Below are 41,083 nucleotides of genomic sequence, written 5' to 3' on the forward strand. Positions count from 1 at the left end.
TTCGCTCACGGGCACTATCAACCTCAGAATCAGCCTCATTTGTAAACTATAAAATCACCTAACCAAAAAGGAACCCGCAATTTTGTACGGGCTCCTCTAGTTAATACACATTAATCAATTTACTTAATCCGAAAGCTTTCATCCATCGATCTTTGCATGAAAACAGCAAACTGCTCTCTTGTAACGGTTTGGTCTGGGCCATACTCATCTAGTGTGACACCGCCTGTGATTCCGGCAGAGTATAATCTAGCGACCGCATCTGCATACCAATCGGCCTTTATATCCTTAAATGGATGCTGACCGGAAGCTTCCGGAAATTCATATAATCGCTGAAGAACAACGGCCATTTGCGCTCTGGTTAGTGTCCCTTCAGGATCGAATTGGGTTTGGGAAACCCCTCCAAATAATCCTTCATCGACTGCAGCGGCAATTTCCTTATAATATGGATAATCCGTCGGAACATCCGTGAAGTTTGGATTCTCCCGACTATCTAGTGAAACATTGTTTGCACGGGTTAGTAATAGAACGGCCTGCCAGCGTTTTAATGGCTGTCCCATACCAAAGTTGTCATTACCAACGCCATACAAAATTCCTCTATCTACTAAATAATCAATCGCCTCTTCAGCATAATGACCAGCAGGAACATCATGAAACTTCAAGCGCAAATAGCTTGACGCGACATATCCTGTTGAACCGTCACTTCGCTTTACCGGATACCAAACAAAATGATTCTTTCTCGTAGTTACTTCATCGTATACAAACGGACCAGTAACCATTAAAGCTTCTCCCTCTTTTAACGTAACATAGTCACCATCAGTTGTTGCCCTTGATCTTAATTTCACATTTGAAGTAATTATCTCAACCTTTTGACCCGCATTAAAGGAATGCTTGGATTTTGTAAAAGGTAGATTAAACGAATAGTTCTTTGTTACAAATTCGATATTTTTAGTGCTTTGTGAATCATATTGGAAATCACTAGATTTAAAAGGTAATTGAGTTGTATTAACTAGCCCATACTTTTCAATCACTTTATAAATTTTTTCCTGATAGGCATTTGGATTTGGCAGACCAGTCTCTTGAACGATTGGACTGTTCACTGGTTTTATCCCGTTATAGGCCATAATCGCAAAATACCAATGCTCCAAAACATCCCGCTCTTTTCGATTAATTGCAGGAAGGTCCGTTCGATCAAACATCTTATTCAGTATTTGCACACCAGCTTCAATATTATATTGAATATCATTTTTTAACCTTTCCTCATCATACCCTGCCTGATTCGTGATCTGCATAATTCCTATTCCATTATCAGACGTTACAATCGCTTCTCCATTTTCATCAAATTGCTTCCAATCTCCGCTTTCATTTTCGGCAATCGCCTTTACAATTTCCGGTGGAACCTGATATTTTAGAGCCGCTTCCGTTAATAAGCGATTCATTGTTTGAAAGTCTGGGTTCACTCTTTGTTCTGCATTACTCTGGTAGCCTGTATCCGTATTGCCCGCAGCTTGGACATTCCCAGTAACCGCTGCTGCACTTAGCGATAATGAACCAACGGCTACTAAACTAGCAAAAACTTTATAATATCTATTCACTTACTATCAGCACTCCTTTATTTTACTAGAAAGAATAGTATATATAATAGTAGAATCTTATTAAAGGATAACATAGAATTGGATAAAATAATGGATAATACACCTCAAAAACTACACTATCTATTTTTAATCTTGTAGATCCTTCACTATATAAATTTTTATATCAAAAAGGATAATCCATATTTAAGCAGAATTATATGTCTGTAGTTTAAATGTTTAGGGGGAAATTGGATGAAGAGGAAGATGACCAAATTGGCCATTACTTTAGTCATGGCCATTTCGTTGCTGCTGTCGCCTGCCATGGCTTTAGCGGAAAATACAGATAGTCAAAAATTAGACTACCTGGCATTAGGAGATTCACTTGCTGCAGGACGGACACCGTTCGGACAGCATGATAAGGGGTATACGGATTTTATTGCAGGCCAATTAAATAAAATGAATAAGCTGGCAAGCTTTGAAAAACGTTTTGCTGTTTCAGGATATACAACTTCAGATATTCTACATGATATTCAGACAAATGTTGAAAAAGAAGACAGTGCCGGACAAACATTGGCAATCAAAGATGCCATTCAGAATGCTGAGATGATTACGCTTGATGCTGGTGCAAATGATGTACTGCAGCAAATTCAATTTAATGAAACAACCGGGGAAGCAGTTTTTGATCAACAGGCATTAGTTGCTGCATTAAACGGAGTAAAGGAAAACCTTGTAACCATTCTTACTGAAATCAAGTCCCTTAATCCTAGCGCTGATATTTACATTATGGGCTACTATAACCCACTCCCGTATTTACCTCAGCAAACGCAAAGCCAGCTTTTACCTTTATTAACGATCTTGAATTCAACTATCTCAGGAGCAGGCCAGGCTTTCTCTGTCAAATTTGTACCTACTGCAGATGCAATGGCAAGTGCAGTGGCACAGAACCCAGGTGATTATTTACCGAATCCGAAAGATATCCATCCAAGTGAGGCAGGTTATCTTGTATTGGCAAATGAATTTTGGAAAACAATTAATGTCAAAAACAAGATTCAATTTACAGATGAAATTCAGGATTGGGCTAAGGACGAAGTTAATTTTCTAGTGGAAAAAGGGATTATTAACGGATTTGAAAACGGCAAGTTCGGTGCTGACGAGCCTATCAAACGATTGCATAGCGCTATTATGCTAGACCGAGCTATTGTCTATAACGAGCAGCCGGCAGCTAATCCAGGTTATATAGATGTAATAGATACTTCTGACGGCTATAGCATTGTTGCAAAATTGACTGAGCAAGGAATATTTGCCGGTGACAATCAATATTTTTATCCGAATCAATCGCTTACAAGAGCACAAATGGCAAAAATCCTTGTTACCGCTTTTCACCTGCAAGGTTCAGCAGCACATAGCTTTACTGATGTAAATACTACTCATTGGGCTTCAGACTATATCAGCATTCTGTCTGATAAAAAAATAATAAATGGATATGCTGATGGAAGCTTCAAACCAGATCAGTCTATTACCCGTGCTGAATTCTCTGTTATGCTTTCACGCGTAATCAATAAGAGTTTCATTGAGTAGATAAAAATTAAAGGAGTCAAGCACTGCTAAATAAAAATAGCCAACCATTTCTAAAAATGATTGGCTATTTTTATACATAATTACGATTCTCCTAATTTCCTTTATGGCTTAAGGATTGCTTGGCTTATTAATTAAAGCAAGTAAATTATGTCTTAATCGGTTAATAACAATCGCTGCTTCTTCCCGCGTTAATGGTGCCCCTGGTCTTGTTCCATCAAAATAACCGTTTGCTACAGCCTCATCCCAATCCTGCTTTGCCCAATCACTTACAACATGAATATCACGTTCAGCCACTTGTCTTTCCTCCTGTACTGGTTTTTTCGTTAAATTAAATGCCTTTGCTAAACCAACCACATGAGCCCTGGCAACATTTTGAATCCAATTTAAATCCTTCATTTTTGCTGCATCAGAGGGGTTGTCGATAAAGCCGTTTTCTGTGAGCAGCGCAGGCATTGACGATGCATGTATGACATGAAAACGCGCTTGCTTTTTCCCTCTATCCCTTATTCCAATTACCTTTGCAATCTCTGAATGGATACTATTCTGAAAGGAAACGGTTTGCGAATCAACGCCCGCATCGACATAGCTTTCAAATCCGGTTCCTCCTCCGGAATTAATGTGAATCGAGAGATAATAATCTGCTCTCCATCGATTTGCAGCGTTTGTTCGTTCCTGTAGAGTTGGAAATGTATCACCTGTTCGACTCATCATCACAACAACATCACGATACTCTTTCTCCAAAATGTCTCTAATGTTTAAAGAGATGGCTAACGTAACATCCTTTTCCTCTAATCCATTTCCAACAGCTCCAGGATCCGATCCTCCATGTCCAGGGTCTAGGAATAATTTGAACATTACTATCAACTCCTTACTATTTTATATACAAAAATCATGGTTTTTGTGTGGACGATTTACTATTATTAATAAAAAAAAGAGCTTGCATATAAAGGAATGCTAGCTCTACTTTTTGATATTTGAATATACTACTATTAATAGATTCTATTATTCTTTTAGGCTGTGTTAAACATAGTTATTGAATTCCGTTCCAGGCACTACGCTTTCCGCGGGCGACCGCCGAGCCTCCTCGACACTTCGTGTCTCCGGGGTCTCGACTGTCTCGCTTCTCCCGCAGGAGTCTCCGTGCCTTCCACTGCAATCAACCTGCCAACAAATATCAAAACTGTTCTTTAACATAGCCTTCTTTAAAATAGATCTGTCCATATGCCGCTGATTTTACTTGTGCTTCTTCACGGATTCCCTCATAAAGTACATTTCCTTCTTCATCCTTAACTATTATGGTATGGATATTAGCTGCTGGCATGTCAGTTGTCACTGAAAAATACCCGTTCACTACTTCCGCCTCTATGCTAATCTCACTTTCATTAGTTGGTATGACTACTATTATTTTTTCAATCTCAGAAGCTTGCCCCGTAATAGTCACCGATTGGTCCTCATTAATCGTACCTGATAAATCAGATACTAGTACATCCGGTACATTTCGTTCATATTGATTTGCCTTAGATAAAAAGATGGCAAATTGACCGCGTGTCGTTAAGTCATTCGCCCCATATGTCGTTTCACCTGTACCGTTTGTAATCCCGGCATTATATAATGCTTGTACATAATCTGTATAAATTGGATTTACATCTTGAAACGGATGCGCTTCCCCTGCAACTGGAATATCAAAGGTTAAAGCAATCATCTTTGCCATTTCAGAGCGAGTTAACGGGTCATGCGCTCCAAATGACGTTGCGCTCTTACCAGAGACGATTCCCAAATCCTTTAATACATTTACTGCGTTTTGAGCATATTCCGGAACATCCTCAAAGCCTGAGTCTGGCGCTCTATAATTCTCATATCCTAATGCTCTTGTCAGCATGAGAGCTGCGTCTGCGCGTTTGATGTGATAGTCATTTCCAAACTTACCATCACCGATACCATTTACAATCTCATTTGACACTAGATAATCCACTGCATCCTGATAAAACTCAGGTACATCCGAAAATTTATTCGATGATGCTGAAGCTGCAGGTACGATTGATGAAGCGATTATCGCCGCAGTCGCAGCAGATGCAATAAATTTACGTACAGACTTTTGAAAAACCAATTTTCCTTCCCCCTTGAATATGTATGTATTAACCTATCCTCCCTAATACTAGCAAATCATCAGGCCAATTTTCCTATATTCAAATAACCTTAATAATAACTTTACGTTATTTACATTGGGACCGCGAGTTCGGTTCAGACCGCGGGGACGGGTCTCTCGGCTCGATTCAATAAGAAAAGCCCTATAGAGATTCTTCTCTACAGAGCGTTCTTAGTAACCCGTTATCCTTTTTCTGCTATTACTCGATAAAGCATTGTCGCAAACTCAGCACGGGTTATGTTGTTTGTTGGTTTGAACAGGGTTCCATTCTCATAACCATTTGTGACGTTATTGGCCACAAGCGTTTCAATGTAAGAGTATGACCATTGATCCTTATTAACATCTGTAAAAGTGATTTGCCCGCTGCCTTTTAATTCATGTGCACGTACAAGAATAGCTGCCATTTGTTCTCTAGTTAAATTTCCATCTGGATTAAAGCTATTGGCAGTCATTCCATTAATAATCTGCGCATTTGCTGCAGCACCGATATAGTTAGACGCCCAGTGATTTTCGGGGACATCTGTAAACGAGCTTGTCATAAGGGGTAAATCAAGTTGTCTAGCAATAATTGCTGCTGCCTCTGAACGACGGATTGAACCATTCGGGCCGAATGTTCCATCAGGATATCCGCCGATTAGGTTTTCATCGTAAAGATAATTGATTTCCTTTTCTGCCCAATGACCTTGGATATCAGGAAATGCAGCCGTTGAACCTTCGATATAATCAAGACTGAACAGATAAGGGTTATAATTATCAGAATAGTCCTTTAGGTTCGTTAGGACAACATAATATGTTCCCGGTGCGATATTTTCATAAATAAACGATAAAAACTTTAAGTCTTCCATTTCATCTGCATATAAATCCGAATTATCCAGGACTCTTCCCTGTGAATTCACTAACATAGCTGCTGGATCATTGTAATAAGCGGAGTTACTAGTAGTGGTTGTGATAATCAAATCTCCACTTTTAGGTAGATTTACCTCATAAAAGTCTAGATCATCATAGGTTTGGAAATACCCTCCACCTGTGGCACCAAATGGGAGCCAATTCGCTGAGTACATAGAGTCATTCGGTTCCACTTCAGCCACGAGTGAGTTATCATTAACCTCTCCTCCCGTTTCCATTTGGATGGATACATTATAGGGTTGTTCCGACCAGCGTCCATAATAGTCAAATACATCGAGATAATAAGTCCCAGGTTCTACGTTAACTGTTAAGCTATCGGTTCCTCCCATTAGATCACTATCTACTACACCGGCTTCAGTCAATCCATTCCCTTCTAATTTATATAAATTACCAATAAGGTCGATATGTCCCGCAAGATTTGATAGTTCAACTGTTAGACTTGAGTTCTCCTTCACATCAAAAGTAAACCAGTCCGAGTCAAAAGGTAAATCCATATTTTGATTTACAGAAGTGTTGATTTGAATTGTTTGAGCACCGTTTCTACTATCTGAAGCATCCCCTTGTAATGACGGCAGTGCTGACTGTAGAGCCAGCGTGGCATTCGCGATTCCATAGCCGTTGTATTGACTCCAAGCTTTGCCGGTCTTAACCTGTGCCCCATGTTCTAATGCCCACTCAATTTCAGTAGGTCCCCATTCAGGGTGCTGTGCTTTTAGCAGTCCAGCAATTGCACTAATCATAGGAGCTGAGAATGAAGTTCCACTTTTATATGTGTAACCGCTAGAAATGGCAGTGCTGTATATATCTTCTCCTGGAGCTGTTATATCGACGGTGTCACCATAATTGGAAAAATACGCATTTTGATCGTATTCATTCGTTGCAGCAGCACTGATTACAGGTGCATATGAGGCAGGGTAGATCCATTCACTGGAGCTGTCATTACCAGCAGATGCAACCAGTACGATTCCTGCATCATAGGCAGCCCAAATAGCATCCTCCTCAATTGAACTTGAAGAATATCCTCCATAGCTCATATTAATAACATCAGCGTTTTGTTCAATTGCATAATAGATTCCATTTACAATATCAAAAGTTGAAGAACTTCCGGCCGAATCTGTTACTTTCACTGGTAAAATTTTTGCCTGTTGATCAATTCCCGCAATTCCTACTTGATCTGAATTAGCAGCAATAATACCGGCAATAAAAGTCCCGTGACCATTATCATCCGTGCTGTTTTCAGTATTATTCACAAAATTATATCCAGGCAGCACTCTTCCCGCTAAATCAGGATGGCTGGCGTTTACACCTGAATCTAGGATAGCAATGGTTACATCTGAAGAACCTTTCTGAATGTCCCACGCTTCTTCCATTCCGATTTTACTTAAATAGTATTGCTGGGAGTAATCCGGATCTTGAGGGATATACGATGTTTGTTGAATATAATCTGGGTCAGCTGAGATAAAATTGCTATTCTTTTGGAGTTCCAGTAGTTTAGTATCATAATCTACTGAATCTGGAACTCTTACAAGTATTAGCTTCTGCCCATTTGGAAGTTTAGTAGAATTACTAATCTGTACGCCAAGCTCAGCAGCATCAAAGGATGATGTTTCTTTTATTTTTAAAATAATACCGCGATCATTTACAGTCGTTAAGTCTATTCTCTCGACACTTTGGAGTTTCACTTTCATGTCTTTTTTATAGCTTCTTCTTGATTTCTCCAGGTCCTTATCTGTTATAGCAGGTTTCTTTTGTAAAGAAGTGCGGTTGTTTTTATTTTCTGCTTGAAGCTTAGAAAAGTTTGTGAATAATTCTTTTTTAACAGCATTATCCACTATAGAAGGACCGTTCTCTTTTTTACTTACTTGTTTTAGTTCACTCTTTATTTTATCCTTATCTATTACAATATTAAGTTCACTAGCTGCAATGGATTGAGGCAGTATGAACGTAGTACTGATTAAACCGATAAAGAAAAACTTTAACTTTCTCTTAAACATGGAATTGACCACCCCTTTATTACTATTATAATAGACCTAAAAATAATTTTGGGTGGTCAATTAATGGAAACTTTCCCATAAACTCTTTGTTTAAGTTAACTGCCTCATGTCATCACATTTCATAACCTTCATCCTAGAGTTTTCTCTCATGAGAAGAGTAAAAAACACTGCAGATTGCTCTGCAGTGTTTTATCATTATTAGCGCTTGTTTACAACATATTCGTCAGCGTCTTTCTCTCCGTCACCATCAACATCAAAATATTTCACAACAAACGCATTTACACGGTTACCAAATTCATCAGTGATTGCTTTTGAACCGCTGAAGCTTGGATCGTAGTGAAGTGTTGTTGGAACATATCCTTGAAGATCAATATATTCAGAAATTGCTTCAGAACCGATTTCAACTAGTTCAGCATGAGTTAGATTATCAACTAATAATTGTGCAAGCTCTGCTTCAGAGCAGTACACTAATGCTCCAGCTAATGCTTCTGCAGTTAAGTGTTCAACTAACCATGCAGTTAGTTCGTCTTCATTTAATTCTGCAAGTTCATCAATTTCAGTTACAAATGCTGTTGCAATCTCTTCTTTAGTTAAATACTTTGCAATAATAGCAGCCTGTTCTTCTTTGCTTAAGTTAGCAATTAATTCATTCGCAATTTCTTGGGCAGATGCACCATCTTCAAGAATTAAAGATGCAATAACTGCTTCTGTTAAGTTTTCAATTAATCCAGAATCTAAGCCTAAGCCGTCAAATTCTTCAACTGAAAGAACAAGCTTTTTCTTGTCATCTTCATTAATATTAGAAGCTTTCTTGCCGTAAGCTACACTGTTTACCTCTTGATCTAATCTAGTAGTACCAGTGAATAGACGGAAGTCTGGTGCTTCAAAATCTTGAACTTCTTCATCAAATGTAAGTTCAATTGTATCAATGCTTCCATCATTGTCTAAGTCTTTCTCTAATACTTTAATTACTCTTGGAGCGTTAACACTGTTTCTGAATGTAGTAGAAGTTGAAACTGGTCCAACAGCTACAGAATCGCTTTCTTCATAACGATCATCATCTTCATGTGCTTCGTAATCCACTACACCTGTAGCTGTTACATCAGCTGAAGAAGCACCATTTAGAGAATACGCTACAACTGCTACATCAGCATCGATGGCTGGGTTGCTCCAAGAATCATCCTCAATATCACCAGAGATGGTTACTGTACCACCTGGGTAAATATCAACAAAGTTGCTGCCCGCTAAGTCTGATCCCCACTGAGTATCATCTGCACCAACTGCATTCTCCAATTCGGAATCAACTAACCATGGAGCAGGATGTACACGGATTGTATTAGCACCTGTATTTGTAATTGTATAATTCACACGCGCAGTTAAATCATCATCTCTACCATCTGCAGTTGTTGGAGGTAGGAATGGCTTACCACTTTGGTTAAGGAATGTTAATTGGAATCCTTTTACATCCTCAACATTCCAAGATGCATCACCAAAGATTGCTTTTCTAGCAGTATCAGTTAAATCAATCACACCAAGTTTTGCACCTAGTTGACCATTATCTACACGTGATGGCTGGAAGTTTGTAAAATCATCACTAGATGATACCGGCTCTCCAGCTTCAAGTTGTCCGCTTTGTGCATTATTAGCAGAGTTCTGATCAATCCAAGCGATTGGAGTAGCATTATCGTTTACTGCAGTACTAGCTAAAGTAACTTTAGCTTCACCTTTTGAATCTAGTTTAACAACACCTTGTTTTGCTCCAAATTGTACAAAATATGCAGCTTTCGGATTGTTATTTAATACATCATCAACATTTTCTTCAATTGCTACGTTTACATATCCGCCCGCAAATGGTGTTCCATCTGGTTTATTTACTTTAATTACATACTCACGGCCGTTATGCTCGTCACCTGTAATGCTCTCATCGTTATTATTGTCAATAGCGATTGATGCATATTTAGTTCTTTTACCTTCGATTTCAATCTTATATTTTGTTAAACCGAATGTAAGTGCTGGTGCTTTAACATACAATTCAGTATTTTTCTCAAAACGATCATTTTGAGTATTTGGAACCTGTGGTTCTCCACCATCTGTATCATCTTCTTGGTAGCTTCCATCTAGGAATACAATAGGAGTAACCGTATCATTTGTACCAGTTACAGTAAATGTCGCTTTACCATCTTTATCTGTTCTGATTTCAGCAGCTGCTTCTTCACCATCAGTAGATTGGTAAGGAATTACTGATTTATTATCACTGTTTGTAACAGTAACGTTTCTTTGTTTATCTTTAGTTGTTTCTAAGTTTTCTTCAAAAGTAACATTTAGAACAACGCCTTGAAGTGGTAAACCATCAGAGCTTTTATATGTTACAGTGTAAGTTTTTGCTTTACCATTCGCAAGTTCATTACCTTGGCTATCGCCTTCAATAGTAAGAGTTGGTTTAGCAACAGGAGCTGGCTTACCTACCTTAATACGAACTCCTGGTACTTCCGCACGGTGAACAAATACTGGGAATTGACCACGTGTTACATTAGCACCTGGATCAAATTCTCCTTGTGATACACCTGCTACAATTCCAAGGCTAGCAAGAACGTTAACATACTCTTTTCCCCAGCCAGTATTGTCTCTGAAATCTATTTCAACTTCTTTATCTAGTTCTAAACCGTATGCTTCAACTGTCATTTTTGCTAATTCTTCACGAGTAATCGTGTTTTCTGGCTTAAATGATCCATCACCATAACCGTTGATAACACCTGGCTTTTGCGCTTGAAGTGCTGCAACATATTTTGAAGCCCAGTGATCTTTAGTATCTCCAAAGCTAGCTTTTGCATTGTCATCAATATCAAGACCTAGTGCTACTGCAAGCATTTTTGCAGCTTCACCACGTTTAATTTCTGCATAAGGCTGATATGATCCATCAGGATATCCGCCAATTGCACCTTTGCCTACTAAATAATCTACTGCCTCTTTTGCCCAAGTAGGAATTTGATCATTGAAACCTGCTGCTCCTACAGTTAGTCCAGGAGCTGCGGAAGCAACAACTGCAGCTGCTGCAGTTCCAGCGATAAATTTACGGTAAGATTTTGCCATTGAGATATTTCCTCCCCTTTTGTATAAAAGAAATAATTTCTTATATTATCAAAGCTATTCCAAGAATCTATTAATTTGGTAATTATGTAACTCTTAAAATAGCCCCTCAAACGAGTTTTAGTATAGATTGTAATCAGAATATTGTCAATCTTCAAATAAGTGAAAATTACATCTATACGAAATTTTACAAATCCTTTACATGTGTTTATTCATATAAAATAGTATGAATAAATATTTCTAATCACTAACTCTCTGGATCTCCAGAATAATCATTAAGTGTATTCTCATTAATAAAACTAGAATTTATGTATATAAAAAACTAGCATTCTATATAGAGAACGTACTCTTTTAAGAACACCTTAGATACAAGTGTCCCTGTAACTCTGTACTCATTATAAGTTAGAATATTTGATATTTCAACGGTTAATTATCGACAAAGGTTAGTATTTAGTCCCATAGCAATCGATGAATAATTGTTTTTTTTGTCGAACAGCGTATGTTTTTTTCTCGACTGAGTTTTTTAAAACGAACTAATGTCCTGCATTCTTAACTATTAAATAAGGACTCTAGTATGAAAAATATCTTGTAAAAATAAAAAAAGAGACCAAATATAGCAGCGTCCATCTAGAATGCAATTCTTTGTTAAACAGCTACTAAGAATTTTTTCGACACGATTTCTATGATATGTTTTAATTTTTTCAAATATACATAATAATTAAATATTTTTTATAAAGAATATTGTGTTCTTTATTTTGAACTGTTATAATTCAAACAGGCCAACATTGTTCCATGTATTTATTACGTGAGGCTATTTAGGCTTACAATAAAAGGGGAAGATCAATAATGGAAACTGTGGTTGGTAAGCCATTGAGATATTCCTCCCCTTTTATTACTTAACAAGTTAAATTAGATAATAACTTCTAAATAAAAAAGGAGCCCCGTAGATTTTATCTACGGGGCTCCTTTTTTGTCCTATGACAAATATTATTGAATATTAGTTAATTGAATCACTGGTACTGTAACATCTTTACCTTCTACAGTTACTTCACGTTCTGCAACTGTGTAGCCATCTCTAATGACGGCTAAAGTGTATGTTCCATCCATTAATGCTAATTCTGCTGTTCCAGCTTCAGTTGTTGTTAACACTGTTTCAATTGAGCCATCTTCATTGAAGACAACTACATATGCATCTTCTTCGTTCGTATTTGTTTCGTCAACTACACGGAAATTAACCTTGTGTGTATCTGCTACTTCGTTTACTTCAATCTTAAGCTCTTTCTCTTCACCTGATCCAAGAGTTGCAGTTGTATCAATATCAACAAATTCCTCTGGTAAATCAATTTCTAAATCATATGAACCCGCAGAAAGATCTTCGAATGTAATAGATGAACCATTTTCAGCAACCTCACCAGTCAGTTTTCCTGGTACCGCTCCATCAGCAAGGTCTACTGCATCGATAGAATCGTCAAGAAGTTCAGCTAAAATAGTATCTGTAATTTCTACAGCATTTCCTTCATTATCAACAAAGTTTACTGTTAGTGATGCATCCCCACCAACAGCTGGAGAATAATTGACAGCTGACAGATCATCACCTGCGTTCACTACTTGATTAGTCGTGAATGTATCCATGCCAGGACCACGTACGACTACTTTATAAGATCCAGCTTCTACAGATGTTAATTCATATGAACCGTTTGAACCTGTAGTATCACTATATTTTTGATCGCCATCCGCATCATAATAGGTAACTGTTGCATTTGCTATAGGTGATAGAGAGCCGTTTAGGCGGACAAATCCAGCCACATCCCCTGTTATAGCAACAGCATCTAAAGTGATAGGAGCTATTGTTTTTACAGTATTCTTCGTTACTGTTTGTGGTGCAGTTATTTCAGTATCATACCCACTCATAGATACTTCTACTTTATAATCGCCTGCTTCAACACCTGTAAACTCATACTCTCCTGAAGCATTTGACTTCGTTGTAGCTTTAATAGAACCATCTGCATTAAGAAGATTAACCGCTGCTCCTTCTAATCCAGTCACAGTACCTGTTACAACACCTGCTGGTACAACTCTCTTCTCGATGTCCTCGTCACCATCAACTGTCACGTCATAGTTTGCTGTAACGACATGGTCTCCAGACAATCGTAAAGTGTAATTTCCAGGGGCAACACGTGAGAATGTAAATGTTAACGTTTCAATAGTTGTAGCTGCACTATCAGCTGGCAACACAACCGTATCAACAACTGTGTTTCCATTTAAAAGTTCTAAAGTATAAGTTGAATCCTCTATATTAAATACATCATTTAACGCTTCTGCACCAAAGGCAGCATTAATTGTGTGACCTTCTTCAAGCTGAACATCATGAGTTAGATCCGTTCCTTCAGCAACTTCAATCGTAGTATTATAAATGGCAGAAGTTTCAGTGTTGTCATCTACAACAATTGTATACGTTCCACCTAGTAATTTAAGGTTATCAAACTTGTATGCTCCATCTTTAATTTCTGCCGGCTCAGCTGCTAGCTCTCCATCAGCATTTTTAAGCAGAACTGTACCTGTAGTTACTTTTGTATTGTCTGCATTAAGAACGGCTCCTGTTAGATCCATTGCAGCAATCGCATCTAGTTGGATACCATTAAGATTGTTCACAACTTCTTCTTTATCTAACGTAATGGTTTGAACAAACTCTTTATAGTCATCAAGTGTAACCGTTTGGCGATATTCAGCACCTAATTCAAGTGCATTCTTTGCATCAGTTTGATTGATTTCATAAGCTCCATCTTCTGCAGTAACATCTGCAACAGTTACCCAAGCATCTGATTCTTCATCATACGATTCAAGCTTAACTTTTGCATCAAGTGGCGCTCCTGTTGCATGATCAACAATTACACCAGAAACCTTAATTGCTGAAGTATTAATTTTTGCTCCAATATCTTTTGTAAATGAAGTTACTTTATCTGCTGATACGTTAACTTTCTCAACAACTGTTTCAAAGCCATTAGCTGTGATTGTTGCATCATACGTCCCAGGAGCAATATTTGTTATAGTAAAATAGCCTGCTTCATTTGTTGTTGTCGTTTTCCCATCAATTGTTACCGTTGCACCTTCAATACGAGTATCATTTGTAACAATAAATCCGGCAACACCAGAAGCTAATGCTTCAGGAATTTTCACATCGATACGAACATCTTCCTTTTCTGTACGGTGTACAAATGTAGCTGCTTCTGCACGTGTTACCGTATCAGTTGGAAGGAACATTCCGTTTTCCCCGCCGACAATACCTAAACTTGCAAGAATATCGATTGCTGCTTGAGCCTCTGCATAGTTTGCTTTATCCGGGAACTCAACCTTTGTAGCTTCGTTAAGCTTTAATTGTGGATATGCTTTAACAATCATTTTTGCAAAGTCTTGACGAGAAATCTTTTGGTCAGGCTTGAAAGTTCCATCACCGAATCCACCGATGACACCTTCAGTATTATTTACAATCGCAGCAACATAGCTTGATGCCCAGTGTGATTGAGGAATATCATCAAAATTAGCTTTTTTACTTTCATCAATTTCAAGACCTAATGTTAGAGCAAGGATTTTAGCTGCTTCTGCACGAGTAATATCATTGTTTGGCAAGAATGTTCCATTCTCATAACCATCAAGAACATTTTTTCCTACTAAATATTCAATTGCATTTTTCGCCCAATGTCCTTGAACATCCGTAAATTCAGCTGCAAAACTTGCTGTAGGTACTACTGAAACTACTACTGCAGCAGCTGCTGCACCTGCTAAAAATTTACGGATGTTGTTTTTTGTTGATTTTGTCATTGATGAAATTCCCCCATTAATTGTTTATTTTTTAAATTAACTATTCTTATAAAAATACTGTGATTAAGATATTAAAAAAAATGTTTTAACTAAGTTCTTAATTTAGTGGGCTGCTTAACAACCTCACCTCTGAAGTATATCAAAAATATACTAGGAAAAAAGACCTTATGACTAATTACATATAACTACCAGGATATACAGCTTTTTCTTCTATAGTGATAAATCTTTATATATCACGTAATTCCCCAGTATTAAAAATAAAATCCACTTCAAATCATGTGTAATAAATATCATATTCCGAATGGTTACTTACCATTATAATTAGTGGATTAATGACAAATTTTAGCACGAGATACTATAGTAGGAATATAAAAATCAGACTAAAATCAATTAATCCAGTAAATGATTAGAGTGAAAATAAGTATTTTATACTATCAATCCATAGTGTTATTTGGTAAAATTATACTATATAGGTGTTTTGATGCTGCGAAAGGGGAACACATATATGTCTATCAAAAAGGGGATTAAGCTCAAATTTGCCATTAGTCTGTTGGCGGTGTTTATCGTTTGCAGCACAACCATTGTGAACTGGTATTTATCCGTTCAAGCATTAAAAGACACCTTAACAGAAAATTATCTCGAAAATAACTATCGTTATGCAAAAAAAGTATCATTAAGTACGAGTGACTTATTTTTTAATATGCAGCAAAATCTGGGAACCTTAGCCAAAATCCTTGGTAGGAAGGAAATGAGTCAGGAGGATTTGGATAGTTGGAAGGAAGCTAGTGCCGGGTATTTTAACTCTATTTTTACCACAGATGAGACCGGAGTTGTTCAATTAATGACGCCGCCGGCCGTACCGAATAATAAAGGCGGCGTCAAGCCTGGAGTCCAAATTACATCAGATCTGATGAAACAGGCGTTAAAGGATCAGAAGCCCTTTGTGTCAGATCCCTATTTGGCGCAGACCGGTAACTTAGTTGTCCTTATCTCCTATCCTATTTTCGACACGTCCGGTACATATAAAGGTGTCGTTGACGGAACCATTTATTTGGAAAGTGACAGCTCGTTAAAGCGTATCTTGAATCAACATGTGTTCCATGATGAATCATCTGTTTTTGTTGTTGACCGATCAGGGAAGATTATTTATCACCCTGATTCCAGCCGCATTAATGAATCAGTGGCAGACCATCCACTTGTAAAAAAGGTCATCGAGGGTAAAAGCGGCTCCGGCGAAATTATTAATAGCAGAGGCCATGAATATTTTTCCGGATATGCCTATGTAGATCAGACAGGTTGGGGAATCATTGCACAAACACCTACATCTGTTATTGAAAAACCACTTCAAGACTTAACGGAACAGATCATTATTCGTTCTCTTCCTCTTCTATTGTTAATCTATTTGCTTGCTTGGTTATTTACGAATCACCTCTCGAAACCGATAAACCGATTAGCGAGATATTCCGAGGAAGCCACCCAAACGAATAAAACTGGTGAAATTCAGCATTTGGAGATCAAGTCACAAATATACGAAGTAAAGCAGCTTTACAAGCATATTCAAAAGCATTTTCAGCTTTTAAATACACAAATCCAACAGGACGGCCTTACAGGCTTAGCCAACCGCAGATCCTTTGATTTAGAAATAAATGATTTAATTTTAAGGAAAACACCTTTTTCAATGATTATGATTGACATTGATAATTTTAAAAAGGTTAATGACAAGCATGGTCATTTAGTAGGTGATGATGTCTTACGATTTATCGCCTCCATCATGGATGACGTCTCTAGAAAAGAAGACCTATGCTATCGATACGGCGGGGAGGAATTTGCGATTCTTTTGAGGAATAAAGAAGTGGAGGATGCCTATGCACTGGCAGAGCGCCTGCGTCTCAAGCTGTCCTACACACCAAGCCCTGCCGGTTATCCAATCACGATCTCTCTTGGAATTTCCACCAGCCAAAAGGATGACAAATTCCCAGAGGACATTATCAAAAGAGCAGACAGCGCACTCTACCAATCCAAACGAGCTGGCAAAAATAAAACAACCATTTATGAATTTAGTTAGGAAGCAAGGGGACGGTTCTTTTGCTTCCTTTTTTTTGTGGATTATATTTGATGAAGCTTTACTGAAAACATAGAAAGAACTCTGCAGATTTTATCCGCAGAGTTCCTTTTGTTATACAGAGATATAATCTCACTATAGTTTTGAAAGTCTCATTTGACTATGCAGCTTTTCTTCCAGCTCTAGTCTGTTTCTTAAAAATACCAAATGGTTTTCCAACAGGTAAAACAACTTGGCCAAAGTGAGTATTCAAAACAGCTGCTGCCGAGCCGTAGAATGACAACAGCGCAATAAGCAATTCAGAAAAAGCGGCGAACATATGAGAAAATTCGTAGGCTATCTGGAATGAGCTTAAGGACAATCCTATAAATAAGCAGTCAATTAAAACGAAAATAAAGAACAATACTTTGTGTGTCTCCATGGCGCCAATCGTCATAAAGACGCTGAAGATTAAGTAGCCGATGAATGCAACACCAAGCTGCTTAGAGTCTGCATTTGCCAATAGGGTTTCGCCAAAAGCACCCATTTGAATTAACCAGGTTGCTCCGACACCAAACCAAAACAATCCGAATGCACTAAATGCCGTTGTTCCAAATACATTGTTATGCTTCGAATCTAACCAGCCTGCAATTAATTGTGCAAGGCCTCCCAAAAAGAATGCCCATGGGAGGATTAATGATGTACCTTCCGTTAAGCCTAATTTTTGTGATGATGCAACAAGCGTTACCATCGCTAAGCCAAAAAGCCCAAGTGCGGATGGATCTGCCACCGTGATTTTTACTGAGGTATGATTTTGATTATTCATGATGATGCCTAATTCCTCCTTAGTCATGTACCTTTCTAAAGATACAAAAATCCATCCTGTTTGTCGATAGAGTTAAATGGATTTTTGCGACTGAATTATGACAAAAACATGACTCTTAATATGTAGGAATATTTTAACCTGATCAGGAGGTTATTTGAGTAATGGACTATTTTTGTTTAGGTAAATAGCTGGAGCTATATCTATATCTGCTGTATTTGAATGCTTATGGTAGACAAAGCCATCTTTACCTACCGTTCTAGTCATGCTTATGCTGTAATAATAAGGCGTTCTTAACCAATACTCCTCTTTGTCACCAGATGTACGGTTTGTTTTAACTGTTGATATTTTATGATTGTATACATACTTTTTTAATTGCTCTACATCAAGTAAAAAAACCTTGTCGTAGGAATAATTAAAATACGCTCGATTATAATTTTGGTCAACATAAGGTACGATGCTTGTCCAATTAAATGGTCTGTCTCCGCCCATTTTTTGTTCCAAAAGATGATATGGCAGTATATTTTTTAGCTTTGTTTCATTAATCATTTCTTTTTCATTCTCGGAAAAACTGCTTAGGAAATCCTTGTTTAACCATCTTCTCAAGTCCGAGTTCTCCCAATAGTTTGATCCATAGTTGCTTTCATTTTGCGCAAGTGATTCATCGGATTTATCAAAAGCTTCCACATGAATCGTATCCTTTAACCACAAAAGGACCCCTTTTTCATCATTAATATCTATGACGGTCCATTCTAATGGTTTATTTTTGAACTGACCCATTGTGATCGTGTCACCAATTGATAGGGTATTATCAGATTTTGTGAATGATAGATTCAGCAATAGTGTAAGGATTAGTAAACCTGCGACACATCCGTAAACGTATTTATTACGAAGCTTTTTTAAAACTATTCGATCTAACAACCATAGCAGTCCTATTAAAATCATAAGATCAAAACAAATAGTAAAAAGAAACATGTGTTTCTGCAAATCCGCTTCCCCATTACCTACGATTGGAATAATAAATTGTCCAGCGGCTGTACATAACAACAGTAGATTGGCTGCTAGTTTAATAAGGAGTTGATAATCTTTATTTTTACTTCTAATAAATAGGAATAATTTATAACTTAGAACCGTTAAATAAACAAAGGAATATATCATAATAATATAAAAGGCAAATCCAACGGTTTTCTTTCGTAGGTTCTCCCATAGAGAAAACCTTTCCGTAAATAATAAGCTTTCCTCGGAGTCCTTCTTCTCGTAATTACTTAGATAGGAAGGTTTTAAAAAGACGCTATTGTCTGCAGACACCTCTAGCTTTTCAATGAATCGATTGGGATGTGTGACATAGAACTTAAGCACATCAACATAGGATGCCTTTTCATATACCTCTTTTGTTAATTCATCGCTGTAAACATCCACAAATCCAGTAGATCCATTTGTATCGTCCAGTATGCTATATTTTTCATTAATCCCCATATCCTTCAAATCTTGTTCAGGAGATGGTGAATCCTTTAGAACTCCATAAAAGATCGTGTTATAGTTATTTAATTTTTTCATCCATGTTGGAGCTTGTATGTACGATATGACAGAGAAAAGAAGGATGGTTGCCGCTCCACCTATAATTATGAGTCTTGATAGCTTCTCTTTACGAATAAAAAGAAACAAAAGACTAAATAAAGCAAGCAGTACCCCAACAGGTGTATTTGCCACCTTTGCACCCGTAAAAATAATACATGAAATGAAAAATAATAATAATGGGAGCTTCTTTTCCTCCCCATCATGGATCATCCATGAAACAAAGCCAACAATTAAGAAAAAGGAAACTAAAATAGCTGCCTCACCATAAAAGGAGTTAAAATAAACAAGATAGCCGATATCGCAAAACATAACTATAGTGAGCAATAGTTGAACAATCTTAAGCTGTGGTTTTTGAAAATTAGATTTTAGATTAAAAAGAAAAAGACCTAAGGAATAAAAGATTATATAGGTTAATCCGAGGATTCGAATATCAAAGACAGCGGTATCTTTATGAAAAACTAATTTGGCAAAGTAATTCCCCAGCATAGCAATTTTAATAAAAAAACTTTGTGTCGTTGAATAATCCGATTGGTTTTCAAGCTTAAGCGCAATGATGTTTTTTATGGACGTTAAAAAAGCTTGTTGATTATTTACGGTGGACAAATGAAAATCCTCTAATGCGTAATAAAACCGCGGAACGTTATCCATTATAAAGCCAAATGGCTGTATAACCCTCGAATAATCACCATTATCTGCAATCCCAATAAACGGCTTTGCCAAAAGTAATAAGGTTAAAAATATTAAGAAAACTAAGTACAGACTTAAATTATTGATTCTTTTTTTCATTTTTCTCTCCCTGAGACAAGGTGACAGTCTTGCCCCTAATTTTTATCATACATGTTATTATTTATCAATGCTCGTAACTAACTCTATACATAAAAACACTGGAGATCTACTCCAGTGTTTTTAATAGAAGGATTTTAACTGCACATTATTGTGTAACATTCATAGCGTTATAGATGGCTGCTGAGAAAGCGGCGCGTGTTGCTAATGCGTTTGCATTGTAGCTCTCTCCTGTGAACATTGTGGTTGTGTCAATATTGCTCATCGTTACAATTGCGTCATGTGCCCAAAAGTCAGGGCTAACATCAACAAAGGATCTTCCTGCCGCTGTGAAATTACTTGTTTGAAGGCTAAATGCACGTTCAACAATCACAGCCATTTCCGCTCTTGTCATATAAGCATCCGGACGGAAGGTACCATCAGGAAACCCTTTTAGGATGTTTAATTCCTTGGCTGCTGCAATATATTTAGCGTAATAGCTAGTTGTTGGAACATCCACGAAGGAATTTAGGCTCGCAGGCTCTTTATTAAAAACTCTTGTCACAATTGTTGCAGCCTGTGCACGAGTAATATTCGTTTCCGGTCGGAAGGTTCCATCTCCAAAACCATTAATAATTCCCTTTGAACTTAATGTTGAAATCGCAGTTGATGCAGGATTACTTGCAGCTACATCGTAATATTCGCCGGGTTGATACTGGATCACACGTGTTGCACCGTAATATTTTGGTCCCCAGTACGAGCTGCTTAATGAATCAATTTTGATACCCTTGCTGCTTGTCGCACTGATAAATTCGTTGTTTCCAATATACACTCCTGAATGAGTGATGCCCGCTTTATTATAAGTCTTCTCAAAAAATACTAAATCACCAGGTTGTAGGTCTGCTTTGGAAACCTTTGTTCCTGCGTTATATTGATCAGCAGATATTCTTGGTAAACCAATTCCGACCTTTTCAAAAACAAAACGAATGAACCCTGAGCAATCAAAGCCGCTTGGCGTAGTACCGCCATATTTATAAGGTACTCCTATGTATGATTTAGCGATGTTAATTACTTCTGCTTGCTTATTACTTGCGGCTGATACCGACTGAAAGGGAAGAATTCCTATTAATAGAACAATAATCAAGATGCGTGTAAGACGCTGCCCCATGCTGTCACCTCTTTAGATTTCTTGTAAAATTTTCTCTCAAATTATCAAATTATGTTTCAACTGTTTCAATAACTTTATTCTATCAGATTCAAAGAGATTTTTATTTTACTATTTCGTTACAACTCTCTATGAATATTTACAAAATTATAAATTCGGTTAATTTGATGATTGAAAAAGGCTTTAGGAAAGCGTTTTCTAATTTCTATCGTAGTTGCCGAATTAGGTGTGGTACATTCTTCCAGTAGCTCAGCACCATTCAAAACGGTAAATATGGGTTGTTTATAGTTACTAGAATGTGAGAAACATGATGGTATATGATGAAAAAAGCATTTATTTGAATTACGTTTTTAGTAGGAAAGCCTTCTATGATGAAGAATTATTAGTAGAAGGAAAGGCTTTGAAGAACTGGAGGAGCGCGATGTTAACATTTTACAATCCACAGGAAGTGACGATAAAGCAAATCAATCGCATTTGTCATGAAGCAGATGGTAAGCTGAGGTTATTTTTCCAAATTGCTCCAACGATTCAGACGCTTCTTGGGGAATCAGAGGAAATGGAAGTGCTTGGACGGGTTTATGATAATGGTTTGCTTATTTTTGATTCCTCCCAACTAATTAATCAACGTCCGAGTCAGGTAGAATTATTTGATCCATACGTCTCTCCTTTAGAGCAAAGACAGAAAATCCTTCATAATAAATTCAATGATTCTGCAATTATCCACAATAGATCCCTAATTTATTTTATTGAATCCATCGATTACCTCGATTTTTTCAAGGAAATTTCCAAGCTTCAACTTCTAGAAAAATATAGAGCTTTTATGTATTTTCAAAGTGCTGAAGTGCAAATAATAGAGCAGTTGGAGTTAGTTAAATCAGCTGTAAAAGAGCTGAAGGAAGGTGGGACAGTCACGGATTTAATTCAAATTGAGAAATAACATTTGAATCATATTACTGGTTCATTATTTAAAATAATATAAGAAAAGCCCTATAGTACCGCAGGGCTTTTCCTACTTATTCTATTGTAAAGAGACATTGGAACGTGTCATTACATATTCCAACAATATGTCAAACAATCTCTTATTTTAATACTATATCAAATGTATAGACCGTCTCATTTGCTGGTACAGCTTTATCTTTTAAAGATGCAGTGATTGACAATTTATTATCTTCAAGACCATCTAATTTAGCAAGTGCATTTAAGAAGGAATCATTTCCTTGAATTTCATCAAAAATAACTTGGAATTTGATAGCATCTATGATAACCTTCCTAGATTCTGCATCAACCTTATTCAATTCAGTAAAAATAGTCCTAAAATTAATCGCATTTATAATCTGAATTCGAGTATCTGGGTTAATATCCCTAGCGGCTTCAAAAAGTTCATTAAATTGTATAGAATCAATAACTTCACTTTTAGAGGTTGTACTAGTTTTATCAATCACTTCAAAAACGTCACTAAAATCAATTGCTGTATAAAGTTCTTCAACAAATGTTGAAGATTCAACGCTTTTATTTTTAATTGCGTTAGAAATGTCCGAAATAGTCTGATCATCAAGACTCTTGATACCACCAGTAACAAAATCATTCAGTGTTTCGGAAGTAATTATCCCATTATTCAAAAGAACCCACCCAACCTGTGGAGTAAGGATTCCCTGAAGATCTGTCTCGTTTGTGTTTACGTCATTTATTAACACCTTGAGAATATTTCCAAAATCGATCGCATTTAGCACTTGTTGTTTCTCTTCCGAACCAATTTGGGATTTATATACATTTAAAATAGATTCAAAATTAATTGCACTATATAAAGTTGGTTTCAAAGAACTATATTTAGACAGTTCTTCCGAAATTACTGGTAAATTCACAGCGTCAAAAAGAACAAAATGATCCATTAATGAGATTGAATTATAAAAGTCTGTAAAGTTAATTTTTGAGAAATCAATATCATCGACACTTAATTGTGAAAAATTAAGGTTAAGAATAGTATTTGGTACCTCTTCTTCCAGTGTGAATGTACCTAAACTTCCAATGTTCCCTACTTTAAGGGTTAGGTTGCTATCTTCAGAAACAGCTACTTGTGTATTGCTAGAGATTGGCCAATTGAAAGTGAAAGTTTTATTACTATCATTATATTCTGCAGAAGTAATACTTGATATCGTAGGTTTTACATTATCTTCATTCTCGTTGTCATTTCCACCTGGGGGTGTTGTTCCGCCACCCGGAGGCGTTGTTGTTCCGCCACCTGGTGTTTCAGGCTCTGTTGATGGTTTATCTGTAACATTTTCAATCTTATCCTTTACTTGATCATAATTACTAATGATATCTTCAACTTTTGCCCCTTCTGGAATAACTAGATTCGTAATGGAACCAGTAATATTTAACTTTACTGGAGCATCACCAGTTACAACAAGATTCGTAATGGTTGCAGCACCTGTAAGATTTAATGTTTTATTACTCTCCAAGACTAGTGATTCAACCTTGGCATTAAGCTCTAAGCTGCTAACGTTCTCTGAAACTGTTAGTTTCTGAATCGTAACAGAAGAATCAGCAGAAATTGTTGCGTTGCTTGTAACAACCATCTCACTAATAGAAGTGTTACCCTGTGGTTCAACACGTACATCTGGTTTATTTACTTCTACCTGCTTTAATTTGCCATTCTTAAATACAACTGTATTTGTGTCACCGCCATTAACAATCGTTTTACCGTTTACTTCTATATTATCTGAATAAAAATCGTGCTGTAGTTCTGTACCAATTTCAAGGTCACCTGAAATTTCAAGATTATTGATTGAGATATAGTCAGCGCTAATTTTAAAATTGCCATCAATAACAGCATTTCCGCCATCCAAAACTAAGTTCCCGCTAAATTCTTCCTCACCTGTTTTGCTAGCTTCACCGCTAGATATAATTTCCAAATAAGTGATTTTGTTGATTGTTTTATTATTAGCTTCAAAAGTAATAATGGCATTCTCCAAAATCTCTTTATTATCTTCGTTAAAAATACCCTTTAATTCATTTGAAAATGAATATTCTACTCCATTTATTGTTACAGCTGTATCTGTCACATTTTTGATTACTTGTGATAGGTTTTCAGATCTGTAGACTAGTGTTGCTGCTTCTCCACGAGTTAACAATCCTTCTGGAACAAAAGTGGTAGGCGTTCTTCCATTAGCAACTTCATTTTCAACTAATACTTCTACATAATTCGCGTACCATGCGTTCTTATCAACATCTGTAAAGGTGTTTTTAACATTTTGATTTTTATCTACTAAATCATATGCTTCCACAATGATTTTAGCCATTTCAGCACGTGTAATGGTAGAGTCTGGCTTAAAGCTTCGGTCACCATATCCACCCACAATATTAGCCCCCGCAAGAGCTGCTACATAGGGGTAATACCATGAACCCTCGGCAACATCTGTAAAATTAGGATTTATAACATTTTTTGTATCTAAGCCAATCGCTGCTGTAATCATTTTAGCAGCTTCTGCACGTGTTACATTTTTAAATGGCAAAAACGTTCCATCCGCATAGCCGTTAAGTACATTTTGTGCCGCTAATGCTTTAACCGGTTCGGTAAAGAACCAGCCATCTGCTACATCCGAAAAACTTACACCTGCAGCTTCTACATTTGCAGGAATAACTGAATTACCTGCAACAACTGCTGCAGATGCTACTACCGTTGTAGCTAAAAACTTTTTGTACGATCCTTGTTGATGATTCATTAATTAATCCTCCTCATTTATTTCATTGCAAATCAATTATGCTTTAAAAACGTTTTAATATCCTAATATTTGTTAAAAATAACATTAATATCTTAATAGATTATATCAAAAAACCGTTTAGTGCATATAGTTTCTATATTTTGAATTAGCTTAATTTTTCCGCTATATCAGTTTCTTATTACATGGCCTTATTAAAGCACAATTATAAACAGTGACAATTATTTTAACTTCACAGTTAATGATATATTTGCTGTAGTTCCATTGTTATTTTTCAAGGCACCAGTTACAGGTAGTGAATTGTCAAAATAGGACCTTAAAGTTGACATTAAAACTCCATCACCTTGTTTATCTACGCCCAAATCCGAAGGGCGAATAACAGCGATTGATTTGCCATTGACTGTAGTAAAGTTAATAGTTTTGACACCATCATACCCTAATAACTGAATTGATTTAACATCGCTGGTTGCTTCAAGTGTTACGTCAATAAACCTATCTGTATCTAAGAACCTACTCGCATCAAGACTATTATTTACAATTGAAGCACCTGGAATAGGAGCTCCGGATGCATTTTGCATTGTTAAAGTTGCACCAGTAATCTGAAGCGTTAAAGAACTGCTTGGAGGTACAGCTGCTCCGCCACCGCCACCTCCGCCAGCCGGTGGTGTTACAGGAACTTCAGCCACTCCACCATTTATATTTGTTATTTTGTCTTCCACTTGGTTAATGTTACTGATAACACTCTCTACTGTTTTACCCTGTGGAACAAATAAATTCTCAATAGATCCCGTAATATCTAACGTGATGGAATCACCGTTTGGATACAAATTAGAGATTTCAGCTTGTCCCTTAAGCAACAAAGCCTTATTGTTCTCTAAATAAAGGCTTTCTACTTCTGCATTAAGCTCAAGAGCCGTTACATTTTCTTTTACTGATAATTTATTAATTGTAGACGTAGCATCAGCTGAAATATTAGCATTGTTAGTTACGTTTAGCTCTTTAATCGATGTATTTCCTTTAGATTCTACATGAACATTCAGTTTATTTATTTCAACATTGTTTAATTTTCCACTTTTAAATACAACGGTATTTGTGTCCCCGCCGTTAACGATTGTTTTGCCCTGCACTTCAAGGTTGTTTGAATAAAAGTCATTCTGGAGCTCCGTTCCTATTTCAAAATCACCTGTTACAATTAGGTTATTTACAGTAACATAGTTGGAGCTTATTTTCAGATCACCATTAATTGTACTATTTCCACCATCAAGGACTACATTACCGCTAAACTCTGCTTCACCAGATTTGCTAGCCGCACCGCTTGAAGTAATGTCTAAAGATGTTATTTTTGTAATCGTTCTATCAGCTTTTTCAAATTTAATCTTCGCATTCTCTAAAATCTCACTATTATTCTTGTTTAAAATACCTTTTAGCTTACTATCAATCTCGTATTCTATTCCGTTAATCGTAATAGTAGTATCGGTCACTGCCTTTATAGTAGAAGATAGGTTTTCCGTTCTATAAACAAATGTTGCTGCTTCTCCTCTTGTTAACAAACCATTTGGATCAAAGGTAGTAGGTGTTCTACCGTTTGTAATTTCCTTATGTATCAAGCCAGCAATATAGCCTGCATACCATGAGTTCTCTTCTACATCTGTAAATTTACCTTTGCTGCTTGGTAATTTATCAAGAGAATCGTAAGCTTCCACAAGAATTTTGGCCATTTCTGCGCGTGTAATCTCAGCATCAGGCTTGAAGCTCTGATCGCCGTACCCACCGATAATTTTTGCGTTTGAAAGCGCGGCTACTGAAGGGTAATACCATGCTCCTTTACTAACATCTGTGAAATTGGGGTTTATTACATTTGTCGTATCTATCCCAATGGCTTCTGCAATTATTTTTGCAACTTCTGCACGAGTAATTTTATTACCCGGTTTAAACGTCCCGTCAGAGTATCCATTTAGTACCTGATTTCCTGTTAACACGTTGACTGCTTCATAATAAAACTCCTGTTCCACAACGTCCTTGAATTTTTTACCTGAAGCCTCTACATTTCCTAAAGGTATTAATGGAGTTACAATCAAGGTCGTAGCTGTAACGGCTGCTGCGAGTAATTTACTGATGGTTTTAGATTGCTGAATCAAAATAATGCTCTCCCTCTTAAGTTTATTCTAGTTTTCTATAATACATAATACCTTAAAATGGCAACGGGGTATAGCTAATTCCAACGGCTTATTTATTTTACATAAATTTACATAATGTGCTTTATAGGATACAAGCAATCTATAAATTGGCACCCAAATCGGGTGCCAGGCACCATCCAAAATTCGGAAAATATTCACATCCCCCAAAAAAGGGAGCGCCTTTGAAATTTATTCCAAAGTACACTCCCTTATTAATACTATAGTAGTTTAGTAGAGTAAAATAGAAAAGATTTTGTCTCAAAAGCTACCCTTTTTCTAATACATATTTGGATTTTTCTCATATACTTCCTTTGCAAGTCTAAATATGGAGACTGCCAGTTGGGCATTGGTTACTTCTTGATCCGGGTTGAAGCTGCTACCGCTTCCTTTCAGGATACCGTATGACTGCGCAAGAGCAACATAGCCTTTATTTTTTTCTTTTACTTTGTCTGCATCAGCAAAGTCTAGTTTGTAGATGCTACTATTTTTCGCTGCCTTCTCCATCCCTAGTGCACGAATATACCAAACTGCAAGTTCCTCTCTTGTGATTACAGCGTCAGGATCGAAGGTTTCCGTTCCAGGATCAAGGATTCCCATTGCAATAGCACGTTCAATGTATGCATAGAGAGGGTGTTCCGGTCCAATATTATCAAAGGATTGCGCCGCACTTTCATTCTCCTCATCGTAGATGCTGTAGATAGGTGTCAGTGACTTCATCATGATTTCCATTGTTTCACCCTTCGTAATCGGCGCATCCCCATTAAATGCTGCTGGATCATCAACTGTGAGAATTCCTGTCTGAATCAAATAATTCAGTTCCTTTTCAGCCCAAGGGTGGGAAACCTGCTTACTGATATCTTCCGTATTAGTGCTATTCCACTCACCTGTATGAGCATCTATATAACTATAAATTCTATTATTATAGATAGGAACATAGACAAGATTGTAGTGGTTATCCGTGCTATTTTCTTCATTTATATAGCGAAGGTCAAGACTTAATCCTTCGTTGAACTTGGCTGAAGCCTCATCTACTGACTTTATACCTTCCTTCGAAGGCCAGTTTTCAATCGAAAGCTTGTCAGCACTTAAATTTACTAGAGAACCATCCTTAGAAATGGCTACAGAAATCTGGTCCCCATCCACACTGATTCCATCCACTACCCGAGGGAACATGAAATAATAGACTCCTTCTTCATCCATAAAGCTTTTATCTAACGGCATGGAATAATCATGAAGATAAGAAGGCACATATTCCTTCAAAAATTGGACTGCTTTGTCCTGGGCTTCAGCTTTTGAAATGGAGGTCCCGCTTTCATTCTTTTCGCCCAATTCGCTTAGGAGATCACGTTTTACATCATAGTATTGGATGACTTCCCCTGTTTGTTTATCCAGTATCAGCTCAGACCCGTAGCCTCCGCCATCTTCTGTTTCATACATATATTGAATGCTAATGACCTCTTGTCCAAAATAATTTTCCATTTCTTGAACTGATTCAATAATCAACTTTACTTTTTCTGAATCTATTGCAAGCAGCTGTTCGGCAAATGTCTTTGCTTTTTCCAATGAAAATTCCGGGTCACGCGGCGTCAGCTTATCCTGTGTAATCAATTGGATTCCGTTGTCTCCCGGTAATTCCGCAGAAAAACCGTCTGTTGTCTGCCACTGACCAGTGAGAGCGTGAATTCCCTGAACACTTCCGTCTTGCTGGTAGACAAGCGTTACATAAGGCTCACCTGTTTGTAAATTAAAATCAACCTTGTATCGTAAATCAACCGCAGAATTAGCTTTTATTTTCGTTAATATTTCTTCTTTTGGCAAAACCTTCGCTACGTCGTCAAAGGTCTGCTTGTCATCCTTTATGTAATTACGGAAAAACTCCACTACCTCGCCATTGCCGAGTACAGTGATTTGAATCGTCTGATCTGAAACAGGTATTTTTTCTTCTGTACGGACAAATGAAAATGTATAACGAATCGGTTCAACTAACGTTTGAGCAGTCGGAAAATAATCATTGACCGTATCCAATTGATATTCACCATTTTTTGAGAAGTTTTTCAAAAAGGCTGTTGCCGTTTCTTGAGCCTGATCCTTTGTCACCTTGGTCGGGAAAAGGGCATCTGATGCGTCGCCCGGCTGATAATAGAAGTATTCAATCTGCAAATCCTCCCCAACAAACCCAAAGCTGCCATAGAATTGCTTCCCTTTTACTTCCTTAAAAAAACTCAAATCATAGCGAATTGTGTCATTTTCCGGGAAATAATGTCCACTTGACATCTCAAAATCCTTTTCCTTTAAAAAATCAAACTTACCTGGGAATAAGGTCTTAACTCTCTGAACTAAATCAGATTTAGTTACCTCTGAATCTACCTCTGCAATGCGGATTTGAATTTGCTCCTGCTGTTCATTCACAAGTGGTGCAGCACCTACAGATGGAGAAAGAATACCGAAGGACAGGAAAGTTGACAAGGAAATTACGCCTAGCTTTTTGTAGTTATTCGACATAGGAACCTCCAATTTTTTTCTATATTGTAATTATATGTAAAATTTTAGGATTCTGATAGATTCCTTGTCCCTAAGTGAATGAAAAAAGTCTATGAGAAACAGGTTATGTTCACTGCTTTGTCAATTATTGGGGTATTATGAGGCGGACACGATATATCCATGTTTCTACAGTTCAAAAAAAAGCGCTGAACAGAGGAATATATCTCTTTACCACGTCACTACTATTTAACCTTGTCATATTTATTTCCAAGCCTCGTTGCCCAGCTCTCACACCAGAAACGTTCATAAGGAGGTAAGGAATGTCCTTTTGCTCTTAGGTGGTTTCGATAATGGTATCTGATTGCGGATGGAATTGTGACGATAAATGGCATAAGTGGTCCTAACATGAGGTTTTGAAAGCTATGCCCATATTCATGGGCTTTTAATTGGGTGCTGGCATTTTTCTGAACAAAGAAAAACCCATCGAAGTTTACTCCGCCCCAGTTCTTTCCGGTCTCACAATAGATGGCATATCCAAATCTTTGCGGCCTGCAGCCACTGATTAGTAGAACAAGCGCAATTGCAGCTCCTATAACATTTAAAGGTAGGCCCCAGGTTAGTTGTACGAACCAGTATAGAATTGTACGCATATTTTGGATTCCTTTCCTGAATAAATTAGCGTTACAAAAGCTATTATTAATTCATTACACGCAAGACAAGCTAGGAAAACAGCGAATAAAGATTCATAAGTATTTTGGAATACTCTCTTTTAAACATAGCTAAGCCGATTGGCCATATAAAAACCAGTCGGCTTTATTAAGCAATTTAGGAATTTGAAGTATTTCAACGTGAGGATCATAGAGGTCTTATAATTGAAGGTGTGACTTTAGTTTTACGATGTCTCTTTCATTTCTTACAGCTTTTTCCCACACATGGTCTTGGTCGGCTTGTATTTCCTTAAGTTTTGCCATAATTTCTTCACGCATTGAGTTTTGAGATTCCTCGACTTTGTCTAATCTGGCTTCCATTTTGTCTAATCTGGCTTCTATGTTATCTAGCCTTGATTCAATATTATCTAGTCTTGATTCAATATTATCTAGTCTGACTTCCATATTATTCTGTTTATCATTTAAGTTACCAACCATAGTGATTAAGGTAGAAAGCATTTCCTCAATTTTATCTAATCGATTCGTGTCCATTTTTTCACCTCCTTTTCTGTACCATTATATCTTATTTTTTTACCTCTGAATACTAGGGAAAAAACTTAGGACAGAGGAGTATCCTCTGTCCGCCTAGGAAAGGAAGCAGGAGAACCGTCCCTCCGCTTCATTCTTTTGTTCTTCCTGCTTCTTTTAATGCCTTTTTTAGGAGTATTTCGATTTGGGAGTTGACGCTTCGCAGTTCATCACTTGCCCATTTCTCTAGTTCGTCGTATGTTTTTTGGTCGATGCGAAGCAAAAACCGTTTTTTCTCAGCCACTTAAATCACAACCTTAGTAGATGGTTCCTGTATTAATAATCGGCTGATTTCCTTTTTCTGATACTAACGCCACCATCAAATTATTCACCATTTGTGCCTTTTTCTCTTCATCCAGCTCCACAATCTGTTCATTGCTCAGCTGCTCGATAGCTGATTTTACCATGGATACCGCCCCATCGACAATTACCTTTCTTGCAGCAAGAACCGCTTTGGCCTGTTGTCTTTGCAGCATCGAATGAGCAATCTCACTTGAATAGGCTAAATGCATAATTCTTGCTTCGATGATTTCAACGCCCGCAACCTGAAACCTACTTTGTAAATCTTTCGTCAGTTCATCTCCGACTTCGTCTGAATGCTGTCTTAGTGAGATCTCATAGTCATTGTTGAAATTATCATATGGGTATTGGCTGGCAATATGACGCAAGCCTGTTTCACTTTGGGTATGAACAAACTCCTTGTAATCCTCTACATCAAACACCGCTTTTGCTGAATCGAACACCTTATAAACAACGACCGCTGCAATTTCAATTGGGTTACCTTCGAGGTCATTTACCTTCAAACGATCACTGTTGAAGTTGATAACACGTAACGAAACATTATTTCTTGAGGTAAAAGGAACCGTGAACCAAAAACCTTCTTTTTTAATAACGCCTAAGTAATTACCAAATAACGTAAACACCTTCGACTGATTCGGCTGGATAATGGTAAAACCAGTTAGAGTAACAAGTAACGCTAATAAGAGAACGACTCCTAATACAAATGCAACCGGACTAACAGATAATACAAAGGATCTAGCCGAGAGCACGAGACCGACAATCAACACCAGAACGATTAACAATCCCACAAACCCATTCCATTTAAACATCTCTTTTTCTTTCATTCTAATCACTCCTCGTGATATTTCCTTGATACTAATATGATATCACTTTGATATGAAAATGTGAAGGGATTTGGGTGCCTTATTTTCATTGGGACAATGGGACTTGTCAGAAAGTGGGCTGCTTCTGACAGAAATGAGCTCTATAAGTAAAAATCTATCAGAAGGTACTCATGGTTCTGACAGAGCTTGGCTTTATTAACTATATTCTGTCTGAAGATGCCCTGGTTCTGACAGAGCTAGTCTATATAAAGGTAGCGTCAAGAAATTTGTGCATTTGTTTTATATGTTCCACTCGAAGCTGTCATATGAGAATCCGGTTCTAACTGCACTTTTAAACTAAAAAATACATATTTGTCACTTCAAACGATTTTCGTTAGTCCACAGCATCCATCTCCTCCCCATCATTTGATAGCAACAGCCATTTCCCCTATAGTTAAAAATAGGAGGAGATTTGACATGAAAACATTCGAGCTAAAATCCGGAACAAAAGTAATGATTGATGAAACTAAGATCGTCATTGAACGAACAGGTGGAAAAAGTGCTGTTAAAGGATTATTTGCCGGACGAACAATGGGACAAATGTCCATCAAAACATCGGCATTAACGGGTTTAATTTTCTTTGCAGATTATCTCGTCATTTGTGCATCCGGCCTCCCCGTACCGAATGACTTCAAACTAACAAGCACTGGCGAAGTGAAGCAATATCCGAACTGTATCGTCGGAAAAGAGCAGGAGCTTGAGGAGCTATACCAATACCTAAACGGTTTTATCAAATAATTAAGATGGCTGGTCCTATAACCTGATATAATGTAATTGTTAAAATCAGGACGAAAAGGAGAACTATCATACAGTGAAGATAGGACCGCGCGTTATTAAAACAGGAATCGCTGTTACACTGGCTTTATATATTTGTTCATTATTAAAACTGGAATCTGCTGTATTTGCCGGCATGGCGGCTATTTTTACACTCCAGCCCTCCATTTACCGAACATGGAAGCAAGTTAGGGATCAGGTACAAACGAATATTCTGGGTGCTCTGTTTGCCCTGATTGGGTTATATTTTCTCGGTAACGATCCATTTTCCATCGGACTCGTCATGGTTATAGTGATTGGCCTGTCCGTCAAATTAAAGATGGCGGAAACCATTTCTCTTACATTAGTGACTGTCCTTGCCGTGATGAGCGCTCCTGGTAATGAGGACTTGATGTTTGCCTTACAGCGTTTTGCGCTGACCTTTATTGGAATGGCATCAGCCTTGGTAGTGAATATCTTCATTTCACCGCCTAATTTTAAGAAAATATATATCGAAAAGGTAAACAGTGTTTTTCAAAAGTTGTCGATTCTAATGAGAACGGCTATCTCAGACGAAATGACAGAGAAATCGTTCCATGAGCAGATGAGGCAGCTAGAAAAGGATATTTTAAAGCTAGAAGAGCAGTATCGCTTATTTGATGAAGAACGCGAAAAAATGGCCAAGCTCAATCAGCTGGACCTGCGTGAAATCGTCGTGTTCAGGCAAATGTTTAAGTCGCTGCAACAGGGATTTATTGTGCTAGAAGATATTGATTCTTTTTATTTTAAAAGTCAGCCGACGGTCGAAGATAACCAATTATTTGACCAGCAACTTGAGCTGTTAATCAAATATCATGAGCTCTTTTTATTAAAATACGACGGGATTATTAAGATGGACGACCCAAGGCAGGATGAGGACCGACTGAAGGAAACGACAGCATTTTTGGAAAAGGTAATTGCTGCTTATCAGGAGCATCAAAAAATCCAGCTCACCATCATCGGCTCTTCCATCTATAATTATGCTTACCAAATTGACCGGTTGGACCAACTGGTAGAACAGTTTATGGGTTATAAGGAAAGAGCAAATGAAGCTCCTAAACTCAAAAAAGCGTAAACGTTGAAATTCAGAGAATCGTTAGTCCAGATATAGGAAAAGCCCTGGAGTTGTAATCACACTTCAGGGCTTTCCTTTTTATCCTTTTAGAATTTGGAAGCAGAAGAACCGTCCCCCCGCTTCCATTCATGTTAAATGATTCTTCTTCATATTATAGATAAAAGACACGAGACCTATTGATGTGTTTTGGTTCTTTTGCTTTCTTGGCTTTTATGTTATGACTAGTTTTCTGTTCTTTTTTAGATGTTAAGTTGATACTAGGGGTGGGGGTCTATGAGTTGGTTTGGCAGCAGCAATCAATCATTCAAGTTTGAGATGTTTTCCCGGAGCCATTATATTGTATTAGCTATCTTTCTTGTAATTACCCTTGTTATTTTCCTAAAGAGAAAAAAATGGAAGACGGAGGTCTGGAGGAAGATTGAAGTTGGAGTGGCCATTTCATTGGTTTTATTCGAGATTACCTATCATGTATGGATGTATGTAAATGGTGTCTGGAAACTGAGTCGTTCCCTTCCGCTCGAACTATGCAATATCAGCCTCATTTTGTGTGTAATCTTACTATTAACTAAGAAAAAAATAGTATTCGAGATTTTATTTTTCACCGCATTATTAGGTGCTTCACAGGCTATCTTCACACCGGCCTTATCCTATGATTTTCCACACTTTCGCTTTTTTCATTTCTTCTATGCGCACATCATGGTCGTCTGGGTAACCTTATATTTTACGTGGGTAAAAGAATACCGCCCAACCTTCCGTTCCGTTATTAAACTCATCGTCTTTATCAATTTGCTGTTACCTGTGATTTTACTTGTAAATAAGTGGACACACGGAAACTACTGGTTTTTACGTCACAAGCCTGAAGGACCAAGTCTGTTTGATGTTCTGGGTCCCTATCCTTGGTATATTTTCTCGATGGAGGGGCTGCTGGTTGGGTTAAGCTTAGTCACGTGGCTTATTTTTCGGAAGCGGAAGAGAAGCCTTCATCAGGATGGAGCGCGGTACCCGGCTGTGTGATATATCCCTTTACAATCATAATGCTAAGTTTCTTATATTTTTCATCATTTAAAATCAGACTCTGTAGATAAAATGATCCACAGAGTCTTTGATTTTAAAAGTTGTAAATAGATGAAGAGCCAATGAACCCGTCCCTCTGGTTCCCTTAATTACTAATTCTCTGGATGGTGCCTGACATCTTTCTTGCTTAATGAACCCGTCTCTCGGAAGCAGAAGGACCGTCCCTCTGCTTCATTTTGGCAAGCATACCTCTTGCTTTAATAATGATTCAAACGTTTTTATGTCTACTGGTTTACTATAAAGGTAGCCTTGGATTTCATCGCAGTTTACATGGTTTAGTAGGTTTAATTGTTCAAGAGTTTCTACACCTTCTGCTACGGTATTAATGTTTAATTTCTTTGCTAGTTGAATGATCATGGATACTATTAATGCGCTTTCGGATTCATGTGGGAGACCTTTTATGAAGGATTTATCAATCTTTATTGTATTGGCTTTTAAGTTTTTTAAATAGCTTAATGATGCATACCCTGTCCCGAAGTCATCAATTGCTGTGCTTACGCCTAGCTCTTTCAGCTGTTCCATTCTTGATGACACCATGATTTCATCTTTAATTAATGCAGATTCTGTTAATTCAATTTCCAACCATTTTGGCTCAAGACCTGTGTTTTTTAAAATCTGCTCTACCTTATGAATCATATCCATTTGCATGAACTGGATCACTGAAAAATTAACTGAAATTCTTATAGGGGGAAATCCTTGGTCCTGCCATTGTTTGTTTTGGCGGCACGCCTCCAGCAGCCCCATTTCACCTAAAGAGGTAATGAACCCATCTTCTTCCGCTAATGGAATAAATTCATACGGGGAAACCACGCCTAATTCTGGATGGTTCCATCTCATTAATGCTTCTGCTCCAATGATTTTGTTTGTTTTTGTTTCGATTTTAGGCTGGTATACTAAAAAGAATTCCTTTCGTTCGAGAGCCTCTTGTAAGCCATTTTTCAAAATAAATTGTTTATAAATTCTTTCGCTTTTCTTTGTCAGGAATAATTGATAATTGCTTTCTCCCTTGCCTTTTGATTGCTGCAAGGCAAAGTATGTTTTTTTCATGAGAGGATGCGTGCTTTCCCCACTATCAGGAAAAATACTTAAGCCCGCACTTGCTGTAAGAAATAGCTCATATTCATCAATGCAAAATGATTGCTTGAATAGGTTAATGATTTCATTGGCAATTGCTTTAATATATTGTTCTTCAAAGAGATTGGGGAATATCACAGCAAATTCATCCCCATCGATTCGAAAGAGCCTTCCCTTTTTCTGTACCAACCCATTTAAACAACGGGAAACCTCTTGAAGTAATTTATCACCTAATGCTGTTCCAATAGAATCATTTACATGCTTAAGACCATGTAATTCAATAATCATTAGAGTAAACTTTGTTTTCCATTCTCTTGCAAGCTTAATTTCCTGGTCTAATTGATTTTCAAATAGCTTCCGATTAGGTAAATCGGTAAGCTGATCATAGAAAGCTAACTTGTATATTTCACTTTCCGTTTTCTTTCTTTTCGTAATATCTGACCGTATCGAAATATATTGATAGGATTTTCTGTTTTTATCTAAAATAGGAACAATGATGGCATCTCCCCACCATAAAGTTCCATCCTTGCACTTGTTACAGACTTCCCCTTTCCACATCTTCCCTGTGGAAATCGTTGACCACATCTCCTGAAACAACTCTTCAGAATGATAGCTTGATTTGATAATCCGGTGGTTTTGCCCAATTAAGTCTCTCTTTTCAAACTTTGAAATCTCACAAAACTTATCGTTTACATAAAGAATAATGCCTTTACTATCAGTTATAGAAACAGTCGTTGAATCATCCAATGCCTGAAATAGACTTTCTATCTCTTTCTGTGAAAATTGACTTTCATATGGCTTGTGCCTAGTCGTATCTATTAATTCAAGGATTACCTTTGAATCACTTTGTTTGGTAAGCGATAGAATTTGTATGTCCACAACGCTATTGTCTTTTCTCAATCCTCTCATTTGATGCTGATGGTCGAATGATTGTTTAGTATGTTTTAACATTCCTTCTTTTAAAATGAGCTCGGCATCCTCTCGAACAAATAGTTCGTACAAATGCTTGAATTGAAGTTCTTCCATTGTATAACCAAACATCGTTTGAAAATGTGCGTTCGCATATAAGGAGTGACCGTTCACATCAAACACACATATTCCTATCGTTAATTGATCGATTAGACCCTTTAGATCAACCTCTTTCGTGAACCTTTCAGATAATGTAGGTTCGTTATACATGATCTCTTCTCCCTTTAATAATTTTATAGAATGCTAATCACTTTGAAGACTAAGTTGTTCAAGCATGAATGAGAATAAACTAACAGAATATTTCCCAATAAAAATAAACCACCAAAAAAGGTGGTTTTCTCCTATGACCAACTTTTTCTTTTTCGGCAGCTTGGCGACCGTAGTGAGAATACCTTAGGCCCATAGCTTTGCGTCCCTACCTTTCAATAGGTTTGCTATTATCGGAAGATTTTAGGTTTATTCTTTCTAAAAAAGGAATTTCAAGTGTTCAGTCACTCAGCAGCTAACATTAGGGAAAGCCCTGTAAGAAAGGTCATTTCAGGAGGCTAACCCTATGTTTTTTTCAAAAACTTCTTTATTTATCTAATTCCTTAATAGGTAAATTTAGAAACGAGTCCATTTAATTCTTCGGCCATAGTCGAAAGTGACCTTGAAGAAGTGGAAATCTCCTCCATCGCAGCCAATTGTTCTTCAGTTGAGGCTGCTACCTCTTCTGACGTTGCTGCGTTTTCTTGAGCAATAGCTGTTAGTTCATTTGTGATAGCCGTAACCTCTTGGATAGCAGCTGTCACTTGTTGGGCTGCCGTGGATACCCCCTCCATTTGCGGAGTCATTTCTTTAGTGGAAGAAACGATTTTATTAAATTTATCGATTGCATCATTTGAGATGGTTACTCCATGCTGAACATCTTCCATGACACGAGCCATTATCGTGACGGAGCTGTCCGTATCGCTTTGCATTCTTTCGATAATAGTATAGATTTCCTTCGCTGATTGCTGAGATTGCTCTGCAAGTTTCCGTACTTCCTCAGCTACAACGGAAAATCCTTTGCCATGGTCGCCTGCACGTGCTGCCTCAATGGCTGCATTTAAGGCAAGAAGATTCGTTTGATCTGCTATGCCAGTAATCACGGCCAAAATCGAATTAACTTCCTTCGATCGTTCATTTAATAGCTTGATGACTTTATTTGACTCTGTGACAGATTCATAAATCGATTGCATTTGAGAAACGGTATCTTGTACCGCTTTACCCCCATCCTCTGCATATTGCATAGTATGATGGGAAAGCGCTGTTACTTTAGTAGAATTATCTGCAATTCGGACTACACCTTCTGTAACCTTATCAAGGGATAGAGCGTTTTCTTCCATCTTTCGTGTTTGTTTTTCAGCGCTGCTTGCTACTTCTTGAATAGCCAGAGTCACCTGTTCGGTGGCAGAACTTGTCTGCATAGCATTCGTTGACAATTCCTCTGATGCATCCGCAACGTGTTTGGCGCTTTTTTCCATTCCTTGAACAAGACTTCGAAGGCTGTCCTGCATTTCATTAAATGCCAATCCTAACTGCCCAATCTCATCGTGCGACTTGATTTCAATTGGTTCTGTAAGATCTCCCTGACTAATTTGAATAGCCTTTTCCTTAATCTCATTAAGCGGTTTAATAATCGATTTTATAATAAAGAAAACAGCTAAAGAACCAATTACGACAGAGAGCAGCATGACGATTAAGGTTTTTTGAAGGATAGAGGCAGCACGTGAACTAATCTCTGCTGTAACAAGGTTGCCACCTAATTTCCAGCCTGTTAATTTATTGGTCATAAAGCTCATGATTTTCCGTTCACCGTTGTATTCGTATTTTATTTCCCCTTTATCCTTTTCGTACATTTTACTGTAAAAGTTACCGCTTGCTTCACTTCCTGCAGCATTTTCTGGGTGAGATATGTAATTCTGATTTTCATCTAATAGTAATGCGTACCCGCCGTCGCCTACCTTGACTTGGTTTGTTAGCTTTTGTAAGTACGCTAAATCGATATCGACAGCCATGACTCCTTTTCCGTCTTTGGTTGTTTGAGAGATGGCCACAACCATGCTATCTGTGCTGACTGAAACATATGGGTCCGAAATAACGGCTTCTCCGTTCTTCTCTTTGGCCTCTTTATACCAAGGACGTTCCCTTGCATCAAAATCAGCACTCACTTCAACATTTGGTTCTTGAATAAATACCCCCTCATCATTTGCTACATAAATGGTTGCAACTTCAGGGTGATTTTGAAAATATAGGTCAAATTGTTTCCGTAGTTCTCTCACATTGTTCTCGTCATTTAAATCGGAGGGAATATTTTGAGCATAATAATCGACGTTTTGAATTTTTGATTCAATTTCATTGTTTATCGAGGAATCTAATAAGTTTAAATTTTGGTTAATACCCGCCAGGACTTCCTGTTCAACCGTATCTTTTGCGGTTAAATATGATAAGGTACCTACAATGACAATGGGAATAATTAAAATGAGGGCAAAAGCTAAAATTAATTTTGTTCGAATATGACTGAGTCTAGTATCTCTAATTCTATTAAACTGTCTTTTCACAAGGTCAACCTCTTTTATTAGTAAGTTTAGACTTTCACAATTAGTTTTGGCTTTATGTCTATATAGCATTTGTTAACCGCTTCATCCATGAACGCATTCTATTATTAACGCCCTCTCCTTTTCAAAAAAATTTATGAATACTACTGCATTGAACCCTACCTTCTCATACCACGTTGGTATCGTTTTCAAATGGTTTTACATACGTTCTGTTTTACCCATTTATAGTGTTTAATCTATATATTTTCTAATTTATAACAATTAAATATTATAGGTTAAAGGGCCTATATATCATACGACTTTTGTCACTCAGGGTGCCACTCAGGGTGCCAGGCACCATCCAGGGAAATGGAAATTCAGATCTCTGATTCAACATATTGACAGTATTGTGATGCGGTTTTATTAATTTGCGGATAAAGGCTTGATGGGAGATCGTGTATGTTAATAAAGGAATAAGGGGGAGGTGTACTAGTTTTATAGTATTGATAGCTGCAATATGGATAGTCTTCCATCTTCATGGCCATCGGCATATATGTACTAATAGGGTTACGATGAATATATCTGCTGACTTTTAGAAGGTTTTGAGGGGTAAGTACCGGAGAACTATTAAATCGTTGTTGAAATACGTGGCCTATATGATGATATTTACGATTATAATAATCCGTATAACGTTTGTTAAATATGCACATGACTTTTGATATCGACGCGCTCTCGGATTTTAGTAAAAAATGATAATGATTTGTCAATATGCAGAATACGCTTATTGAAATTGGATATTCAATGTGGATCATATCTAATAGACGAAAAACCTCCGTCATATCAATCTCATCATGAAAAATATTTTGCCGGTTATTCCCGCGTGAGTATATGTGATGATATACATGAGGTATCCAAACTCTTCTCTTTCTTCCCATTTTATTCTCCTTTTTATTATGTCTTTAGAAGGATTCCATTTTCCTAATATTGAATCATATTGAGTGTGTGAATTCTCCTACAATTACAGTATATAGCACGACACTGTCTTATCATAATAAATTCTCGTTATATCTGCTTATTTTCTCAATAAATTAATGGAATCTGCGACCTATTAAAAAAAGGGAAATGCGCCTATGAATAGGAGCATTTCCCTTTTTTGTGGAAACAGAATTTTTCAGGACATTCAATGAAAAAGTTAAATTAATTACCAATTCTCTGGATGGTGCCTAGTATAGTAAATAGAAGTATAAAACAAAGAAAGACCACCGTTTTCATTGTAAAATAGAAGTACCTACCACA

The 41,083-nt window shown here is 37.3% G+C and carries 25 protein-coding genes and 1 riboswitch; of the genes, 6 read left to right on the forward strand and 19 right to left on the reverse strand.

Annotated features, from left to right (window positions below):
* Window positions 1–119: 119 nt before the first annotated feature.
* A complete protein-coding gene (locus tag ACHUFV_RS13780; protein WP_394235036.1) occupies window positions 120–1,592 on the reverse strand; it encodes an S-layer homology domain-containing protein in 1,473 nt (490 codons plus the stop codon).
* Window positions 1,593–1,823: 231 nt separating this feature from the next.
* Between ACHUFV_RS13780 and ACHUFV_RS13785 the strand changes: the two genes are divergently transcribed.
* Complete coding sequence (locus ACHUFV_RS13785) at window positions 1,824–3,149, forward strand: S-layer homology domain-containing protein (RefSeq protein ID WP_394235038.1); 1,326 nt, start codon at window positions 1,824–1,826, stop codon at window positions 3,147–3,149.
* Window positions 3,150–3,257: 108 nt separating this feature from the next.
* On the opposite strand, the gene ACHUFV_RS13790 is transcribed toward ACHUFV_RS13785, so the two are convergent.
* The 5 genes from ACHUFV_RS13790 to ACHUFV_RS13810 form a co-directional block, all read right to left on the reverse strand.
* Window positions 3,258–4,004: an N-acetylmuramoyl-L-alanine amidase gene (locus tag ACHUFV_RS13790; protein WP_394235039.1), complete on the reverse strand. Its 747-nt coding sequence runs from the start codon at window positions 4,002–4,004 to the stop codon at window positions 3,258–3,260.
* Window positions 4,005–4,323: 319 nt separating this feature from the next.
* The gene (locus ACHUFV_RS13795) at window positions 4,324–5,256 is read right to left on the reverse strand and encodes an S-layer homology domain-containing protein (protein WP_394235041.1); all 933 of its coding nucleotides are present in this window, start codon (window positions 5,254–5,256) and stop codon (window positions 4,324–4,326) included.
* Between the two features lie 221 nt (window positions 5,257–5,477).
* A complete protein-coding gene (locus tag ACHUFV_RS13800; RefSeq protein ID WP_394235043.1) occupies window positions 5,478–8,195 on the reverse strand; it encodes a S8 family serine peptidase in 2,718 nt (905 codons plus the stop codon).
* A 198-nt stretch (window positions 8,196–8,393) separates the two neighbouring features.
* The gene (locus tag ACHUFV_RS13805) at window positions 8,394–11,285 is read right to left on the reverse strand and encodes an S-layer homology domain-containing protein (RefSeq protein ID WP_394235045.1); all 2,892 of its coding nucleotides are present in this window, start codon (window positions 11,283–11,285) and stop codon (window positions 8,394–8,396) included.
* 984 nt (window positions 11,286–12,269) lie between these two features.
* Window positions 12,270–15,101, reverse strand: coding sequence for a carboxypeptidase regulatory-like domain-containing protein (locus ACHUFV_RS13810; protein WP_394235047.1), 2,832 nt, complete (start codon window positions 15,099–15,101; stop codon window positions 12,270–12,272).
* A gap of 505 nt (window positions 15,102–15,606) precedes the next feature.
* Here ACHUFV_RS13810 and ACHUFV_RS13815 point away from each other — a divergent pair.
* The gene (locus ACHUFV_RS13815) at window positions 15,607–17,166 is read left to right on the forward strand and encodes a sensor domain-containing diguanylate cyclase (protein WP_394235049.1); all 1,560 of its coding nucleotides are present in this window, start codon (window positions 15,607–15,609) and stop codon (window positions 17,164–17,166) included.
* Between the two features lie 157 nt (window positions 17,167–17,323).
* Here ACHUFV_RS13815 and ACHUFV_RS13820 read toward each other — a convergent pair whose 3' ends face one another.
* The 3 genes from ACHUFV_RS13820 to ACHUFV_RS13830 all read right to left on the reverse strand — a co-directional run bounded on the left by ACHUFV_RS13820 (window position 17,324) and on the right by ACHUFV_RS13830 (window position 21,473).
* Window positions 17,324–17,968, reverse strand: a complete 645-nt coding sequence (locus tag ACHUFV_RS13820; RefSeq protein ID WP_394235103.1) for an acetate uptake transporter — start codon at window positions 17,966–17,968, stop codon at window positions 17,324–17,326.
* Window positions 17,969–18,118: 150 nt separating this feature from the next.
* Window positions 18,119–20,329 carry a glycan biosynthesis hexose transferase WsfD gene (wsfD, locus tag ACHUFV_RS13825; protein WP_394235051.1) on the reverse strand — a complete coding sequence of 737 codons (2,211 nt, stop codon included), beginning with the start codon at window positions 20,327–20,329 and terminating at the stop codon, window positions 18,119–18,121.
* 145 nt (window positions 20,330–20,474) lie between these two features.
* Complete coding sequence (locus ACHUFV_RS13830; RefSeq protein WP_394235053.1) at window positions 20,475–21,473, reverse strand: C40 family peptidase; 999 nt, start codon at window positions 21,471–21,473, stop codon at window positions 20,475–20,477.
* Window positions 21,474–21,891: 418 nt separating this feature from the next.
* On the opposite strand from ACHUFV_RS13830, the gene ACHUFV_RS13835 reads away from it, so the two are divergent.
* Window positions 21,892–22,407, forward strand: a complete 516-nt coding sequence (locus ACHUFV_RS13835; RefSeq protein WP_394235055.1) for a hypothetical protein — start codon at window positions 21,892–21,894, stop codon at window positions 22,405–22,407.
* A 142-nt stretch (window positions 22,408–22,549) separates the two neighbouring features.
* Here the strand turns inward: ACHUFV_RS13835 and ACHUFV_RS13840 are convergent, their stop codons facing one another.
* The 7 genes from ACHUFV_RS13840 to ACHUFV_RS13870 form a co-directional block, all read right to left on the reverse strand.
* The gene (locus ACHUFV_RS13840) at window positions 22,550–25,192 is read right to left on the reverse strand and encodes an S-layer homology domain-containing protein (RefSeq protein WP_394235057.1); all 2,643 of its coding nucleotides are present in this window, start codon (window positions 25,190–25,192) and stop codon (window positions 22,550–22,552) included.
* Between the two features lie 218 nt (window positions 25,193–25,410).
* On the reverse strand, window positions 25,411–27,327 hold the full coding sequence (locus ACHUFV_RS13845; RefSeq protein WP_394235059.1) for an S-layer homology domain-containing protein: 1,917 nt from the start codon (window positions 27,325–27,327) through the stop codon (window positions 25,411–25,413).
* 315 nt (window positions 27,328–27,642) lie between these two features.
* On the reverse strand, window positions 27,643–29,868 hold the full coding sequence (locus ACHUFV_RS13850) for a YcdB/YcdC domain-containing protein (protein ID WP_394235061.1): 2,226 nt from the start codon (window positions 29,866–29,868) through the stop codon (window positions 27,643–27,645).
* A 221-nt stretch (window positions 29,869–30,089) separates the two neighbouring features.
* Window positions 30,090–30,497 carry a hypothetical protein gene (locus ACHUFV_RS13855; RefSeq protein ID WP_394235063.1) on the reverse strand — a complete coding sequence of 136 codons (408 nt, stop codon included), beginning with the start codon at window positions 30,495–30,497 and terminating at the stop codon, window positions 30,090–30,092.
* A 216-nt stretch (window positions 30,498–30,713) separates the two neighbouring features.
* The gene (locus ACHUFV_RS13860; RefSeq protein WP_394235065.1) at window positions 30,714–31,046 is read right to left on the reverse strand and encodes a hypothetical protein; all 333 of its coding nucleotides are present in this window, start codon (window positions 31,044–31,046) and stop codon (window positions 30,714–30,716) included.
* A gap of 127 nt (window positions 31,047–31,173) precedes the next feature.
* Window positions 31,174–31,326: a type II toxin-antitoxin system antitoxin gene (locus ACHUFV_RS13865; RefSeq protein WP_394235067.1), complete on the reverse strand. Its 153-nt coding sequence runs from the start codon at window positions 31,324–31,326 to the stop codon at window positions 31,174–31,176.
* 13 nt (window positions 31,327–31,339) lie between these two features.
* The gene (locus ACHUFV_RS13870; RefSeq protein ID WP_394235069.1) at window positions 31,340–32,206 is read right to left on the reverse strand and encodes an SPFH domain-containing protein; all 867 of its coding nucleotides are present in this window, start codon (window positions 32,204–32,206) and stop codon (window positions 31,340–31,342) included.
* 456 nt (window positions 32,207–32,662) lie between these two features.
* Here ACHUFV_RS13870 and ACHUFV_RS13875 point away from each other — a divergent pair, with 456 nt between their 5' ends.
* The 3 genes from ACHUFV_RS13875 to ACHUFV_RS13885 all read left to right on the forward strand — a co-directional run bounded on the left by ACHUFV_RS13875 (window position 32,663) and on the right by ACHUFV_RS13885 (window position 35,126).
* The gene (locus ACHUFV_RS13875; protein WP_394235071.1) at window positions 32,663–32,983 is read left to right on the forward strand and encodes a hypothetical protein; all 321 of its coding nucleotides are present in this window, start codon (window positions 32,663–32,665) and stop codon (window positions 32,981–32,983) included.
* 73 nt (window positions 32,984–33,056) lie between these two features.
* Complete coding sequence (locus ACHUFV_RS13880) at window positions 33,057–34,112, forward strand: FUSC family protein (protein ID WP_394235073.1); 1,056 nt, start codon at window positions 33,057–33,059, stop codon at window positions 34,110–34,112.
* A gap of 273 nt (window positions 34,113–34,385) precedes the next feature.
* Window positions 34,386–35,126, forward strand: a complete 741-nt coding sequence (locus ACHUFV_RS13885) for a YwaF family protein (protein WP_394235075.1) — start codon at window positions 34,386–34,388, stop codon at window positions 35,124–35,126.
* A 231-nt stretch (window positions 35,127–35,357) separates the two neighbouring features.
* On the opposite strand, the gene ACHUFV_RS13890 is transcribed toward ACHUFV_RS13885, so the two are convergent.
* From ACHUFV_RS13890 to ACHUFV_RS13900, 3 genes are all read right to left on the reverse strand, one after another.
* On the reverse strand, window positions 35,358–37,439 hold the full coding sequence (locus ACHUFV_RS13890; protein ID WP_394235077.1) for an EAL domain-containing protein: 2,082 nt from the start codon (window positions 37,437–37,439) through the stop codon (window positions 35,358–35,360).
* 151 nt (window positions 37,440–37,590) lie between these two features.
* Window positions 37,591–37,675, reverse strand: a riboswitch (cyclic di-GMP riboswitch).
* 144 nt (window positions 37,676–37,819) lie between these two features.
* A complete protein-coding gene (locus ACHUFV_RS13895) occupies window positions 37,820–39,811 on the reverse strand; it encodes a methyl-accepting chemotaxis protein (protein ID WP_394235078.1) in 1,992 nt (663 codons plus the stop codon).
* A 353-nt stretch (window positions 39,812–40,164) separates the two neighbouring features.
* Window positions 40,165–40,722, reverse strand: a complete 558-nt coding sequence (locus ACHUFV_RS13900; protein WP_394235079.1) for a transposase — start codon at window positions 40,720–40,722, stop codon at window positions 40,165–40,167.
* Window positions 40,723–41,083: the final 361 nt, after the last annotated feature.

The sequence above is a fragment of the Niallia oryzisoli genome, from assembly GCF_043641075.1.
Taxonomy (GTDB): domain Bacteria; phylum Bacillota; class Bacilli; order Bacillales; family Cytobacillaceae; genus Bacillus_BD; species Bacillus_BD oryzisoli_A.

Coding starts and splice junctions, on each gene's coding strand:
- ACHUFV_RS13810 (WP_394235047.1), bottom strand. CDS start 15,101: ATGACAAAATCAACAAAAAACAACATCCGTAAATTTTTAGCAGGTGCA.
- ACHUFV_RS13835 (WP_394235055.1), top strand. CDS start 21,892: ATGTTAACATTTTACAATCCACAGGAAGTGACGATAAAGCAAATCAAT.
- ACHUFV_RS13830 (WP_394235053.1), bottom strand. CDS start 21,473: ATGGGGCAGCGTCTTACACGCATCTTGATTATTGTTCTATTAATAGGA.
- ACHUFV_RS13790 (WP_394235039.1), bottom strand. CDS start 4,004: ATGTTCAAATTATTCCTAGACCCTGGACATGGAGGATCGGATCCTGGA.
- ACHUFV_RS13805 (WP_394235045.1), bottom strand. CDS start 11,285: ATGGCAAAATCTTACCGTAAATTTATCGCTGGAACTGCAGCAGCTGCA.
- ACHUFV_RS13870 (WP_394235069.1), bottom strand. CDS start 32,206: ATGAAAGAAAAAGAGATGTTTAAATGGAATGGGTTTGTGGGATTGTTA.
- ACHUFV_RS13900 (WP_394235079.1), bottom strand. CDS start 40,722: ATGGGAAGAAAGAGAAGAGTTTGGATACCTCATGTATATCATCACATA.
- ACHUFV_RS13890 (WP_394235077.1), bottom strand. CDS start 37,439: ATGTATAACGAACCTACATTATCTGAAAGGTTCACGAAAGAGGTTGAT.
- ACHUFV_RS13840 (WP_394235057.1), bottom strand. CDS start 25,192: ATGAATCATCAACAAGGATCGTACAAAAAGTTTTTAGCTACAACGGTA.
- ACHUFV_RS13885 (WP_394235075.1), top strand. CDS start 34,386: ATGAGTTGGTTTGGCAGCAGCAATCAATCATTCAAGTTTGAGATGTTT.
- ACHUFV_RS13820 (WP_394235103.1), bottom strand. CDS start 17,968: ATGAATAATCAAAATCATACCTCAGTAAAAATCACGGTGGCAGATCCA.
- ACHUFV_RS13875 (WP_394235071.1), top strand. CDS start 32,663: ATGAAAACATTCGAGCTAAAATCCGGAACAAAAGTAATGATTGATGAA.
- ACHUFV_RS13850 (WP_394235061.1), bottom strand. CDS start 29,868: ATGTCGAATAACTACAAAAAGCTAGGCGTAATTTCCTTGTCAACTTTC.
- ACHUFV_RS13815 (WP_394235049.1), top strand. CDS start 15,607: ATGTCTATCAAAAAGGGGATTAAGCTCAAATTTGCCATTAGTCTGTTG.
- wsfD (WP_394235051.1), bottom strand. CDS start 20,329: ATGAAAAAAAGAATCAATAATTTAAGTCTGTACTTAGTTTTCTTAATA.
- ACHUFV_RS13785 (WP_394235038.1), top strand. CDS start 1,824: ATGAAGAGGAAGATGACCAAATTGGCCATTACTTTAGTCATGGCCATT.
- ACHUFV_RS13855 (WP_394235063.1), bottom strand. CDS start 30,497: ATGCGTACAATTCTATACTGGTTCGTACAACTAACCTGGGGCCTACCT.
- ACHUFV_RS13800 (WP_394235043.1), bottom strand. CDS start 8,195: ATGTTTAAGAGAAAGTTAAAGTTTTTCTTTATCGGTTTAATCAGTACT.
- ACHUFV_RS13860 (WP_394235065.1), bottom strand. CDS start 31,046: ATGGACACGAATCGATTAGATAAAATTGAGGAAATGCTTTCTACCTTA.